Here is a 57671-nt window from a genome sequence, read left to right on the forward strand (position 1 = left end):
TACCAACACGAAGAAAGTTCAAAGTGGTCAAAGAAATGTCTGCAGGAACTTATTCTCTCCAATTGTTATGTCAGGTAGCCGGCGTTTCAAAAAGTGGTTATTATAAATGGCTGAGAAAACAAAAATCGCCTTCTGAAAAACAGATAGCGGATGAGAGTGTAAAGAAAAAAATCATGGATTGTCATCAAAAACATAGAGGAATTTATGGATATCGGAGAATACAGGTATGGTTGAAAAAAATGTATGGATTACATATCAACCACAAGCGTATTCAACGCCTGATGAATGAATTGGGGATCCGGGCAGTCATCCGAAAGAAGAACCCCTATTACGGCAAGAAAGAAACGCACGTCACTTCTGACAATCATCTAAACAGAGATTTTACAGCTTCTAAACCTAATGAAAAATGGGTAACGGATATTACCTATTTAATGTTCAACGGCCAAAAACTGTACATGTCTGTGATGAAAGACTTGTATAATAATGAAATCGTTGCTTACCAGATCAGTCGCAGGAATGACCTGAAACTTGTAGTAGACACTCTTAAAAAAGCAAAGAAAAAACGAAATGTAAAAGGAGTACTCCTGCATAGCGACCAGGGTTTCCAATATACATCTCGCCTCTACCACAACCTACTCAAAAAATATCAGATGAAAGCCAGTATGTCGAGAAAAGGAAACTGTTGGGATAATGCTTGCATGGAAAGTTTCTTTAGCCATTTTAAAACGGAATGTATGTACTTATATTCATTCAAAACAGCTGAAGCAGTTCAAGACGCAGTATGTAAATATATTAGTTTTTACAACCATCAACGGTTCCAAAAGAAATTAAACAACCTGAGCCCATATCAATACAGGACTCAGGCTACTTAGTGCCTTTTTAACACTGTCTACTTGACAGGGGTCACTTCACTTTGGCCTGTGCATTTTTATTTTCTATTGATTCTTCGTTTTTTTGCTTCATTCAGTTTCATGATATTTTTTTCGATTTTTCTTATTTTTCGCCTTTGCGGGATTGTTTTCACTTCATGATAAACAGCGATAAACCCGCTTAATGTTACTACTGCGATGTAAAGAACACGATGTTTGATAAACCGGTCAGCACGCTCGTGATCCCCCTTCTCTTTTTCCAGCCTTTCGATCACATCTTTACCAAACAGCTGATCGAATCGTCAAACAGCTGTCAGACGAAGCCATTTCTTTGTGTTAGGTACTTTCATTTGGTCGACAATATGTAATAATGTAATGTACTGTTAGAAATTTTAATCCAAACAGCCACATATGATGAACAGCGGTTAATCTGTTGTCATGCGAAGCTTCTATCAGAAAGGTCTCAGATAAAGGAAGCGGACAAGTTCCCGCTCTGGTTTGCAGATAAATTCCCTCATCTCCAGCTCCGTTTTTTCTCCGCCTGCTTGTCAAAACCAGTTTCTCATGATGATGATAAGGCTTTAAAATGCCTGTCATGCTGCTGAATGGAAGCGGGAGAGAGATGTTCATATACCCCTCTTCATTTGAACGATACACTGAATATAGAGCGGTAAAAATGGTTTCGTTTTTTTCATTTGTTCTGATCCAGGCACGCACTCTTTTTCTTCCGTCTTTTTTCGAATGAACACCCTTTATCGTGCTGTACATTTTATACCAATCAGGGTTCGTCGACAGATGTATTTGGCCGATTTTTCTGCTGAACCATTCGTAAACAATTGCAAGCGGCCGAAACCACGTGCTCCACATCACTTTTGCTTTCACATCATACTCAACGGTTTGTTCATAAAACGATAAAATAAATGGCGCCAGTTTTTCGGGTGAAAAATCTTTTGAACGAAGGCTTCTCATATCATCCACAAGCCCTCTGTATTGAGCGTTATTTTCAGCTTGAATCTCAGCTAAAAAGGCTTTTCCAATCCTTCTTTTTCCATAGATCCGGCTGAATATCTTTACACTGTCTGCATCAAAAGGCTTTGGATCTTCTATTCTCCATCCGATGAGAGCGGGCAGTATCACAGCAAACGCGTTGATAAAACCGTGAATCCAAATCATCTGATTGATGCTCAGTGTAACTTCCTGCCGAAATACACCAAATGAATAAATCATCGAAAAAGTGATCGTTAACATTAAAACGGCAGAAGAAAGCCGAATAAGAATTTTTCCCGTCTTGCTGCGAAAAGCTGTGGTGAACACCAAATATGCATGAAGATAAAGCGCCGCCATATAGATGCCAACCGCAATGACATCAAGTGTTTTTGAATATGTGATGCCAACCGCGATAAGAATGGGCGAAAACAAAATCACCCATGTTATCCAACTGTACAACATCCGATTATTTCTGGCGATTCTTCCGAGCAAGCCGTTAAAGATCGGGATCAGAAAAGCTGAATAGTGAAAGTGGACAGCAGTCAGCAAAATGATAAGCGGGCTAAATTGCATGATCTGCAAATGTGCAGCATAAGCAAAAAACCAAAACCCTCCACCCGTCAAATAGATAAGCCCGAACAAAACTGAGGTTTCTTCGATTCTATGTATCTTTGTATCCCGCAAGCGAAGGAGCGCGTACAACGCCATAAAGACAGTGTAGATCCACCAGATCAGAGCGAACCACCCGATGTCTGTCACAAGAGCCAGCACCGCAAAGAAAGCGGCTGCCGGATAGCACTGTATGAAACCAGATTCCAGAAATTGAGCAGCCCGAGGCGGCGATTGATGAAAGACAAAAGGAAAAATCCCCGGAACGAAAAAGAGGATGGATAACAAAACAAGCGCCTCTGCCACTGATAGATGGGGTGTTTCCGCTGCAAGAAACCCTATAAAATAAAGCGTACTGATCATGCCATTTCGTTTTAACATGATTCTCTCTCTTCTTCCTGAAACGTTCCTTTATAATAGAAAAGAGTGCCGAGAATTGTATTTTGCACATGCACTTGAATGGTGAAGCAATTCTTGCTTTCATCAAACGTTTCGCAAACAACCGATGTGCCGGTCAGCCATTTTGGCAGCGGTATTCGTTTTCCGCATATCAACAGCCATTGCTTTCCCGATGTAATCGTAAGAGAGCCGTCAAGAGATGCCTCTAACACTAAAACAGAGAGCAGAAGATGAGGTCTGCCGAAGAAATCGAGTATTTTGTCTTCTTTTTCGTCGTATACCATTATCGCGTCAAAAAAACGTTCTTTGCCTTTAAAGAAAAATGTACGATTCCATTCTATCCCGATATGTTCCCGATTCATAAGACAAGTTCTATTTTGTATCGCAAAAGGGATGTCTTTGCCTCTTTCTGAAAAGAAGCACCTGAAAAAAACACCCAGCTTTAACAGCATTCTGACCAGAAAAGAGCCTCCGCTTATTTCTGACATCGTTCCTGTCCCGCTGAATGTATGCGCTTCGTCTAATTGATATCGTTTTTGCAGCTTGGGATGCAGCAAATGATAGTTCTTGATCGTTTTTTCATAAATCGAATTCACAATGTCACTTCTTTCTCTTTCGTTTAGTGTGCCGGGCACTAGGGAGCTGAAGATTAAGAACGCCGCTTGCCGCAGAAAACACACTCAACAGAATTGATAATAATATCTCGGAACCTAAAAAAACGAATCCAGCATAGATAAAAGCCTGGACTGCATGAATGATCCATTTTCTCTTTAATGGAATGAGCCACAGAATACCCCCTCCTATCTTCGCTGTTCCTGCAAAGATACTTGTTTCAAAACCTGTAAAGCCTTGATAAAACCAAAACAGACTAAAAAATAAACATATGAACACATAGACGATAGCCGATCGAATGGAGTGTTTCGGATGTTTGTTTTGCTCAATCCAAAGCCTTAGTACATCAAAGCTCCATGCAGTCGCCCAACCAAGCAGCGGCCGAAAAAATAAACGATCGATCCATCTTCCCGGCAGTCCGTAGGCTGTTTTGTATTGGTACTGTGTTAAAAACGTCATTTTCCCGTTGTCTCGCTGTATATACTTCCAGTAGCCATTACCGCGCCTAATCAGGGATAACGGATGATCAGAGCCAAAAGCCAGTGAAGAAACTCTTTCTGATGAATATTTGTCGAAAACACCGACTGTTTCTCCTGTACCCGATACCTTTAGCCCAAAGCCTATTCTTGTTTCGTAAAGAAACTTCTGCTTTTCGTATTGCTGCTTAGGCAAATATGTGATATTTGAAAACCGGAGATCCCATTCTTTATGCAGCGCTGGGATTTGCGTATATTCCCAGAGCGTATCCAGATCAGATCTCACTTCGATTTCTACATAAATCGGTTTCTGTCTCACAGCCCCTCCTCCCTTCGATTTTAAGCAATTCCATATTATCATATTGATTGTTTTTAAAAATGCATTTATCCTAAAAAAAGTATCTTCATCCTGAAAAATGCATAAGAAAAAGAAGAGATGTTTCTTTCTCTTCTTTTTAAAAATCTATTTGATTCATTACTGAGTTTTAACCGTTCCATAATGAGTAATTGTGGCGTTTACACTGTACGTGATGTCGGCCTTACTGAAGGTGTCATCCCAGTTCTTTTTCACCTTTTTCCATAAGTCCGGATGTTCAAGTCTTAATGATTCATCAAAACCCGCAACATCAGCTTTATAATCTTGCTGTATTTTTTTTAATACATGACCGACTATTTTTTTCACTTCGTTTTCAATATTCTTTTCAATACGTCCTATAAACTGTGTGTCCAACGTGTCATTTGTGTTCCAGTTTTCAACCAAATCCCCTTCCGATTCAATATCGACATGGAATGATATATCCGTTCCTTTTATTATAGGCTTGATTTTACTTTTTATATAATTGATATCGTACGCGATAATCTGCTGGCTCTTTTTATCATAGCACTTTACAACTCCGCCTTTTCCTCCTCCGGCAATCCAAGCAATTCCCTCCGTTTCATATTCATCTAAAAAGCCGATCATTTTTTTAGACTTCCCGTTAATTACCGCTGATCCGGAATACTTGACCGCTCCATTTGCCGAGACTGCATTTTGCAGTAAAAAACTGCTGCCGGAATGCAGTTTACCGATTAGTTTCGCGAGTGTTACAGGGCGAAGTATTCTGGAAACTTTATGTTCATTCTCAACTAATCCAGTCAGCCGAAATGCCGGAATTTCACCACTCTCTTTCAGTTGGAGGGCATCTCTCGCCTTCCCTTTTGCAGATAAAACAAGACAGCTCAGCCTGATTTCATTATCACGAAAAAATTGATCCAGCATTTTGTCGATAGGATATGTACGCAATACATCTTCACTCATGACAACCACTTTTAAATGCGGGCTAAACACTTCACGGTCCCTTCTTAGCGCAACCTCGCTCCCAATCTGTTGTAACGAATCACCTGTTTCACTCATATTTTGATACGCTTTTTGCGTTCCTTGTCCGCCGCCTCCTCCGTTTTGTCCCGCACCTACCACTTTTTCATTAACAAATTGATAGGTCAGTGTAAGGTTGTCTTGTTTCGGATAGCTCCCTCCCTCTTCTTTTAACTCTTTTTCGGTATTTGTTTCTTTTCCTTTATCAATTGCGATAGCAAATGTGAGACCAAGCTCTTCTATTTCCTTGCTGCTCCAGCACCCTGTTACACAAATCATAAACAAACATACGATGACAATAGCGGACACTGGATGTTTGATTTTACGTTTCACCTCTTTTCCTCCATTTCGATATGACTAAAAGCAAAATCGGCAGAGCGCCAAATATATACAAAGCCATATGACTGACTATATCGCCCAAAATAAACACATCATTTTCATTTTTGGGCATGCAAGAGAGAATAAAAACAACAGGAAGCAGCCAAAACATACATGAAACGGGTTTCTTTTTGAAAACTTGCGAGACTCCTAAAGAAGCTGCATAAAAAGTGATAATGAACGTGGCAAAAAGCTGCATAATCCAAATGACTAGCAGGAATGATTCAAATCGTTCAAATATTAAACCAGATATCTCAAAGCTTCTCATCAAGTCAAGTGCCGGCCATGTTCTCGTTACAACACCGTCAACGGATATTGCACCGATAACCATAATCAGCGTAAAAATATAAAAACATGTCACAACACTTGTCCCGATTACAACCGCTTTCAACGCTTTTTTCGGTTTCTTCATAAACGCTACTAGAATAAGCATAATTTCAGAACATGTAAACGAAAGTGCCGTTGTTTTCACTCCTTTGAGAACCGGCATGATTCCATCTCCTAATACAGGGCGTAAATTGTTGACCTCAAATATACCTATACTCATGAGGGCTACAGTTAAAAAGATGATGACCGTAACCGGAAAGATCATTTCAAAAAGCCGGGCAATGGGATCGAGCCCTTGTGTAATTGAATAAAGCCCGATCCAAAGAACCGTCATGACTATCGCCCACGATGGCGTCCCTTCAAGGAGAAAAAACACAACAATTTCTGACATGACTCTCACTTCGAAGGCACCGAGAGCTAAAAAATAAGTAATGAAAATGAGACTGATTAAAGCGCCGAGCCATTTGCCTACAATATGACCAGCATATTCATAAAACGTCTCCTCAGGATACTGCTGGCTTAATTTCACGATGACTATTCCGGCAATGATCGCGATAACCCCGCCTAATAAAATGGAAATCCATCCATCAGGCGATTTTGTTTGTTCTGTTACTGTCCGAGGGAGCGTGAGAACTCCTGCAGCGAGCATATAATTAATAATGATCACCGTTGCTTGTGCGGTTGTAATTTTACTCTTTGGGCTGGACATGAGATTATCACCATCCTGTCGAAGTCGTCATTTCACCCGTTTTGCATTATCTGTATTCATGATTTTTGGTCTGCGTTTCATGACTAAGAGAGGCATTCTGATGATAAAATCTTTCCAATCTTTCACATAATAAGGGACCGCTGGGCTTGCGTATGGAAGACCAAAGCTTTTCAACTTTACGACATGGCTGCTTAACAGCAGATAATACATAATGACACCAAATAACCCAAACACCGCCGCGCAAAACATCGCGCCAAACCGAAGCATCCGAAGTGCGATGCCTGTACTGTAATGCGGGATGGCAAATGAAGAGATTGCTGTGAGCGCAACAACAATGACCATGATAGGACTGACAATGCCCGCTTGCACAGCTGCTTCCCCGATAATTAACCCGCCAACGATGCCTATCGCAGGTCCGATGGGTTTTGGCAGACGAAGCCCCGCTTCTCGTAAAATTTCGATCGCAATTTCCATAAATAAAGCTTCAATGATTGATGGGAATGGAACACCCTGACGCGTCCCAGTAATTGAAATTGCCAGCTTGGTTGGAATTAACCCTGGATGAAAAGAAATAAATGATATATATAAAGCCGGTGCAAATAACGTGATGATTGCTGCAATGAACCTCAGTAATCTGATAAATGAACTTGGGAACCACCGTTCATAATAATCTTCAGGCGATTGAAGCACCATGCTGAAAGTGACCGGAACAAGCAAAGCAAATGGGGTGCCGTCAAGCAGAATGGCTACTCTGCCTTCCATTAATCCGCTGATGACGCGATCAGGCCGTTCTGTACTTTGTACTTGCGGAAAGGGACTGAGATAATTATCCTCGATCAGCTGTTCAACATATCCAGATTCCGGCAGATGATCGATCTCAATTCCTTTCACTCTTTTTTTTACTTCCTCGACCATTTCTGGATCTGCTATGTCATACATATAAGCGATGATTAAATCCTTTTTTAGCCTTGTCCCTACTTCAAATCTCTGAAAAGTTAATTGATCATTTTTTCCTTGCTGCCTTAAAAGAGCTGTATTCGTACTCAACTCTTCTGTAAAGCCCGTACGCGGCCCTCTGACAAGCGCTTCTGATAGCGGCTCCTCAATGCTTCGATTTTGTTTCTTTATAGTTCCCAGAAGAAAGACCTGCGGCATTCCATCGATAAGAAGCGCTGTTGAACCCATGAAAACATCCAGCACGACATCACTGATTTTTTCTGCTTCTACCACATCACAGATTGATCCGATTTGATTCTTTATATCCTGCGAATTTAAAATGCCTTTTCCGGATTGAGAAATGTCCTCTCTTACCTGATTAGGCTGATTCATGACCAGCAACGCTGATACTCCTTTATTAATCGAATCTTGATCAGACAGTCCATCAACAAAGATCAATGCTGCTTTCACATGTAAATGAGTGATTTCAAATTCCCGGATATGAACGTCTCCGTTATGTCCGATCTTTCTTTTGAATAGCTCAATATCGCACCCAAAGTTACCGGTTAACACATCTTGGTCCGGCTTTTCAGCTTTAGATTGATCTGAGCCTTGATGCTGCTTCTGTGTTTTGTACTGATTGTTCCGCCACCTCATGATTGCACCTTCTTATTTTTCAATCCAAGTAAATACTTTATTAATTGCATATGGAATGAGGAATACAACGAATGCTTGAAACCATACTGTCCAGTCAGTAAGTGTTGATATCATATTATCCATCTGTCAATTCCTTTCTCTCTAATAGGATTATTTTTCCCATACATCTATTTTTTATGTTCCTCTTTTTTGACAATAAAAAAAGCATGATGAATGTCTCATCATACTTTAGTAAATCAAGGTTAAAGAAGGTTTAGAAGATAGCCGCCAATCACACCGGTGAACACAACAACCCACGGAGGCAGTTTCCAATAAGCAAGCATACTGAACAATACAGCCGCAAACGCAAAATCAATTGGATTCAAAATCGCACTTGTCCAAATCGGAAAATAAAAAGCTGAAATTAATATTCCGACTACCGCTGCATTTACGCCTGCAAGAGCTCCCTTTAGGTTAGGGTTCCTCCGCAAAACATCCCAATAGGGCAACGTACCTAAAATTAGCAAAAACGCCGGCAGGAAAATGGCAATGGCAGCTAACATTCCGCCTTGCCAGCCGCCCATGATTGCACCTAGATAAGCGGCAAATGTAAATAACGGTCCCGGTACAGCTTGTGCTGCACCATATCCTGCTAAAAAAGCTTCTTTGCTGATCATTCCAGCTGGTACAAATTCCTGTTCCAATAACGGCAATACAACATGTCCCCCGCCAAAAACCAAGGAACCCGCCCTGTAAAAGCTGTCAAACATAGAAAGCCAACGCAAATCCGCAGTTTCTCGAAGGACGGGCAGAAGAACAAGCAATCCGAAAAATAATGAAAGACACACGGTTCCGAATGTCTTAGAGATAGGAAAATGAAAAGCTGATTCTTTTTTGTCGATAGACTCTTTAAACACCAGAAAACCAATCGCTGCGGAGATGACGATAATGCCAGCTTGGGTATACGCGGTTTGCCATAAAAGTGAAACAATCAATGCAAACAATGCCATCGTTTTTCGTTTGACATCGGGCGTCAGTTTTTGAGCCATTCCCGCTATAGCGTGGGCAACAACTGCGACCGCTACGATCTTTAAACCATGAATCCATCCGGCTTGCTCTATATTGGTGTGTTTTAATAAAAGAGCAAATATGATCAGTGCCAAAACAGAGGGCAGCGTAAAGCCGAGAAATGAAACGATCCCGCCAAGTAACCCGCCACGCATAACACCAATTCCAATCCCAACTTGACTGCTCGCCGGACCAGGCAAGAATTGGCACAAAGCAACCAAATCGGCATAGCTTTTTTCATCAAGCCATTTTCTTTTGCGAATATATTCTTCATAGAAATAGCCCAGATGAGCAATGGGACCTCCGAATGATGTAAACCCAAGTCTTGTTGAAACAATTAAAATTTCTATCAGCGTTTTAAAGCTGTTGCTCTTATGTTCGTGCATCGCTTCCTCCCATGTTCTCAGCATTTAAAAAAAGCAGAAATACTCCACTTAAGTATAAAAAACTGAACCATATTTGCAAGCGCTTGGTTGAAATGATAACGAATCTTAACTATATGATAAAAAAAGGCTCATTTTGAGCCTTTTTTCAGTTCGGAATCAATTAATATTCCAGTTTGAAGCTTTCTGCCTGATCTGACACTTCCACAGGTATTCCCATTATCGTTTTCGGTTTAGAAACGTAAACAAAACGCATCTCTTTCTCCAGTTGCTGAAACGTTTTTTCACTGACTACAATCCTAGCCGGCTTTCCCGGACTGTTATCAATGGCTGCTTTGATTTTTCCAAGCATAAAAAACCTCCTGTTTTAGATTCTAACTCAAAGAAATGACCATCATGAAATTGAGTACAGCAAAAACTCCTGAAAAAAAGGCGATCCCCTTGCTCCGCCTCCAGAAATACAGTACGTTGGCTAATAAAACAAAACTGATGAACCCATCAAATCCTCGCAGAACCATTTGGTTGAACCGGATTTTTTCTCCAACCATAACAATTGCAGCTGCACAAACAATCATCAGGAAAAAGACGAAAATATACACTTTCCACTCTCTCGCTGTATTTTCTTTCTCATACATGCAAAACTCCCCCTTTGACAGAAATGTTCATGAACTGACTGCAAATAAATAATGAAAGCGATGGCCATGATCTTATTAGTTATTATATGATTTAATTGAAAAAACATCATCTGTCAAGAGGTAAACGAAATGGATCAAAATCATGAAAATCCATTACGGGATATTACGGAAAACATTACTCTGGAGGCGCCTATTCAGAAAGTCTGGGAGGCAGTCTCCTCTTCATAAGGCCTCGTTTTCATTTCGCCCTTCGTGCAGAATAAACCTTATCAGAAAATCGACCAGCAGACTGACTCAGAATGTAAGAAAAAGAGTGATTCAGAAACATAGAAGATAAACTAATATAAGATAAATGATGCGGTCGATGAAAAATCGGATTTTTCTGAGTGATTTTGGACAGCCCTTTTTTCCTTCTATATTGTAACTGTCCAAGCCGCACAATCAATTCGCCATATCATAAAGCGTATGAACAATAAAGGAGGAGTATATATGGGTTATTACAAAAAATATAAAGAAGAGTATTATACGGTCAAAAAAACGTATTATAAGAAATATTATGAATATGATAAAAAATACTACGATCACCGTGATAAAAAAGATTACGACTGTGATTATGACAAAAAATATTATGACCACGACAAAAAAGACTATGATTATGTTGTAGAGTATAAAAAGCATAAGAAACATTACTAAATTCCATTAACATCTCCTCATTTTCACTTTTTCCCCGGTTGAATACCGGGTTTTTTTGTTTGACCTGCTGTGGTTTAATTTGAAGTTTTCCTTAATGACGATGTCTAAATTTATATTGAATATTTAGTACATAGTTTAATTAGTTTATATTAGTGTGTATTTGTTGCTGCTTCCAAGTATTACAGGTGCAAAGAAACTTTTGTAAACTCTTTGAGGACCATACATAAAAGGAGAGGTTCTTTGTCTAAAAACATAGTATTTTATCTCATTTTACTTTGTCTATTTATATCTTTTGCAATGAAAAGCTTTGAGGTGATAAGAACGATTGCCAATGTTAGCTGCTTTGTTTTCGTATTGCTGTATGTTAAAGACGAAATGAAAACATACTCACGTAAAGCGTTAACAACTCTAAGTATTTGTTTTCTTTTTTTAGTCGGTATCTGTGTTTTTATCATTTTGCAAGGACAGACATTTATGAAACATCACCTCTTTTTCAAAGGCTGGGAAACGATAGCTGGCATTCTTTTGATTATCGTTTCTTTAAGCATTTGTACTTTTATTTTGAGGAAGATTTCAAATCGTTTAAAACGATTGTGAACTGGTCCTTTCATTATCATAATGTTAAAAGTGTCGGAATGGAGGAGCAGTTTCTCTCCTTAAACAATCCCAATATGAAATATTTTGTCGATTTATATCCACAAATCCAGTTCCAAAATAAGGTATAATAAATGACGAAGCCATTATCAAAAGGGGGAATTGTGTTGAAAAAAGTATTGATTGCAGGTGCAATAGGAACAGCAGTTCTTTTCGGAACACTTTCATCGGGTATTCCTGGCTTGCCCGCGGCAGACACTCAGGTCGCAAAAGCAGCTTCCCAGCTGCCTAAAGGAATCGGCGGCCGCGCCTATCTGAACAGTACTGGCGCCGTTTTCACAGCTAAAATCAAGCTTCCTGACACCGTAAAAAATGATGACTCAGTCTCTACTCCGTATATTTATTCAGGATTTAGCGCAAAAAGCGGAACTGAGGCAGATCTCGGGCTTCAGTACAGCAAACAATACAACGTCTGGAAACCTCTCATGAAGGTCGGATCCAAAAATGATGAAACGTACATCGAAGGAAAAGACAAATTCACATATACCAAAGGTTTTCGTCCTGGAAGCACTGTCCAAATGACAATCTATAAAAATTTGAACGGCAATACACGCATGACCCTTTGGGGAACGAACAATGACGGGTATACAGGCCGGATTATCACAGAAATCCAAGGAACCAATATCGGCACAATCTCAAAATGGAAAACTCTTGCTACCGCGGCTGTTTCGTATGAAAGTCAGCGTTCTGCCATCAAAGCAACCTTTTCGACAGCCTTTAACAACATTACAATCGACAATAAAGCCGTCACTCCTGTGGTAGATACGCAGGATTTTGCAAATGTTTCTGTTTCAGGAAATAACGTTTCAATTTCTGTTAATAAATAAACGAAACAGCAAAAGGCCGCCGGCATTGCCAGGCGGTTTTATTAGGACAATTACACAAAAAACGGCATGCTGTTCATAGCTCGGATTATATTAGAAATAATCATCAGAATCTACAGCTTATGTGTTTGCTTATATCATTTAAATATAGGGTGGAAAATTGGTATGAAATACAAAACAGGTCCTTTTGGAATGCTTTTGGTTATTATAGCTCTTCTAATATCAATATATTTTATGTTTAATACAAAAGCGTAGATACCTGCTGGATATGATCTAGCTATTCATGGAATTGTGATATCAAGAACTTTAATGATCGCTTTTACTTTGTATCTAGTTTCAAAATTAGGATATTTTCTTCTAAATAAATAAGATTAACTTTACTTTTTTATATGAGTCTTTGGCATATATGGTTTTATCTTTTAGCTCAATTTAATTCATCTTCAAGATGTCTTAATAAAATTAAGATTGCCTATTAATCAATAATGAGGCAGCATTAAACCGCTACCTCAAATGAAAGCTTGTCCCCATGTTTATAGTTGATTAACTTGAAATCATCTATGGTAAAGTCATAAAAATCTTTAACTTCAGGATTGATCCATAATTCAGGTGCTTCAAACTGTTCTCTTTTCATTTGAATTTTCAAATTGTCTATATGACGTGTGTACACATGGCAATCGCCAATATTAAAGATATATTCACCAAGCTCATAACCAGTCACTTGAGCAATCATGCGCTGCAAAACATTATACTGAAATACATTGAAGGGATTCCCCAGCGCCATGTCATTGCTCCTCGCTCTTACCTCGAGGTGGAGCTTCCCTTGTTTAACGTACCACTGTGTCTCATATACACATGGTGTTAAGGCCATTGAGTCTAGTTCATCCGGATTCCATAGCATTGTAATGTGTCTCCGTGAAGATGGGTTGTTCTTCAATTGCTGAAGAAGATAATCGACCTGATCCACTTTTTCTCCATTTAGATTTCTGTTTTTCTTCCCCAGTTGAAATCCATAAGCATGTCCGATGGTGCCGTCTTCTTGTTTCCACTGATCCCAAATAGATACGCCCATTTTGTTTAATTCAGTAACATCGTTCGATTTAAGCTGCCAAATCCAGAGCAGCTCTTTAATGGCCGTTTTCCAGGCCACTTTTTTGGTCGTTAAAATAGGTATTTCTGAGTTGTCGAATCTCATCTGCTTACTGATTACACTAAGTGTGTGAGCCGGTGTTCCATCAGAGTCCCATTTGGTTCTTACATTAAATTCTTCGTCTGAGATTCCATTATTCATAATATCGTTAATGATTGAATTGTATTGTTTATCGAATTGAGTCATGACTATTCATATCCTTCTTTCATTTTCAGTTACTTGGCCTAATTTATTATGAAAACAATATTAACGCAAATACTAAGCACGTGCAGATAAAATGAGTTCTTATTCCAATCACTGTGTATTTAAAGAGGAGTCAGCCCCTCTTTTACACTGTATTTCTCCATAACATAGTCTGTTACGCAGCTTATAGTTACCGCCAGTTTGATACATACACCGTTTAATTTGGTTTAAATCAGTGTCATTACTATTTTTCCTTTATACTTTAATATCTTTGATAAAAGTATTCTTTTATAGAGATGCTTATCTTCATCGACATCTCTATCCTAAATATGGTAAAATAGATAGCAATGTTAAAACTGTAAAAATATAAGAAAGGGAGCATTGATATGTATATGAGTACTATAATTTTAGCATCCATGCTTTTATGGGGTGCAGTTATTCAAGAACTAAGTAAACCTTCAAAAAAGCAAAGCATTCGAAAAATTGTTTCTTTGACATCTTTAGGTTCTTTATCAACTTTAGTTATTACGATTTCACTTTTTCAAAACTTCTCGTTTTAAAATTTGTTTATAATTAAATCCTTCATATTAAATTATTCATTTTTGAATACGATAAGATATACCTTGGCTAACCTCCATGATTATCCTCCTTCAGAAAATCAGCCAAGGTTATTGTTTTACTTCGTTCCAGTTGAACCATGCCCGCCTCTATCTTCATTTCCGAGGTGTTTAACCTCAACCAATTCAACTGCCGGCATTTTCTTCATCATTCTAAACTGGCAGATCCGATCTCCTTTTTTAATTTCTGTATCACGTAAGGCATAAGCGGGAAAGAACCAAAAATCGCTGTCACCCTTGTACGATTCATCGATAACACCCATTGAATTTGTTTGAATAACACCAAAGTTCTTATATGTACTTGAACGGGGAACGACATGTGCTTCGTAACCCTCAGGCAATTCCATTGCTACACCTAATGGGACAAGTTGGAATTCATCTTTTTTAATTGTTACATCTTCAGCAGCTCTGAGATCAATCCAATCTCCTTGCTCAATTTTGCTGATTCTCGTTTGGGTTTCATCTAGATATTTGATTTTAATTTGCATTGTCATATGTATGACTCCTTTAATATTTTTGAATTATCATACGGTAAGGCCTGTTCTTGTGTCATTTTCATCAGTTATAAATTGAAGAAAATCGTTTCAAAGCATTGAAGCAGAGCTTTTCTATGTCACTTCTGCCTTTGCAGTATATCGAAACATAGCCGCTATCTGCCAACAATAGGACAAGTTCGCAGTCACTGTCAATAAACTTTTCATATGTCTGGCCTTGATAAGTTTTTTTCCAAATGGATATGCATGCAGATCGACGAAAATGGTATAGTACTGATTTGTTTTTAATCGTTTCGCAAAGTCAGCCCCTTCAACAATTGCGTAATCATTAAAGAACTCCTCATCATCTAGCTCTCCATCTACAACATAATAAGATTCCCCACTCGTTTGTGCCACATATAATTAGCTATTTCTAACGGCTGCAGTATTCTCCATAGATCATTTACATATTCATTCGGTATTTGAAAATGAACTCCCCTTTTCATATAAACGCCTCTCTAAAATTATACTCAATTGTTAGGTTGGTGTAACACGAAATCGACTGCCATTTGATACCGCTCTTCTTTCTTATGAAATAATCATTTCACAAATTTTCTTCGTCTGTACAATAGGCGCCCTGTATTCCCCTGTTCTTTATCAAGAAGAGGTCAGTCCAGCCAGTACCTTCATATAAGTGTCCTGCTTGTTGTTCGGGGTACTCCTATGTTGGAGAGTTCCAGTTCATGAAACCTTTCGGAAGCCAGCTTCGGCATCGATGATCACCTTCTCGTATACCATGGATTTACTGTTGAATGATTTCAAATGAAGTTGAATAAAATAAGATTGAACACATCCAGCAATTAACATTTATTTTGCGGTAAAATGCGTTTTTTACTATTCCATAAGAAGGAAGGAAGCGATGATGACAAAGCTTTGCCGAGAAGTTTGGATCGAAGTCGATCTTGATGCCATAAAAAAAAATTTGCGAGCGATTCGCCGTCATATTCCAAATAAGAGCAAAATTATGGCTGTCGTAAAAGCGAACGGTTATGGTCATGGGTCTGTAGAAGTGGCGCGCCATGCCCTGGAACACGGGGCGAGTGAGCTCGCTGTTGCCAGCGTAGAGGAAGGAATCGTTTTACGAAAAGCGGGCATTACAGCACCTATCCTTGTGCTTGGTTTTACATCCCTTAGCTGTGTGAAAAAATCAGCAGCTTGGAATATTGAGTTAACAGCATTTCAGGTTGATTGGATTCAAAAAGCGAACAAGATATTGGAAAACGACGAGAGTACTGACCGATTGGGTATTCATATTAATGTAGATACCGGTATGGGCCGATTAGGGTTACGCACAAAAGAAGAACTTTTAGCAGTAGTGAAAGCATTAACAGCAAGTAAATTCCTAAGATGGGCAGGTATCTATACCCATTTTTCAACAGCTGATGAACCAGACACCACATTAACCAAGCTGCAGCACGATAAATTTATCAGTTTTCTCAGCTTTTTAAAAAATCAAGGCATTGAATTGCCCACCGTACATATGAACAATACGGCTGCGGCGATCGCTTTTCCTGAATATAGCGCTGATATGATTCGTTTAGGCATCGGCATGTACGGCTTATATCCTTCAGACTATATCAAACAACTAAACCTCGTTAAGCTTGAACCTGCATTAAGTTTAAAGGCGCGCATCGCTTATGTGAAAACCATGCGGACAAAACCCCGAACCGTTAGCTATGGTGCTACATACATCGCAGAACCCGATGAAGTCATCGCTACACTCCCGGTCGGATATGCTGACGGTTATTCTCGTGAACTTTCCAATCGCGGAATTGTTCTTCATCGCGGAAGACGAGTGCGAGTGGCGGGGAGAGTGACAATGGATATGATCATGGTTAGTTTAGGTGAGGACGGTGAAGGTAAACAAGGAGAGGAAGTCGTGATTTACGGTCAGCAAAAAGGAGCTGAGATCACCGTTGATGAAGTTGCTGACATGCTTAATACGATTAACTACGAAGTGGTGTCAACATTAAGCCGCCGCATCCCTCGTTTTTATATAAGAGATGGCGAGATTATCAAGATATCAACTCCAGTAATGTACGTGTAGAATTTTACGTGCGTTTTTTGCAAATACTATATGCTGACCAAGATTCTTCTATTGGGGGATTTTACTTTTCCGAAACCTACCTCCTATAAACTGAGAGATATAATGCGCCAAATTAATGATTGATATACCTTAAGAACTGATTTTTCATGGTGTTTTTATCGTGTCGAGAACGAAAATGCTCTTTGCGTTCTTTACATGTACGCCCCTTTGTTTCCGGCATGAATTTGTACACAAAACCGATCACAAAGTTTAATATCCAAAGGAAAAAACACTTAACCCAGAACTAAGTTCTCTTAATCTTTGAGGGAATGTTTCCGCTCTGTAAAAGACCGCACTCCTTGTGTGATCCCTTCCCTAGTTGTGTATTTTTTTCTGCTTCTGCACGCTTATCTTCTTGAATTTGTTTAAGACACACAGCGTTTCCTTGATCAAAAGGGATTAGTAGATGTTTTATAATACTTTATATTTTTTATCTGTTTTAGTAACTCATTATAGATAGAGTCAATCGTGCTTTTTAAGCTTGTTAAATGATATAGAAACAGCTAGTGTAGATCATAAAAAACACCCCTTACGTTAACGTGAGGGGCTTATTTGTGTGTAAACATACTTCCGATTTCTTCGTGAACCAAAAGTTTGGACGGATACCAAATCAGGTTTTGAATCACAAAACGAAAAGGATTATCTGCTTTTCCCTCCAATAGTCAGTACATTCGTAGTTACATTAGCACTGCCATTACTTTGATATCCCTCTACCGTAAGTGCGGTTTCATACATCTTACCCATTGGCATTCCTAAGCTTTCCCACTTCTTGAAGTGTTCGCTGACAGATACAGTTCCGCTCGTTCGTTTTGTCTGCCGGACACTCCAATACTGTTTAAATGTTGCGATACCTATGATAGAGGGTTGGTTGATTCGAATCGTTTCATAAATGTCATATGTGCCCCCATCAACAGTAATAGTACCCTTTGGCGTTCCCGTCGGCCTATAGGTGCCCCAATTATCGACGATATAATATTCAACGAGCGGGTCCTTCGTCCATCCATACACACACAGATAGGAATTTCCGCCTGGATTGAAGGTTGCGTTATAATGAATTGATATGTTTCCAAGTTGTGAGTGAGTCTTGGTTGAATCGAATTTCTTGCCTTTTCGGAATAACGCATTCCCAACGTTATTCCAATGGGCACTAAACGCGCCGCCGCTATTGAGCGTCATACTGGTGTTCCCATGATCCTTCCACAATTCATAATCATAGCCATCTTGGGTGCCGGTTTGATTTGAGGTGATTGTAGTTGCCGCCTGTGCGGACCAGGCAGGTAATGTCAAGGTCAGACTAAATAAAGCTGCCAACAAAAACCTCATTCTTTTTTGTTTCATTTGGTAACCCTCCAGTTTGATTAATTTGTATTTAGGTCTTACCGTGATGATTTGTTTTTCTCACCACCTTTCAAAACAAGGAAACAAATTACATAGTAGTTATATTGTCGTTCCTGCTATCTCCCTAAAAAGTTTCATTTAGAATGTAATTCCTTTATGTTTTTTGATGGGAAATAGAATTGCAGTAATTGATTTTTTCACCAAAGAATTTCATTAATTGTTCTTCCGTTGATCACCTGACATTTCGTCCCGCACTTCTCGTTCGACTTTTCGAAAGCTCTTCAAAGCCGAATTAAGATCCTTTGTGTGAGTGTAAATTGTCTTATACAAATCAAATAGTGTTTTATACTTTTGAACATTTTGTTCCTTTGGATAAAATACAGCAGCCTCACGAATGAACTGCTCTGCACCTTCTTCAAGGGATTCAAACCACCTACTCCCAAAGGCAGCTAGCATAGCGGCCCCCATGGCTGGACCTTGTTCATTTTCTAATTGAATCACCCTCGCATTGAAAATATCTGCCTGCATTTGAAGCCACGTTTCATTTTTAGCTCCCCCACCGATAGAAACAACAGTATGAACTGATTTACCCGATTCGCGAAATAGCTCAATTGATTCACGTAAAGAGAAGGTGATGCCTTCCATTACTGCCCTCAAAAAATGCTCTCTTTTGTGAGCTCCATCCATTCCGATCAAGCTTCCCCGAATAGAAGAATCCGCATGCGGCGTTCTTTCGCCAACCAAATAAGGAGTGTATAATAGTCCATTTGCCCCTATCGGAATAGATTCCACCCCCTGCAGTAATTGCTCAAACGATTCGTTTGGTGCAAACGTTCTTTTAAACCAGTCCAAACTGTATCCTGCAGCAAGCGTGACCCCCATCGTATAAAAAGAATCCTTTTTTCCATGATTAAAAAAATGCACTTTCCCTTTAAAATCTCTTTCATTGCCTTCTTCGCAGGAAAGTATGACCCCTGATGTCCCAATACTGCATAGTGTTTTTTCGGAAGAGAGAATACCGGCTCCGATAGCACCACAAGCGTTATCTGCTCCCCCAGCGTACACTTTTGTTTTTTCCGATAGTCCTGTCTCCGCCGCAACGTTGGGAAGCAACGATCCTACACATTCATGAGATTCAACAAGCGGAGGACAAATAGCTGCAGAAATACCAAATTGATTGCAAATATCATCACTCCACTCCTTGTGAGTAATATGTAAAAGTAAAGTTCCTGCTGCATCGGAGTATTCGGTGTGAATCGCACCAGTCATACGGAATCTCACATAGTCCTTCGGAAGCAAAAAAACAGCAGTTTTTTTAAAAAGTTCAGGTTCATGTTCCTTCACCCATAACATTTTTGGTAATGTAAACCCTTCTAGAACACGGTTTTTTGTGATGTCAAGCAGATGATCGCCAAATTCCTCGGTCATCCTGTTACATTGAGGCGTCGTTCTGGTATCATTCCAAATAATGGCACGACGTAACACCTGTTTGTCTTGGTCAAGCAGTACTAACCCATGCATTTGTCCTGAATAGCTTATTCCGTCAATATCCTTGGCTTGAACGTTAGATATAGAAACCAATTCAGCCAATGCATCAATTGTTTGCTGCACCCAGTCTTCAGGATTTTGCTCACTATATCCCGCCTTCTCTTGGATGAGCGGATATTCTTTGGATGTTTCTGCACAAACCTTGCCGTTTTGATTAACTAAAATGGTTTTAACAGCACTCGTTCCAAGATCTATTCCAATGACATACTTCATGTTTTCACTCCTTAACCCTTTAAAAACCATTCACTCTACATAAATCCGAATTTTAGAAATTACCCGTCATATCCATAATCAAGAGGTAAGGAATCATGACGGGTAGTTCAGGTAACTTGGCTATCCTGCTATATCTTTTACGGCAGGACATGGAGCTTCTCTTCCATCTGTTATACTTCTAAAATGTATTGGTTCAATATTGCTTTTAATTGTTCCTGTCTTCCAGATTCATTTTTAATTGATTTATTATTTAGCGCATATTGCTCAAGTGTATTAAAGTTAGCTCTTCCTTCTGAAATTTCAAGACCAATCCCTTCAGTAAAGCTGCGATAACGATGTTGAATCACATCTTCAAACACACGTTCTTTGATCAATTTGTGAGCTACTTTCAATCCTCTTGCAAATGCATCCATCCCCGCAATATGGGCATATACTAAATCATCAGGCTCAAAAGAAGATCTACTGACCTTTGCGTCAAAGTTTAATCCGCCGCTTCCAAGGCCGCCATTTTGCAGGATCTCGTACATTGCTAATGTCGTGGAATATAAATCTGTCGGAAATTCATCCGTGTCCCAGCCTAAAAGAGGATGACCTTGGTTCGCGTCAACAGAGCCAAGCAGACCGTGTACTCTTGCCATGCGTAATTCATGTTCGAATGTATGTCCGGCTAATGTGGCATGATTGGCTTCGAGATTTAATTTAAAATGATTGTCTAAGCCATATTGCTTCAAAAAGGCAATGGTTGTTGCTGCATCTGTATCATATTGATGAGTGGTCGGCTCCTTTGGTTTTGGTTCAATCAAAAACTGCCCTGTATACCCGATTTCCTTCGCATAATCCACTGCCATATGCATAAATCTGGCCAAATTATCAAGTTCAAATTTTAAATCGGTATTTAACAATGTTTCGTATCCTTCACGGCCGCCCCAAAACACATAATTCTCGGCGCCAAGTTCTTTTGCTGTTTCTAGCCCTTTTTTTACTTGGGCAGCAGCATACGCAAACACATCTGCATTGCAGGAAGTCGCGGCACCATGGACGAAACGTGGATTCGTGAACATGTTTGCAGTATTCCATAATAGCTTAACGTTGCTGGTTCTCATGTACTCTTTCATCATGCTCACGATACGATCTAAATTTTGATTCGTCTCTTTTAACGTACTTCCTTCGGGTGCAATATCTCGGTCATGAAAAGCAAAAAATGGTGCATCCAGTTTTTCAAACAACTCAAATGCTGCTTCTACTCTCGCCTTGGCCAGATCCATTCCTTTATACTGATCCCACGGCCTTTGCATCGTAGCCGCTCCAAAAACGTCTGTGCCATCAGCGGTAAATGTATGCCAATAAGCAATAGAAAAACGCAAATGCTCTTTCATCGTTTTTCCGCCGATTACTTCTTGAGCATTATAATATTTAAATGCTAAAGGATTAGTGGAATCTGTCCCTTCGTAAACCACTTTGTTTACGCTTTCAAAATAGTTAACTGAACTAGAATGAGATTGAGCCATGTGATTTCCCCCTTAAAAATAAATTCAGGCGCATTTTATGCCATATTGTAAGTAGATTGTTTATTAGTTTGTTGCTCAAACAAACTAACTTATTTTCATCTTATATAACCTCATCCGCATTTTCAATATTTTTTTAGTTTTTTATGAACACATTAGATATAATAAGGGTAAGATTCGCTATGTACCATGTTTCATACTGAACACATAAAAATTTCAACTTAATTTATAGGTTATACAAATGGAGTGGATGAAGTGGATATCGCAGATCAAACCTTTGTCAAAAAAGTAAATCAAAAATTATTATTAAAAGAAATACTTAAGAACTCACCTATTTCAAGAGCTAAATTATCTGAAATAACTGGTTTAAATAAATCAACTGTTTCATCACAGGTAAACACATTAATGAAAGAAAATCTTGTATTTGAAATCGGCCAGGGACAATCAAGCGGCGGCAGAAGACCTGTCATGCTTGTTTTTAATAAAAAGGCTGGATACTCCGTAGGAATAGACGTTGGTGTGGATTATATTAATGGCATTTTAACAGACCTTGAAGGGACGATCGTTCTGGATCAACACCACCATTTGGAATGCAATTCTCCAGAAATAACGAAAGACATTCTAGTTAATATGATTCATCACTTTATGACACATATGCCACAATCTCCGTACGGGCTTATTGGTATAGGCATATGTGTGCCTGGGCTCATTGATGAAAATCAAAAAATTATTTTCACTCCGAACTCCAACTGGAGAAATATTGCCTTAAAACCTTTCATCGAAGAGAAGTTCAATGTTCCTGTTTTTGTTGAAAATGAGGCAAATGCCGGTGCATATGGAGAAAAAGTATTCGGTGCTGCAAAAAATCACGATAACATTATTTATGCAAGCATCAGTACAGGAATAGGGATCGGTGTCATTATCAACAATCATTTATATAGAGGTGTAAGCGGATTCTCCGGAGAAATGGGACATATGACAATAGACTTTAATGGACCTAAATGCAGTTGCGGAAACCGAGGATGCTGGGAATTGTATGCATCCGAGAAGGCTTTATTAACATCTCTTCAGACTAAAGAGAAAAAAGTGTCCACTCAAGATATCATAGACCTCGCCCATCTGAATGATATTGGAACTTTAAATGCGCTACAAAATTTTGGATTCTATTTAGGCATAGGCCTTACCAATATTTTAAATACTTTCAACCCACAAGCCGTCATTTTAAGAAACAGCATAATCGAATCGCATCCAATGGTTTTAAATTCAATTAGAAGTGAAGTATCATTCAGGGTTTATTCCCAATTGGCCAATAGCTATGAGTTATTGCCATCTTCCTTAGGAAAGAATGCACCGGCATTAGGAATGTCTTCGATTGTTATTGAACTTTTTCTAGATATCGTTACATGATTAAATTGTACAAAACTCTATGTTCTACGCTCATCTTCAAAGATGAGTTTTTGTTTTGTTGGTGTAATGTTGAATAAGACCATTTTATTAAGGATACCTTCTCCTATGAAAAAGGAGTTCTTCAATAGAAGTCTCCTTTTCACGTGTATATTATTTTTCTTTATAACGAAAATACCTAAAGTCGGCCGGAATATGATTACCGCTGGTATCTTGACATTGCATTCCTACAAAGGCACCTGTGAAGAACCCTCCTCCACGGATGTAATCATCTGATAATTTTTTCGATTCCAATGCAATGTCAATTTTTCTCCAATCTTCTTTGTTAAAAGAATAGAAATAATAATAGTTTTCCTTTTCAATTTTTACTCTTAGATATATATACTTTACCTCACGAGGAATAACAATTTTATTTTTTAATGGCTGTGAAAAAGAGAAGTTATCACATATTATTAATTCAAGAATACGGCCAAGTTCTTCATCATGCGTGACTTGAAGAGCCGTCCAGTTCTCAGTATTGTAATAGTTCACCAATCCGGCAGCTTGTTGAAAATTCTCCGGATAAAACTCAACTGCAGTTTCCGCTTCAAAATGGAGACTTTGCCAACGTCTGGCTACAAATGCCTGAGTAAATGTCGAGGTTAATGATTCATGGCCGTATAATCGCAAATGATTTGGCACTTGAGTCAATGAACCTAATTCATTTGTAAACGGGATCCTTAACGTTTGAAAATGAATATTTAATGTAGAATCCTCGAATTCATCAACCTCCGGGTAGGTTGCTGGAAACATTTTTTCTGATACAGCAGGGGCTTCTACCTCCAAACTTCCTTCTTTTCCACCAACTATATAAGGCCATTCATCTTTCCAATAGAGTTTTTGAATAGCTGTTTCCCTGCCCAAAGGGCAATATCCTCTCTGCTGAAAAATGGAATCATCGTCAGGATGAATAGGACGTCCCGTTAAATGAGCTAAATACCACTCACCTGTATGTGTTTGAACAATGGAGGCATGTCCACATTTTTGCAGTGGATTTTCTGGAGCATGCCACGATGTTAAGAGTGGATTATCAGGATGAACTTCATATGGCCCTTCAATATTTGAAGAACGGGCAATTGTAGCAGCGTGTTCGAACCGAGTTCCTCCTTCTGCAGTTAATAAATAATAATAGTTCCCGATATGATAAAGGTGCGGAGCTTCAGTCAGCTTTCTATCCGTTCCTTTAAATATAACTTTCGGTTTACCAATTAATTTTTGCTGCTTATCAGAATACTCCTGTATGACAATTCCTCCGAATGAGTGCCGATCAATACGCTGATCCCATAACATATTTAATAAATATTTTTTTCCATCTGTATCATGAAATAAAGATGCATCAAACCCCGAGCTATTTAATGTAATCGGTTCTCCCCAGTCACCATTAATCGTTTCACAAGTCACTAAATAATTGTGACAATCTTTCCAAGCGCCATCTACGACCTTAACATCCGTATAGATCAGCCAAAACCTTCCGTCGCTATAACTTAAACATGGCGCCCAAACCCCACCTGAATTAGGGTTTCCTTTCATGTCTAATTGTGAAACTCTCTGTAATGGATGTGCAACTAAGTGCCAATTCACTAAATCTTTTGAGTGATGTATCTGTACTCCTGGAAACCACTCAAATGTAGATACAGCGATATAATAATCCTCTCCTACCCTACAAATACTTGGATCGGGATTGAATCCTTTAAGTACTGGATTGATAATCTTCATTTGGGACTCCTCCTCAGCTATTTTCTTTTCACTCATCAATGTTTAAGCTTTGAATTCATCAATGTTATCCAAATAAACTTTATCTCTATTCTCTAATTCTCGTACCATGTTTTTATATTTTTTCTCATCTAAATTATAGAAATGAATATCAATCATGGCTAGAACCAGTAAGAACACGGGAATAATGGTAGTTGTAATTAAAATTCCCGTTAATGCCTCCGGCGTTTGTGCCTGATTTGCCACATATCCAAACTTATCTAGAACCAATCCCGGTACAACCCCTCCCAAGGCCATGCCAAATTTAAAGAAAAATCCGATGATAGCGTATATGAGCCCGCCCATTCTTTTCCCAGTCCTATACTCTCCATATTCTATTGTTTCAGGAATGAGCGCCCACATATATCCCCCGGCAGTGAGACTTCCAGCAGCAGCGATTAATCGAAAGAAGAGTATGAGGTATATATGACTTGACGGAACAAACAGTAAAGCTAGGAGGCCGATTATATTCAGTAATAATGCATAGTTTAGTAATTTCTTCTTCCCCAATCGTTGATGAAGCTTTGGAATAAACGGTAAAATGACCAATGCAGGCAAGCTTCCTATCAAACCGTACCACTTCACTAAATCCTCTCTTCCTAAGTTATACGTCACGTAATAGATGCCAACTGAATTACTGATTGAATTCACTCCGAAAATGATAATAAAGAAAATACTTAATACAACAAGCGGACGATTCACATGAAATTGCTCAAATATATCAGAGAATTTAATTTTCTCTTCAGATTTTTGAAGAGTGACACGCTCTTTTGTGCTTTTAAAACAATAGATTAAAAGGAACGCGCCTATCATTCCCAAAATACCCATGGTTAGTTGCCAGCCAAGAGATTCGTTACCAAAAGTATCGCTTAAATAGGCAGCCAGTAAGGGAACAAAAAAAGCAACGACAAGTCCTCCAAGATTCGCAAATAACATACGAACAGATGTTATACTAACAACTTCTTGATTATTTCTAGTCATTGCAGAAGTTAACGCGCCATATGGAACGTTTATCGTTGTATATGTAAGCGACAAGCCAACATAGGTCATATAGGCATATATTAATTTCCCCATCTCCGAAAAATCTGGGGTTGTAAAACAGAGTATGGCCAGTATGACAAATGGAAAAGCTCCGAATAAAAGATACGGTCTAAAGCGTCCAAATCTGCTGTTCGTTCTGTCTACTATTGTTCCGATAAAAGGATCAGCGAGGGCGTCAATTATTCTAACCACTAAGAACATCGTACCGGCTGTTGCTGCCGATAAGCCAAATACATCTGTATAGAAGAACAAAAGGTAAGTAGACACCGTTGCATAAATTAAATTACATGCGAAATCCCCAGACGCATATCCAACTTTTTCAACCATCCTAATCTTCTTTACATTTTCACTGAGCATGATTACTCCCCTTTTCGATCCTTTAATATGGAACAGTAAGAAATGGAAAAAATATCTCCAGACTTATGCCCAGTGTTCTATAAAAGCGCTTTCAAAAAGGTGTAAAAATTCTAGTGGTTTACTTTACTGAGCATTATCATCATCTAAATAGTGATCAGCAAGCAGTAAATTCATCTGTTTTTCGTCGAGGCTCTTCCCCCTTTCATCCATATTGAATAAGAACTTATCTTATGGACAACTGTAAGTTCGCCTCGTTACTTTGTTGACTAAACAAACTAACTTGATTTAATATTATAAAATCCTTTCAGCTTTTTCAACGTTTTTTTCAGAAAATTTAAATTGGCTTGAGAAAAATATTGATTTCACCTTCTTTTTTAGGCGCAGCATAGATTAAATAACAGATAAAGAGAATAACACTTATAAAGCGGTTCCTCATAAAAACGGCTTGTTTTCCGCTATAGGGACTGCTCTTCTATGTTTTTCAGGTATAGGCGGTTGAAAGCTTAACAATTTTTTCTTTCGAAAATTTAATTTAAACTTTTGGCACATAAAACACGAATAATTTTTACACTATAGATGGACCCAGTTACCGAAAAACATAAAGGGATTTAATTATAATTATGTATTCTTCATCCAGTATCGATTTAAAACTAAAACAAAGTTTCCAGTCTTTATTTCCTGAATACGCATCAAAGCTTGAAACTTAAAGTGATCATTCCACCTTCTCATCATGCACATAATTCGGAAAGCCCTTTGTGGCTTTCTTCTTATTTCTCGGATTGTTTGTCATTGAGTAAAAAAATTAGTACCTCTTCAATTTCCTTTTCTAAGTCATTATTATTTAAATCGAATAATGTTCCACAACCGCTTCCTATAAATCCATCGTAGTAATACCATAAATCACTTGTAAATGCGTTCATATCTTCAGCTTCATTGGCTGTTACAGTTCCATAATTAATTATGATTTGGGAACGGTATTCTTTTTCCAAGCACCTCTCAGCTGTTAAATCACTAATCACATCTCCATCTATATCTCTACAAATTTTGATGCTAAGGTTACGTTTGCCCTGACTTTCAAAAACATCTGTATATTTACGTTGCAGTTTTTCTGCTACTACTTCCCCTAAGCCTTCCAACGCATATATTTTTTGTTTTAATTCTAGATTTATATTCTTATCTAGAATATGCAAATAGCCATCAGCGTCTGGACTTTGATTTTTCTGTATCTTGAATAAACGACTTAAAGCTTTCCGCACAGCGTTGTCCTCCTTACAGGGAACTCTCGGCTATAGTGGCTGATATACCCACTATGGTATATACAGGATACTTTATATTTGGGACATATTCAAAACTGCTTAGATAGCGAGCTTTCAGGAGTGCCAATACATAAAATCAATTTATGAAGATTAGGCTGGCATTGCTGACCAATCAATTGATCTTGATTAAAATTGCTTCTTTAACGAGTGTATTCTTGGTAGCTTGGAGGAGGCCGACTTATCTACATAGAAGAATCTTAGAACATGATTTGGCTAATGTTATTTCAATATCAAATTCCATTATGTCTTAACAGAAGACGTCATGACCTTAGATATTTATCAAAAGAAGATTTTAAAGATGAGTTATCCTCTGTTGAGAATAAGCGCAAAAACTGCAGGCGAGATGATGAAAATTCAGCGGCAGAATACGGTCTAAAATAAGCAAACGAACAAATGATTTAGACTGATTATCAAACACTCATGAAGGCAAGAGAAAAAGGCAAAAGAGCCCCTACCTATATTTTTTGCATGCTGAATATAATTCTCAACTAAGATAGATATAGTTAGTGCTTAACCGTACTATAATTTCACTTTACAAATAAGTTTTTTTAAAACTCTTATTTTATTTAACTGAGAGATTGGTATTCCACTTTAAAATTAAGCTTTTATTAGTACTGGAAGTAATAGAAATTGTACTTTTGATCAAATACTACTTCACTGCTACATTGCTGTAAACATAAGTTTGTTATTAAAAACAGAAATTAATTCTGTATCAGTTTATTCAATATGTTAATTTTACTTTGGTCTTTATTATTCTTCTTTGTTCTTCTATAGCCATCTAACAAAGACTTATTATAAATCTTGAGGTAATCATCAATAGTTAGCAAATGATATCTCGCTCCGTAATCTTCAAAAATCTCTAGGTTATTATAGTCTACATCTGCAAATGGTTTTAAATCCTCTATGTACGCAATGCCTATTTTAGTATTAGTTTTCCTAAATTCATGCTCATGTAAATCAACCATTTTATAGCCTTGCAGTTCCATAATTTTTTTTAGTCTTTCCCACTTTTCCTCTAAAAAAATTAAAGGAATAAGGATATCAATATCTTCTGGTGAAAAGTCCACCCCAGTTACCTTTTCAAGACCTAAAGAGCCATATAATAATGGAATAATGTCTAACTCTTTATTAAGAGTTTTAGCTATATTTATAAATTCATTATATAATTTCATTTTTTATATCCCCAATATGTAGTGATTCATTATTTAAGCATTAATTGCCCCTTGAAGTTTCAAGTCCTCAAATTCTTCCATATGGTGAATATCCCCAAACTCATTTAACCCCTTTTTTCTAATCAGAAAGATTGAAGCATTAGCACTTAGAATTGGTTTGGCTGCACTGGGCTCTTTTTTAAAAAATAGCCTGCATTTTTACAATTAACGATTCTTTTATCTAAAAAGCTTTGAATACTGAATTAAAGAATATTAGCAATATAATGATGGCTAGTACAACAACAATCTCAAAAGTATGTGAACTGCCATCTTTTTTTTCTTGTTCTGTCTTCTCTCTCATTTGTTCCCTATATTTTCTTTGTATTTCATCCTTTTTTCTATTCACCTTACTCGACCCCTTTCAAAATACAGTAAAGCCATTCTGAATTATTCTTCATGAGGTCAAATCCAATTTTTACCGTTATTCCTTGAATGTATCATGAGCTTGTAGATTGTGATAACTTAGATTGCTGTCTTTGCCTTGTTTTGCAGAAACACTGAGTCCCAGACCCAAAAGATAAAAGCAAATGAAATGCTAAATAAGTAAATTTCATATGATAATAGAATCCCTAAGGTGTTCATTGGATCAGTGATTAAAGCGAAGAATAACCATACTAAGAAGGAAAAGAATAAGTATATGAGTAAATATTTCAGGTAAAACCTTTTTGGTTTACGATTTAAGAAGTATTGTACAGGGGCTGCAAAGATTAAATAAAAGATATAGAGAATAGCACTTATTAGAATGTATGGATAGTAGCCATCATAATTAATGCCAAAAACATAAACAGCAGCAGCTGATAACGCAGACAAGACATGAACAATAAAGATCCTTAAAACTTGCATGTTTATAACCCCTTTCATGATGAATGCTTCTACAACATTATCTAGATCCTTCCTTAAAATCCCTTACAATATATGTTTTAACTTAAACAATTTGAAATATCACAAACATTGCAACTTCTGCTACAAGCAAATAAATCATATATCTAGCATAATTAAACACGTTTTCATCAGCATTTTTTTCTTTTTTAAAAGTCCAAGCAAATAATCCTAATATAGTTGCCACTAACACGATTTCAGTTATTGTTAAAATTGACATACTTTCCTCCCAAATAAGTACCAAATATAGACCAGAGTTTATGATGGCGAAAATTTACTTAGTTTCTTCAAAGCAATAATGACAATAAACTGAGTTGTTATCTTCATATCTAATGTATGTATCTTAGATTAAGGAGTTTGTATAGCCAGCTGTTTTGAGTATCGCTTTACTTATCATAATCATATCCTTCTGGATATCATAATCTGTTTGAAGATCCAAATTAACTTTAAACGCTGCATGTAAGTCAAAGAACGAATTATCAAATTTAAATTTTAAGAGTTTTCATTGCAATCCCCCGATCTGTTTCCTTTATTATACAGTGAGGTCATATCTAATTAAAACTGCTGTTTTATTCAGAACTTACAAGTTCCCCATCTGATTTTAGCTCACCTATTTTTTCTCTGGTTTTATTAAACAACGTAATTTCAGCTTTGGTGGCTATACGCTTAATTGACTCTTTAGCCCAATCATTTGTGTACATATTACGCACTTGACCGTCTTTGACATACAACGTTTCAGATTTGGCAAGAGCATCTGACCTATGCGGTAGGCTTGGTAAGATTTTAATTATATTTATTTCCGTGCTCCCTTCTTCATCAGTGTATTCAAGAGCGTAGTATTGGCCGACCTTAACCTCCATCACTTTTTCTCTCCATTCTGTGTGAAATTATTGTTCATTCTTGTCTCTAAGTAGTTCAAAATTAATCAACGGGATGTATAAGTCTTTGTCTGATAAATTTAATTTGTTTCTAAATTATTTAATTGCTTCATCTTGTTCTTTAAAATAATGTTTGGCATTTTTCTATTCTCCTTTTTATATAATGTTTTAATACACACTAAATTGGGTAAAAATTTGTAGAGGTGATTTCTTTGAATAATGATCATAAAGTTACTCATTACTCATCATTTATTTTTTCAACAATCATGGTTTTGCTGGTCGCCATCTTTCCACAATACACTTCTTGGTTTGTAACAGTTTTCTTTCTAGGTTTTGCACTTATTTATACATTCCAAAGACATAAAACAAGTTCTTCAAAAGCAATTTCTTATATTTCGTATTTATTATTCATCGTTTCATTGACTTACACTTTAGTCAATATGTAGTATTAATCCTCCCTTTCTGGAAGGATTTTTTGTTTAAACTTATTTATCAGCAGCTTTTGGGCCACCTCTTTTCTTGCGATCTTTGTCTTCATAAATTGTAACATTGTGGCGTGTCATTAGTGTCGCCCCGGTCATTTTAAACTCTTTACGATCTTTAAAATAAACAACAGGATATTCGCCTAAAATAACCATATTTGCTAAACCCGCTAAGTAAGATGACCATCCCCCTTAAGGTAATAAGAAGACAAATGAATTCTTATCTGTAGAACGACAAGGAAATAAAGATACTATAATAACTTACAATCAAGCCAAAACATCCAAATAAAAAAGCTGGTTATAATTATTATAAAAATCAATAGGAACTTATAAAGAGGGATTGCTATGGCAAAATTATATACATGTTTAATTTGCGGATATAAAGGATTAATTCAAAACCCCTTAAACAATGATGGTGAGTATCAAAAAACATTTGATATCTGCCCTTGTTGCGATTTTGAATACGGCTACAGTGAAGATCATGACGTAAGCTTAGGTTTTATAGTAACTCCAGATCACTTAATTGAAGCTGCAATTCAGTTATACCGAAAACAGTGGATTGAGACTGGAATGAAAATTGCAAATCATGAAGATATTCCAGAAGAATTAAGAAACGGTGACTGCTTAAAATTCGAAGTGTTGTTAAAGCAATTGAATAGCCTAAATCTCGATACAGAAAACTTTGAAATTAAGGGGTTTAATGGTTATTAACGCAGATTCAAGCCCCAATTTTGGGGGCTTTCTTATTATAGTACAGTCTACCAGAAAACTGTTGAATGTATAAATATATTCAAAAACCCTAAAGGATGATGAACATGTGTGGCAGGTTCACTTTATTCTCTGAGTTTGATGACATCATTGAGCAATTCAACATAGATCAATTCTTCCCCGAAGATGAATATTACCCAAGCTATAATATCGCTCCTTCACAAAACATCCTGACAATTATCAACGACGGATTAAACAACCGTCTGGGCAAACTTAGATGGGGTCTTATCCCTCCTTGGGCTAAAGACGAAAAGATCGGCTATAAAATGATCAATGCCCGAGCTGAAACATTGTCCGAAAAACCAAGCTTTAGAAAACCGCTCTTCAGCAAACGTTGTATCATACCCGCTGACAGTTTTTATGAATGGAAACGCCTTGATCCAAAGACTAAGATCCCTATGCGGATTAAGCTTAAATCATCCAACCTCTTTGCTTTTGCAGGATTATATGAAAAGTGGAACACACCAGAAGGCAATCCGTTGTATACTTGCACAATTATCACAACAAAGCCTAATGAGCTTACGGAAGACACTCATGATCGGATGCCGGTTATCCTTACTAATCACAATGAAAGGGAATGGCTCAACCCTAAAAATACTGATCCTAATTATCTGCAAAACTTACTGCAGCCATACGATCCCGATGACATGGAAGCATACCGGGTTTCATCTTTAGTGAACTCACCTAAAAACAATTCACCTGATCTTATTGAAGCCCATTAAGTCCCACTGCCATATCGCTTTTATATCACTTTCGCTTAGCGAATATGTTCTAAGCAGGAGGTGATATTTTGTTTGTACCGCCAATGTTATTGCATTTGATAAAGGAACCGCTTGATGACGAGAACTATATCACTGAGCTGAAAGTATCTCAATAAATGGTAATGTACAATATTAAAAAATATATCCACGTACTTATATAACATGCGTTTTTACCTAATTCATTACGTGTACATAATTATGTCATTGTACATAAATAGCCGATGTTACCTCGAATATATTTGTACAGAAATTTCTCAATGATAATAAATGGTTAGGGGGTAGTGGCTTCATGCCACCCGGGACCAACGCCGCTGAACTTCGAAAGTTTAAAAACTGCATTTAGGTAATCTATGGTAATTTAAAAATGTAGCTTTGAAATAAGGTTTGAGCAAAAATACCTTACAAACCCTTATTTTACGATAAATAAATAGAAGCCATTTTGAAAAAAGATTGATCAAAATGGCTTCTTCTTCATTAGATTTTAGTTTGGTTTTTATAAAAAAGATTAATCATTTTCTACCTATGTTGTTCAACAATCGCGCCCGTTTGTTGAAGACCATTAACAGAGTTTTTCTATTGCGTTTCCTTTTACTCGGGTTCTAATAATTTTGCTTTGTTGTATAAAAGTTTCGGATTTAATAATACTAGGCCGCCCCATAGCGACTCCTTGAATAATCTTATAGCTGTTCCAACCATCTTTTAACGGGTAGAACACCTTATTTTCGGTTAAATATGCCCCTAATGCAGATGCGGCTACACCAGTTGCCGGATCTTCGTTGTATCCAGCTCTCCTAGGAAATTGACGTGCCTGGACATATTGCTTGCTTTCCTGCTCAATGGCAAAAGGATAAAACCCAGTAGTGTTAAACTCATCACATAATTTCCAAAGGTATTCAAAATTAGGTTTAAGATTGTTAAGAGTTCCCACGCTTTTTAAAGGAATAATTAGTTTATAACGAGACGTAGAGACAGATTGAATAGGAAAATTATTTATGTCATCTATTCCAATACATAATGCTTTACATATTTCTTCTACTGTAGGATTTACATTCAAAAATTGGGGGGAGAATTGATCCACATTAACATCTAAATTCGATCCTTTTACTTCCCATTCAACTTTAACAGGCCCTAACATTGTCTCCACTATAGTCGGTGAATATTTTATCATACCTCGGTTAACGAGAACTGTAATGCTTCCTATAGTCGCATGGATGCACATTTCCATCTCATGTAATGGAACAAAGAAACGAATCTTTACATCACAATCAGAACGAGTTGATTTTAAAACGAAGGCTGATTCATGAGCAAAATCCTTTGTCATCTTTTGCATTTTATCTGTTGTTAAACTATCTGCATTCAAAACAACAGGACACGGGTTACCTCCACCGTTTTCCAGAGAAAACACTGTTGTATTTACAACTTCATAACACAATTTTCTAACACCTCCTTTGCTTTAAGCTTCATTTTAACATCATTTTCCTTCCTAAAAGTTCCTGTTGATCTTCAACAATATGGCCCTTTAACGGAACAACTCTATTGTCACTCAACAGTTTTTTAATCCACTTTCAACTTCAGATGTTCTTTTTCTTTCAATATAAAAACACCCCTTTAGATAACCAATCCAAAGGGGTGAAACGGTGCAACTTTTCCAGATTAAGCTATATACTCGTCACAACAATGAAATAACAAGCAAGTTTCCAGAACTCTTGGACTTAGATATTCCAGATGGAACAGTACTCGATGGTGAAGTTATTGTAGCTGCCCCAGGTGGTGCTCCTGACTTTGAGGCTGTAATGGAACGTTTTATGTCCAAAAAATCAGACCATAAGATTGTTTACTGTGTCTTTGATGCTATCTACAAAGACGGTCAGTCAATTGCGGTTAAGCCGCTCAGTGAGCGTAAGATAGCTCTGAACTCACTTGAACGGAATCATCCTAGTAGATAACAACAAAAGTGGGTTTACGAACAGTTTGAAAACTATATTATTGAAACTTAATATACTTTCACCCTTCTTTATTCCATTAAAGGGCCATATTGTGGAGGATCACCGAAGGAGAATAAAGGCTGAATAATTGCGAGGGAATGGAAGAAGGCTAATCGTTAAAACGGGGCGCATATTCTGGAACAAATAGCACTTTTGTTGAATAAGGAAGCGCATTCTATTACACTAGGAAATAGGTTTAACGGGAATATTCTTAAATAAACTTTTTGAGGGGTATTACTATGACTAACTATGCCAATCAAGTTGTTTTAAACGTTCGTTTCAAAGTTAAAGCAGGCAAAAAAGAAGCTTTTCGAAAATCACTTTATTCACTTGTTGAAGTGATGTCAAACGAACCTACCTTTATAAATGCTATTATAAGTGATGATATTGAAAAACCAGATGATCTTGTAATTTATGAAATCTGGCAAGGTACAAAAGACAGTTGGTTACAGGAAGAATTGCCAAAGCCTTATCGAAAAAAATATGAAGAAGTTGTTGGTGATCTGCTTGAGGATAGAATAATAAGTTGGTTAACCCCAAACGGAGAATGGGGAAGTAATTTAACGAATGTCAGTCGCTGATTTAAACTTGGCCAGTTAAGAAAAACTGTTTATAGTCGCTGTTTTTTAAGGTGCTTTCAACTTTAAGGACGTTTTCTAATATGTCCTTCATTGATTCTTTCATCATCTTCAATTACCAAGCTAATCAACTGATAACTACCTCTGTTGGAATCCCCCCTTGTCTATAAGCTATGAAGATCGCAACTTTGTTCAGAAAAAGGGCGCGATTGCGGAGTGAAAAAAGCCCAATTTTTCAAATTCAATACTTAGAAATTGGGCTTTTAAATATTAGCATTTTCCTGACCTTACGCTACCCCTTATTAAGTTTGCATTTCTAATTTTCTTAATATTGCTCAATTTCAATAATATCTCCTAATTTTAAAACATGTTTTTTAGTCGAGTAATCAACAATTCGCAATTCTCTTTTTGCATGTCAAACCCTTTGATAAGGACGTACATGTTACTATCATCAAATTTAATATCATTCAACAACATTTCACTATTGCCTGCATAGAATTTTGAAAGGTGTTTTCTTATTTAGATTTTCACCAAAAAAGCTACTTTTCCATTGTATGAGACAGCAACGATAATATGAATATACCAAAACATGATCGGCAGAAACTAACTCAAAACGAATGTCTTAATCCTCTGTATAGTTTTTTCATTGATTCCTTCTATTCTTAAGATTTTAACACATTACCATTCTTGTCAAGATGATATTAAGAATAAACAAGAGAGGAAATTAAAGTTTGTTTTACATGAAGTCTTTAAGTTGATCTAAAATCATCTCAGTATCTTCGTTTTTGGACTTTCCTACCTCCTGAGCAGCTTCTCAAACTATAGTTCTTAAATTGTTCGACTTTATTTGGTGTGTGTACGAAGAAACAATTGATATCAATACATCAGCCAATTCAAAAGCCATATCACCTTTTGCCCTATGGAATTTTCTCTAATAATGTGCAGTATCCACACTAGGTCTTCGAGATCTTGGATTGGAAAAAGAGAAATTTTATGAAACTCCATAGAATTCTTACTAACCAATATTTTTTCGACTTCTTCTTTCTGTATAGCATCAGGATCATTTAGATTAATAGTATGAATTTCATCAAAATCTAAGTTATCGTATTCATGAATTTCATCTTCGCATTCATATGTGTATAGCTTAGATAAAAATTCATCAAATAAGTCTGCAATCCTAAAGTCTGTATTTAATTCAAGGTCAAAATACTGTACAGGTGTATTCTCATTAGTTTGGCGATAATCTAATGCAACCCATTTGTGTCATCTCCCTGTATGAACAACAGTTTTTGTGGTAGCCCCTCAACTTCAATATGGTCGTCTGACCAAGATGTTTCCTAATTTCTTAGGAACGCATTAAAATTAAATCAATCCACCATTTTGTTATGATCAAATTTTTATATTCTTGAGGCAAAGTTAAATTCAACTTCACTGATGTCCTTTAACCTTAAAAGGATCATATTCAATGTTCTCCCTTAATGACTCTCATTTATTACCTCCTATAGGTTGTGTAATAAATACACCAATACATATACGCTTCTAAATTTGTAATATTTTATGTCCTCAATCGCAGAGTTAGATTTCTAACTTCAAATATGTTTGGTCATAATTTGGTCATTGACCAAAAATACTAATTCCTCATTCTATTAATCAAAATCAAAAAATCCCTTGACACCAATAGTGTCAAGGGATTGAGAGATTAATACTGAGACATATACTGTTCGCGTTCCCAAGGATGTACTTGCGTGCGGAACATATCCCATTCGATTTCTTTTGATTCGATGAAGTGTTCGAATAGGTGCTCGCCTAGCGCTTTGACCATGACTTCGTTTGATTTGAATTCTTCTAGCGCTTCCGCAAGTGTTGCTGGAAGGTCAACGATTCCGTTTTCCATGCGCTCTTCTTTGTTCATCACGTAGATGTTACGGTCGATTGGAGCTGGCGCTTCCAGTTTGTTTTTGATTCCGTCTAAGCCTGCAGCAAGCAATACGCTGAGTGCAAGGTACGGGTTAGCAGCTGGGTCTACGCTTCGTACTTCAACACGTGTGCTGATGCCGCGGGAAGCCGGGATACGGATAAGCGGGCTTCTGTTTTGCGCGCTCCATGCTACGTAGCAAGGTGCTTCATAGCCAGGGACAAGACGTTTGTAAGAGTTCACAGTCGGGTTTGTTACTGCTGTAAAGCTTGTTGCGTGCTTCACGATACCTGCAATGAAGTGTTTCGCTGTTTCACTTAACTGAAGATCTGCGTTTTCGTCATAGAATGAGTTAACGCCATCTTTGAAGAGTGAGAGATTGCAGTGCATACCGGAACCGTTCACACCGAACAACGGTTTTGGCATAAATGTCGCATGCAGACCGTGTTTGCGGGCAATTGTTTTGACGACTAGTTTAAACGTTTGGATATCGTCGCAAGAGCGGACAGCACCAGCATATTTAAAGTCGATTTCGTGCTGGCCAGGCGCTACTTCGTGGTGAGACGCTTCGATTTCAAAGCCCATCTCTTCAAGCTCAAGTACGATATCGCGGCGGCAGTTTTCTCCCAAGTCAGTTGGAGCCAAGTCGAAATATCCGCCTTTGTCGTTTAGTTCAAGCGTCGGCTCGCCTTTTTCGTCTAATTTGAATAAGAAGAATTCAGGCTCAGGTCCGAGGTTGAAATCACTGAAGCCGAGATCTTCCATTTCTTTCAGAATCCGTTTTAAATTGTTTCGCGGGTCACCTTCGAAAGGTGTGCCATCCGGATTGTAGATATCACAGATGAAACGTGCTACTTTACCTTTTTCAGCTGTCCATGGGAAGATAACAAATGTATTCAGATCTGGATACAGGTACATATCTGACTCTTCGATGCGAACGAATCCTTCAATAGAAGAACCGTCAAACATGACTTTATTATCAAGCGCTTTTTCAAGCTGGCTTACAGGAATTTCAACGTTCTTGATTGTTCCAAGAATGTCAGTAAACTGAAGACGGATATACTTCACGTTTTCTTCTTTTACTAATTTTACGATATCTTCTCTAGTGTACTTTGCCATTTCGTAAAACTCCTCCTCTTAAAAGGTAAATGTATATAGCAAAACAGTTGCTAACGGATTAATGAAAGAAGCGGGACATGTCGCCTTGGCGGAATGTATTCCCTCGTTGAAAACGGCCGGCTTGCATGAGCTCGTTTTTCAGGAGCTGTCTTAGTTCGTCATCGGACAGATCATGTTTCATTGGTTTTTTCGTCTTCTCGTTTTGTTTTTGCTCTGGTTCGGCTTCTGCTTTCGCCAGAATTTGTTTAATTCCTGCCATGTTTACACCTTGTTCTATCAGGTGCTTGATTTCTAACAGTTTATCTACATCATGGAACGAAAATAATCGTCTATTCCCTTCGCTTCTCGCTGGAAATATCAGTCCATTTTCCTCATAATATCGAATTTGCCTTGCTGATAACTCAGTTAACTGCATGACAATTCCTATTGGAAATAAAGGCATTGAGCGGCGAATATTATCACTCATCTCAATTTCCTCCTTTTCTTAACTTAGTTTCATTATAGGTGATGTTATATTTTGTGTCAATAAGATGTAAGGATTCTTAACATCAAATTCAGTGAAATTTTTAAAAAATTTAAATTAATTGCTTTTCCATGAGTGAATCCACTGCACTGCAGATGGCATTCTTCACATGCGAATAGGTTAATCCTCCCTGAACATACGCTACATACGGCGGGCGGATAGGGCCATCTGCTGATAATTCGATGCTTGCTCCTTGAATAAATGTGCCTGCTGCCATAATGACATCATCTTCGTACCCCGGCATGTAGGCCGGATAAGGGGTCACGTGCGCATTGATCGGTGATGCATATTGAATCGCCTGGCAAAAGGCAATCATCTTTTCTCTGTCAGAAAACTCAACAGATTGAATCAAATCCGTTCTTTTCGCATCCCATTTAGGGTTTGAAGTAAAGCCTAGTTTTTCTAGGAACCTTGCTGTAAACACAGCTCCCTTTAAACTTTGCGACACAACGTGAGGCGCCAAAAAGAAGCCTTGATACATTTCTTGGAGCGAATAAAGAGATGCCCCTGCTTCCCTGCCGATGCCCGGTGACGTCATACGGTATGAGCAAGCTTCAATCCATTTCGCTTTCCCAACGAGATAGCCGCCTGTTTTCGCAAGGCCGCCGCCGGGATTTTTAATGAGAGACCCCGCCATCAGATCGGCTCCGACATGGCAAGGCTCAAGCTCCTCCACAAATTCTCCGTAACAGTTGTCCACAAAGACGATCAGGTTTTCATTGATTTCTTTTACGAAACGGATCATTTCTTTTATTTCACTGATTAAGAAAGAAGGACGATTCGCATATCCTTTTGAGCGCTGAATGCCGATTACTTTCGTCTTCGGATTGATCGCAGCAGCGACTGCATCATAGTCTATTTTACCGTCTTCCGTCAGATCAACCGCATTGTAGCCGATTTGAAAATCCTTTAATGATCCAGCGTTTTCTCCGCCTCTGACGCCCACAATTTCTTCTAGCGTATCATAGGGCTTACCCGTGATATAAAGGAGCTCGTCCCCCGGTCTGAGAACACCAAAAAGAGCAATTGAAATGGCGTGTGTGCCTGAGATAATTTGCGGTCTTACCAATCCCGCTTCTCCGCCAAACACATCCGCATAAATGCTTTCAAGCGTATCTCTTCCGATATCATCATAGCCGTATCCAGTAGACGGCGTGAAATGAGTGTCGCTTACTTTGTGTTTTCTATAGCTTTGAAGCACTCTCCATTCATTGCGCTCACTGATTTCTTCTATTTGTTTATGAACGCCGGCAATGTCCGCTTCCACTTCCATTGCCGTTTTTTTCAATAATTCTCCGTGTGTTAATGTGTCAAACATGTTTTTGTATTTCCTTCCTACATATACTTCTTTAATTCACCGATGATGCTTTGCTCTTCTTGTACATAACCTGATATGTCGTACCGTTCATTTTCTTCATCAAAGCAGAACCGGTCAACCATCGTTTCCGATTTGATTCTGGAAAGAAGCTTCCCTTCACTTGCCGGCACACGTGCTTCAAAAGACGTTAACAGCTCTTGGCGCAAATAGCGCTGAATCGCTTCTTTAAACGTATAGGCGTCTTCCTCAAATTTCGCACTGACCATAATATGATCTCTCCCGGCCGTCGGAATAAAGTCAGGCAGCTTTTGATCACGCTTATTGTAAGCCGTCAGCATAGGGATGTCATCGGCTTCAAGTTCCTCAAGCAACCGAAGCACCGTTTTTTCGTGTCCCGGGTAATCCTCATTTGAGGAATCAATCAAATGCAAGATCAAATCCGCTTCTTTGACTTCCTCAAGTGTTGACCGAAATGCAGCAATCAGTGTCGTCGGAAGATCCTGAATAAATCCTACTGTATCTGACAGAAGTACGCTGTAGCCGCTTGGAAGGACCAATTTTCTGGTCATCGGGTCCAGTGTGGCAAACAGCAGGTCTTCTTCATAGCTGTCTGCACTTGTCAAGCGGTTGAACCATGTAGATTTCCCCGCGTTTGTGTATCCGACAAGCGCAATTTGAAGCACGCCATTTTTCTTTCTTCTTTCACGGTATCGGCTTCTATGGCGAGTGACAGTCGAGAGCTGTGTGTTGATTTCATGAATACGATTTCTGATATGGCGGCGGTCGGTTTCCAGTTTTGTTTCCCCGGGACCTCTCGCCCCGATTCCTCCGCCTTGCCGGGAGAGATTAATTCCTTGCCCCGTCAGACGCGGAAGTGCATATTGCAGCTGAGCCAGTTCAATCTGGAGTTTGCCTTCTCTCGTTCTCGCCCGCTTTGCGAAAATATCTAATATCAATTGCGTGCGGTCAATCATTTTCACTTCAATTGCAGTTGCCAATGACTTCAATTGACTCGGCGACAGCTCATCATTAAAAATAAGGAGATCAGCTTCAAGCTCTTCCACCAATGCCTTCAGCTCTTCTACCTTTCCTTTTCCTATATATGTAGCGGCGTCAGCCCTGTTCCTTTTTTGAGTGACGCTGGTCAATACGGTTCCGTCTGCTGTTTTTGTCAGAGATGCAAGCTCTTCCATAGAATTTTCAAAATGCTCATCCGTGATATGCGGCAGCTGACATCCGACTAAAATGGCTTTTTCCTGTCTTGTTTCCTGTTCGTTCAAATGGATGTTCCTTTCTTTTGCATATTGGGCAGTAGTATTATCATACCAAACCCTGCATGTGTATACCACAAATCGACTGCTTTGAAAAGTTAGAAATACAACAAAAAACAGACCTCTCGATAGCTGAGAGGCCTATACGGAGCCAGATGCTTCTTCTTTAATGGAAAGATCTTGGCTTTTAATGGTCATCAAGTCGCTCTTTAAGTATTGATCGCCCATTAAAAGCCTCATGGCTTGCGCTCTGATCGATTTTTCGATTACATTTCTGACAAAACGGCCATTGCTGAATTTAATGGGACTTGTCGTACTTTTCACTGTCATTAAGTAATCTTTCAATTTCCATTCCGCTTCTTGACTGAGCTGGTATTCTCTTTCTGCGATCATTCGTTTCGCTATCTCCATGAGCTGGGTGACAGAATAATCCGGAAAATCAATAGAGATGGGAAATCTTGATTGGAGACCGGGATTTAATGAGAGAAAATGATCCATTTCCCGAGAATATCCGGCGAGGATCAAAATAAACTCATGCTGTTTATCTTCCATATGCTTGACGAGCGTGTCGATCGCTTCTTTCCCAAAGTCCTTTTCGCCGCCTCTTGCCAGCGAGTAGGCTTCGTCTATAAACAAAATGCCTCCTAATGATTTTTTGATTAAATCTCTCGTCTTTTGGGCGGTGTGGCCGATATATTCCCCGACCAGATCAGCCCGCTCTGCTTCTATCAAGTGGCCTTTTGACAAGACATTCATTTCAAAGAACAGCCTTCCGATCAGCCGAGCAACCGTCGTTTTTCCTGTTCCCGGATTTCCTTTAAACATCATGTGCAGGGCTTGCTTCCCCACCTTCAAGCCTTGCTCTGCGCGTTTTTGGTTTACAAAAATCCAAGCGTATATTTCCTTGATGTTACGCTTCATTTCCTCCATCCCAACCAACGTGCTCATCTCTTTTTCCATTTCCTTTAAAATACCGTGCTTCGCTTCGTTTTTTTGCAATGCAGCTTGATATTCCGCCTCTGCCTCAGCATTCGTCAGCACCTGCTTTTGTCCGTTAAGAATAATGTTGATCTGTCCGTTGTTTTTATATGTCACAGCGCGCTCCAACATTTTCACCTCTCTGTTCTCTCTATATGATATTCAAGCGGATGCCCTTTGTGACAAACGCCTATCATGTGTCGAAACAATTGCTTTTATCGGGAATGATAAGGAATCTTGCGCTTTCCCGAGAAATACTTTATTTCTTATTGTATTCAAGGACATGGGGTGGACAAACCAAGAGATTTTGTTTTTAACAATTTTGTAAGGAACACCGGAGATATGCCTTTGACAGATAAACCTCATATCACTATTTACTCAATATCAGGTTTCTATCATCCCTTGAGGGACATTTCCTATATCGCTTTTAACAGCTCAAACGAATTTGTCAGCGGAAGAGCCCACCCGAGCTCCTTTGCGCACCCTGTTTAGCATGGCGCTTTCGGTTTTGAACAGGAACCAAGCCAAAACTCGGTTAATTTGACGCCCTCATTCGGCCTAAGATACCCGAGACATTTCTTTTTCTTCTATTAATAAAGAGATGTCTTCAGCGACACGTTTTCCTTCCCTTTTTCTTCTCAGCATATAAGGAGCTCTGCGCATTCATTTACGTTTCAAATTTCTGACGCAAAGCCGAAGACCAGATGGAATCAGCGGAAATCAAGCCGCCCCCATCATACTAATACTCACAAACAAATGATTTTTTCACATTTTTCATTCAGAGAGAATCTGCTGTCGCTTCATGTTGAATTGTGCGCTTTCCCGAGAAATAATTTCCGCATGTGAAAGGGTTATTTCCTCATTTTTCAGACGAATGATAATCGTACAAGCAGAAGCCGTGTTTTTTCATATCCTGTAATGAGGTGATAGAGAATGGTTAAAATTTTTATTGACGCTGGCCATGGCGGCTCTGATCCAGGCGCAACAGGAAATGGCCTTCAAGAAAAAACGTTAACCCTGCAAATCGCTTTAGCTTTGCGTACGATATTGACAAATGAGTATGAAGGCGTTTCTTTGCTGCTGAGCCGGACAAGCGACCAATATGTCAGCTTAAGCGACCGGACGAATGCTGCAAATAACTGGGGTGCAGATTTCTTTTTGTCCATTCACATTAATGCCGGGGGAGGCACAGGTTTTGAAAGCTATATTTACCCGGGTGTGGGGGCCCCGACGACGATTTACCAATCTGCGATTCACTCTGAAGTGATACAAGCTGTCAACTTTGCAGACCGCGGCAAAAAAACAGCAAACTTCCACGTCCTAAGGGAGTCGGCAATGCCTGCCCTATTGACTGAGAACGGATTCATTGATACCGTAGCGGATGCGAATAAGCTGAAAACAAGCAGCTTTATTCAAAGCTTAGCGAGAGGCCATGCAAACGGATTGGAGCAAGCCTTTAAGCTTAAAAAGACCTCCAGTTCAAGCTTATATAAGGTTCAGGTCGGCGCATTTAAAGTAAAAGCAAATGCGGACTCACTCGCAAGCAGTGCCGAAGCTAAAGGCTTTGACACGATTGTCCTTTTAAAGGACGGATTATACAAAGTACAGATTGGCGCATTTTTATCCAAAGCCAATGCAGACGCACTTGCTGTAAGAGCGAGAAATGCCGGCTTTGACGCTATTGTGATTCTAGAATCATAGTCTAGACGTGGACGAGCGTCTCATAAAAAACCCGGCTCCTCATCGTGAGAAACCGGGTTTTTTTATTCAAGAATATCAACAACAAATTGGGACCATGTTTCCAGACGGTTATAGATGTCGTCCCGTTTTAATTCAGAGACTTTCATCCATTTTCCCGCAATTTGCTCTTTCTCTTTGACTTCCACTTGTGAACCAGACTTTAATTGAAGCGCAGACAGAATACCGATATGCACTTTGCCGACACTGTTCTCATCATCATTGATGAGCCCCAGAGTGACAATCGCCTGTTTATCCTCTTCGTTGATTTGCAGTTCTTCGTCAAGCTCACGGTCTGTGTTGAGCTTTAAGACTTCTGAAAATGAGGCTGCTCCTTCAATAGAGTTCATATGACCTCCAAATCCGAGAGAAAGTTTATTGTGCAGACGTGATTCTCCGCCGCCGGCCAGCCGCTCGTAAAGGAAAACTTCATCTTCCCGCTTAATGACGACATAAGGAATCGGCTGCTTATAATGAGGATCTTCTTCTGCATCTCCCCTTCTCATTTCACGATAGCCCGCTTCGATCTGAGCCATGATTTCTGCTACTCTGCTATCTTCACTGTTCACACCCTGGAAGGTTAAGCTTTCTTTCTTAAACACGTCATCGCGCGGGGCGACCAATATTATTTCGTCCATTTTTCCCATGATTACTGCGTCCTCCTCATTTGTACCTTCAAGCCGAAAAGAGCAGATATTAGATCTGCTCTTTTTCATCTCCAAAATAAAAGTCATCGTCTTTGAGCGGCTCAACTGTCGCTTTTTTATAACCGTTACCCTTCATAGAGAAGAAGTCATGTGATTTTGTTTTTGTATTTAATCCATTTAAAACGATCGGGTTAATGTCTTCCTCTTCAAAGTATGGATCGAATCCAAGATTCATCAGCGCTTTATTGGCATTATAGCGGATGAATTTCTTTACATCGTGTGAGAGTCCGACTTGATCGTACAAGTCCTCTGTATACTCAAGCTCATTTTCATATAACTCATCCAGAAGGTTGATCGCAAACTCGCGAAGCTCTGCTTTTTTCTCTTCTGTCTGCTTATTATAAATTTCCTGAGCAAGCAGACCCACATAAACGCCGTGAATCGCTTCATCACGAAGGATCAGGTTAATGATTTCACCGCTCTGCATCAGTTTTCCTTGTCCGTAGAAATATAACGGATAATAGAAACCGCTGTAGAAGAGGAAACTTTCCAAATAGACGGAAGCAACCATCGCTTTGAATAGTGAAATCTCATCATCTTTTTGAATGGCTTTGTAAAGTCCGACGATGACTTGCGCTTTTTTCTGCAAATATTTATTTTGCTTAACCCATTCGAATACTTCATTAATCGTTTCAGTCGGTGCCAGAGTCATGAAAATATTAGAGTACGACTTCGCATGGACAGCGTTCTCCATCATCGCCATAAAGTTCAGCACCGCTTTCCGCTGGTGGCCGTCTACGTGTTCAGCCACGATCGGCATCCCCGTATTCCCCTGCTCTGTATCAAGAAGAGTCAGTCCGGCCAGCACCTTCATATAAGTGTCCTGCTCGTTTTTCCCGAGGTACTTCCATGTGAGGAGATCGCCGTTTAAAGCAATCTCTTCCGGAAGCCAGAACTGCTTCACGTTTTGGTTATAGAACATTTGGGTAAAATCGTCTTCATGCTTTGACCAGTTTGCTGCGTCATAAATTTTCGTCACTATAAACTCTCCTTTAATCAAACAACACAAGAAAGGCAGCTGTCTTGCCCAGTATCTTTCGTTCTTGCATAGTAAATGGTTTTAATTCCTCTGTGATGTGCATACAGATCGATTCGGTTTAAATCACGAGTCGTCATTGTATCTTTTAAGAACAACGTGAAGCTGATTCCCTGATCAATGTGCTGCTGGATAGTCCCGATCATATCCACAACCTTAAACATGTCCATATCGTAGGCTTCTTTATAGAAGAACCAGTTATTAGATGCAAGCCCAGGCATTGGGTAGTACGTTTTTGAGTTCCCGTATGTTCTTTCTTCAATCCGTTCCATAATCGGCATGACAGACGCCGTGCTTGATTGAACGTATGAGATAGAGCCTGTCGGCGCAATGCATAATCTGTAGCTGTGGTACATGCCGTGTTCAGCCACAAATGCTTTTAGCTTTTCCCAGTCCTCTGCTGTCGGGATATGCATACCTTCAAATAGAGTAGCGATTTTTTCGTATTTCGGTGAGAAATCTGTTGAAACGTATTTTTCGAAATATTCACCTGTCGCATAGGTTGATCCTTCATATTGATCAAACGTTTCGCCCTTCTCTTTTGCGATTTCCGCTGAGCGCTGGATGGAGTAGAAGTTCACCATCATAAAGAACGTGTTTGCAAAGTCACGCGCTTCCGGACTTTCATACGCAATGCCATTTTGCGCAAGATAGCCGTGAAGGTTCATAGCGCCGAGACCGATTGATTTCATCGCTTTATTTGCCCGTCTTACAGCAGGCGCGTTGCGGATATCAGTCGTTTCAGACACGTGTGTTAAAGAGTCTGTCGCAAGCTTAACCGTCTTTTCGATTGATTTGTGCTCCATGACATTGAGAATGTTAAGTGAACCCAGGTTGCAGGAAATATCCAAACCAATTTCATCTTCTACGTCATAGTCTGTGTATGAAGAAACCTGTGATGCCTGAAGCACTTCAGAGCAAAGGTTAGAAAATTTCACCTTGGAAATATGGTTATTCGCATGCACTTTATTCACGTTATCTTGGAACATGATGTATGGATAGCCTGATTCAGAACGAAGCATCGCCAGTTTTTCAAGCAATTTACGCGGGTTGATTTTTTCCTTTTTCACCCGGGGATTGTCGACAAATTGGTCGTACATTTCGTTCATGTCCAGCTCATCCATGTGCTGGCCGTACTCTTTATAAATCGTGTGCGGATAAAATACGTAAGCCGCTTTGTCCTCACGCGCAAGCTCAACGAATTTATCCGGAATGACAACACCGATAGAAAGCGTTTTGACACGTACATCTTCATCCGCTGAAATCTTTTTCGTATCAAGAAAATCATTGATATCGCGGTGGAATATGTTTAAGTACGCCGCTCCAGATCCTTGTCTTTGTCCCATTTGGTCAGCGTAGCGGAACGCGTTATCAAGAAGCTTCATCACGCCTACAACGCCTTTTGTGGCATTTTCAACATCTTTAATGGCTTCACCTTTGGCGCGAAGCTTGGACAGGTTAAGAGAAACCCCGCCGCCCAGCTTAGAAAGCTGCATGGAGATATCGATCGCTCTTGAAATGTCGTTTAAAGAATCATTGACTTCGAGCAAGAAGCAGCTCACCAGTTCACCGCGGCGTTTTCTGCCGGCGTTCAAAAATGTCGGTGTGCTCGGCTGATATTCCTGATTGATCATCAGGTTCACATATTCTTTTGCTTTCTCAGTGTCGCCGTTTGCGAAGAACAGCGCAACAATTGAGATTCGGTCCTCATAACGCTCGAGGATTTTTTTCTTGTCATTCGTCTTCAAAGCATAGTCATTATAGAATTTAAACGCACTCATGAAGGAAGGAAAACGAAACTTCTTAGCGTAAGCTGTCTTAAACACGTCTTTAATGTCTTCAAAAGAATAAAGGCTTAAGAATTCCTCTTCGTAGTATTGGTTTTCAATCAAATAATCCAGCTTCTCTTTTAAGTCGTGAAAGAAAACTGTGTTTTGGTTGATATAGTCTACAAAATAGCTATGTACAGCCTCTTTATCCTTATCAAACTGGAATTTTCCATCTTTTTGGATCATGATTTCGTTATTTAACTGGATCCATTTTGGCACTTGATTTTGTGACAACTCTTTCTACCTCCTGAGTAAACAATTCAACGTCTTTAGATGTGCCGCTGAGTTCAAATTTGTGCAAGATCGGCACCTGATATTGTCTTGAAATGGTATCGGCGCTTTTTGCAAAGTTATCGCCCCATACTTTATTGCCGCTCGCAGCGACTCCTAATAAAAGATGGGCGTATTTTTCGAGAAATGATTGTGTTGATGCCGGTACCTGACCGAAGTTCGTCGTGTAGGTGACCAAAACAAACGGAGTGTCCATGTGGTCAATGTCGTCCACCTTGCGTATCTGCTGAAAGTCTATTTTATTCACAAACCGCTGAACATTCCCTGTTTTCGAATCAAATATGATTTGTACCACGTTTTATCACGACCTATCAAAAAATATGAATCTCTCATCACTAACACTATATATAGTATACTATCCTCTAGCAAAAACACAATATATAGATTTGTTTTCGTGAAAAATTCATATTTTGATCAAATCAGGCAAATGGGCAGGCTCATCAGGGCCCAAAAAAGAGAGCAGAACGAGAATGATCTCTCGTCCTACTCGGGGTGTCGTTTTTAAGCCGATGTATATCATAACATGAAAAAAAACTGCTTAGTAGTCTAGATTTTTTTTTCTTAAGCTATCACAGCATTTTTCGCTCTCTACTGTTTCTTCTATTTCAACATCCGCACCGATCTCTTCTAAAACCGCCTTCAAGGCGCTGATAATTGACGCTTCTCTGATTAATTCTTTTCCGTTCACAATGATGCTTGTTCCGTACTCATAGCAAGAATCATCTTCACAAATTTCTTCCCAATGATTCACGATCACTTTATGCTTCATGTTTTCACCCTCTGTTTGATCTGTGTCTGTATTTAGTTTAGCGGGTAGTATCCGCTTTGTAAATTCGGATGCTTGTGAATTTTATTCAAGCTCATCATCATCCGAATATTCTTTTTTCAGCTTTACCTCATTGCGGGACTCATTATACTCATAAATTTTGATATAGCCGTCCTCCACAACGCCAAAATGATTATGTTCAAGAGGAAACGAGGTTGGCTGAGGCGTTTCATAGCCTGAATTGCCGCTGTCTGTTTCAATGATGGTGTCTTGATTCCCGCACGCCCCGAACAGCAAAAATACAGCTATCCACACAAGCGCTATCCTGATCCGTCTCAGTTCTGTCTCACTTTCAAACAAGGTCGCGTCACTCCCAGATTCTTTTTTATACATAATATACCATTTCAATTCACATATGTTGATCTCATAAAAAAAGACCGTGCCTTGGCATGGTCAGCTTACAAAAAAGCTTGGAACGAAAGTGGATCAATTTTAAAAAATGGCTGCCGGAATTCCCCCGACAGCCTCCCCATGCCTTAACATGGTGTTTTTTGATCTATTCGAGTTCAAGCTGGACGTTTTTTTGCGGCGCAAACGTTGAGATCGCATGTTTATATATAAGCTGCTGTTTCCCTTCCGATTCCAGCAATACGGTAAAGTTATCAAAGCCTTTCACCTGGCCCCGCAACTGAAAGCCATTCAGCAAAAAAACAGTGACATACGTATTTTCTTTCCGGATTTGATTCAAAAACTGATCCTGAATATTAATCGGTTTCATGTTTCGTCCTCCTTGATTCTCTATATCATACAGTTTCGATTAAAGTTCGAGTTTTCCTGCTATATGTGTGAAAATTTCCTTTTTTTTCAGTTCCATATCAACGGGTGGTGTCATATCGAACCAGGTCACCTGCATTTTGTTGCGAAACCATGTCAGCTGGCGTTTCGCATATCGCCTTGAGTTCTGCTTCAGTTGATCGACGGCATCAGAAAGCGTCACAAAACCGTCAAAATGTGCAAATAGCTCCTTATAGCCTATCGCTTGAATCGATTGACAGTCCCTCACATTCCTGTCGTAGAGGCGTTTCACTTCCGAAAGAAGACCTGCCTCCATCATCATATCAACACGCTGATTAATTCTTGCGTAAAGCGTGTCTCTATCCATTGTCAGCCCGATTAACACTGCATTGTACAGGAGTTCTCTTTTTTGCTCCTTCAAATGCTGAGACATCGTTTTTCCAGACGTATGTAAAATTTCCAGCGCGCGAATGACTCTTCTCGTATTATTCGGATGAATCGCAGCTGCTGCCTCTGGATCTGCCGCAGCGAGTTTGGCATGAAGAAAGTCAGCACCTTCCCGCTCAGCAGCCATTTGCAGGCTCTGCCGAAACGCAGGGTCGTTCGCCTCTTCCGTAAATGTATAATCGTAAAGCACAGATTGTATGTAAAGCCCTGTACCGCCGACAATCATCGGAAGCTTTCCTCTTTTGGCAATCTCGCTGATTTTGTTTCTCACTAAGCTTTGATAATCTGCAGTGGAGAAGGAATCTTGGGGATCTAAAATGTCAATCAGATGATGGGGCACCCCCTCCATCTCCTGTTCGGTGATTTTAGCTGTTCCAATATCCATCCCTTTATAAACCTGCATCGAATCTCCGCTGATAATTTCCGCGTTCAAGGATTTAGCCAGCTGAATACTTAAATTTGTTTTCCCCACTGCCGTCGGTCCTACTAAAATGACAACGGGCTGCTTCGTATTATTCAATATGTATCACTCTCTTTTATAAATCTCCCCCCCATTATAGCATTCATCATGTACAACCACCTATCCATTTTGCCCTTTTTTTGCATCGGTAAACATCCTTCTACCAACCGAGCGGCTCATTGCCGACGATTTCTCTCGTCTTTCCTTGCAGGGCATGCCGATGCGCTTTTCTTCCGTCATCATTCGGGTCATACACAACGCCTCCGTACCGGATCTCAATCGGCTCATTATAGGCCAGATACGTCGTTTCTTCGATTTCGTGATAATGGGTGCCGTCTGTTCGGGGAATCGCAGGACCCGTTATACCGTAATACCGGTGAAAGTGTCCGTTTTCAAAAGACGTAATCCCTGAAAAGTAGTGTGTATGCTGATCTGTGTTCGATCCGTTTGCCGGCTGAGTAAACCCTTCAATGAGATGATAATGTCCCTGTCCTCTGGTCGTCTTGGCAAGATAAGCATGTACGTGAGGCGGCGCTTTTGACCAGTCAGATGGATACAGGCCCAATGTGTTCACACCCCTTCTTTTTCATCAAACGCCCAATCAAATCCGGGTAGGCTGAATACACTGCATCATCTACACTTTATGACAGGAGGAAAGAAAACATGAATGAGGTAGATCATTATTTCACTGCTGCAGATACAAGGATCATTGGAAGGCCTTACGGATTCGGAAGACCATTTGGGTTTGGAAGACCCGGGTTTGGCTATGGATTTGGTTTTGGCCGGCCATTTGGGTTTTTTGGAGGGCCATTTATCGGCGGCCTTGCAGGCGGGCTTATAGGAAGCGCTTTATTTAATCCCTATTTGTATGGCGGATATCCCTACTATCCTCCATATCCTTATTACTATTAATCACAACAGACCTCTTAAAAAGGGGTCTTTTTTATGGGACCGGAAATGAATCTCTTGACTCGTTGTTAGGCATACACTAATATTTTTCTAGCTGACGATTTTATGTTCTCAAAACACATTTGAAGTGAGGAGAATTTACGATGTTAATAGGATACATATTCCTCACGATTGCCATATGCTCGGAATCAATTGGAGCGGCCATGCTGAAAGTGTCTGACGGCTTCAAAAAGTGGAAGCCCAGCGCCTTGGTCGTGATTGGCTATAGCATCGCCCTTTACATGCTGTCACTCACCTTAAATCATATCCCCCTCAGCCTCTCGTATGCAACTTGGAGCGGTGTGGGCACGGTGCTGACGGCATTGATCGGAGTGAAATGGTTCCAGGAAGAACTGAACGTGAAAGGACTTATCGGAATCCTTTTATTAATTTCAGGAGTTGTGTTGCTTAACTGGCAGTAAGGGAGTGTTGATGATGATGAAAGGATTTCTTTATTTGGCTCTTGCCATTGTATCTGAGGTTTTCGGGAGTACGATGCTGAAGCTTTCAGAAGGATTTACACAAGCCTGGCCCATTATCGGAGTCATTGCCGGATTTCTTTCTGCTTTTGCCTTTCTAAGCTTTTCTTTAAAAACATTAGACTTATCAAGCGCGTATGCGACATGGTCGGGTGTTGGAACGGCGCTTACAGCCATTGTCGGATTTTTGCTTTTTGGCGAAACCATCAGTTTAAAGGGAGCGTTCGGGCTCACGCTTGTCATTGCAGGCGTCGTCATTTTAAATCAATCAAAAGCCCCTGCTGAAGAAAAAAAACAGACGGTCTGTGAGTGACCGTCTGTTTCTTATTCACCACTCCGTTTTACAGAGGCCTCCAGCTGCACCTCGACATTTCCTTGAATGGCGCGTGAAATCATGCAAGACGACTCCGCCTTTTCACAAAGCTTGTGCGCCAATGCGACATCCTCTTGTGAAGCATCCTGTTTGAGCACGACGGAGGGGCGGTGAATGATCTTTTTGTATGTAAAGACTCCTTTTGTGACGTCGACAATACCTTCTGCCTCCATCTGCAGGTCTTCTTTTTCCAGCCCGCTTCTTTCCATCATCGCAGCAAGTGTAATAATGTAACAGGTTGCTGCCGCCCCGAGAAGCATTTCATCCGGGTTGGTCCCCTCTCCCGGTCCATCCATTTCTTTAGGAATGGAAATAGATGTGATGAGGTTTCCGCTTTCGATCGTACCAACGTCGTTGCGTTTACCCGGCCAGTTCGCTTTTAAATAAAAATGATGATCTGCCATCGTCTGTTTTGCCTCCTTTAATAATCCTATTTCAGTCTACTGATCTTCTCTTATTTTGTCTTCTTGTCTGCTTGTTATGAATACTCTTGTTCAAGGACACTGTTGATTGCACGGACATAATCATAAAATTCACTGTTCTTTGTGTATTTCCTATTTTTATAATAAAAATCATCGAAAAATGCTTCTCTCTGCTCGCGGCTGATTTCCAGCTGGATACTCAGCCCCGTTTCCCCTTTGTTGTTAATGTTTTCGGCATTCAATCCAGCAAGGCCGCTTTTAGATGACGCTAACTCAGCTGAAAACCCTCTTCTCTCAAGGGCCCTTACGATCATTTTCGCACGCTTTCGGTCTGTGCCTCCAACAAGTGTATTCTTGCTCTCCCCTTTATATCCGTGAAAAGCCACAACATATTGATGCTCCTTGATTTTCTTTCCAGCCAATGGCTCATCAAAGTTGGTGCTTGTAATATGCAGTGTTTGGTTATCGTGTGACTTTAAACCTTCAAACAGGTATGTAGAGTATTCATTATTGAAATACCGCACAAGCTCGCTTACTCCGCCTTCAATTCTTCCGCCATGCGGAGACATAATTAAGACTTTGCTTCCTTTTTTTTCATTATAAGAAATATCATAATCGGCTGAGCTCTCATTTTCTGCCAAGCTGCTGAAATTTGAATATGTATCTGGCTGATTAGATGGTTCAGGTTCTAATGAGTAATGAACATATCTCAGAAATAAGACAATGGCTAAGACTAATATGACATTTAGTAAAAATCTTCTCATGTTTAACTCCTTTCATAAGAATGGCGCGGTTCATTATATGAGGTTTAGCCAATAGGTTTTATCTTACCATTGTATACACTATATCAGCAGTGAAAAAGTTCCCGGTTTCAAAAAATCAATTGATTGTCACGGTTCATAGCGGTTCGTTTCAAATATGAGTGAAAAAAGATTGAGAGGAAAGACAAAAAAGGTAGGAACAACCTCACTTGGCAAATACATGTATAGAGGTGTAAGGAGGTTTTTTTAGCAGCTGCCCGGCATGCTGAGACGGACAGCCTGTTATCGGCCTGAAAAATGGAAGTTTTGCTTATTTGTTCTCACAAAGTCACAAGAGAGAATAGAGTCTAACAAAAACGTTCTGATCTGTTGTTTCGAAAAACAAAAAGCTTTGATTTGCGTTTTGCTTTTCTGCCTTACAATAATTGTTCTTTTACTAATCGTTCCGTCTTTCTTCATATATATAATGCTGATTGGCATTTGGCTTTCCAAAGACCGAAGTAAGAAGAAATTCATACGTTGCTCTCTCCTTGCCAGTTTGATGACAACATTATAATACGAACAAATGTTCTTTTTCAATCCCCAATGATTTCCTCCTCTCCTGAATCTTTCGTATTTGATTCAAAAGATTCATTAAAACCAACTCTTGTCCGCTTACTATGAAGGACAAACAAACTTACCAAACCTATCATCCGTTCATAGAGTATACAGAATACCTTATAATAGGAGGAAAATACATGTTTGGGTACTCTATGGTACAAATGGTGAGAGCAAATGCTCATAAGCTAGATTGGCCGTTACGGGAAAGCGTCTTGCAGCTTTACAAGCCCTTCAAATGGACTCCTTGCTTCTTGCATCAGTTTTTCGAAACCAAATTGAAAAACCGAAAAAAATTGTCGGTCATTATTGAATTTGAGGAAGGCTGTCACGAGACCGGCTTTCAAATGGCTGGAGAGGTGCTGCAAAAAGAAAAACGCAGCAAGCTAAAAAGACGCTTCAACACAATCAATTGCTGCAGCGCGGAGGTGACCCCACAAGCGCTAGATTTACTTCTTTCTGAATGCAGCGATATCCGCAAAGTGTATTTAAACCGTGAAGTCAAAGCGCTTCTAGACACGGCAACCGAAGCAAGCCACGCGAAGGAAGTCGTCAGAAACGGGCAAACCCTGACTGGAAAAGGCGTTACCGTCGCTGTTGTCGATACAGGAATCTACCCGCATCCTGATTTAGAAGGCAGGATTATCGGATTCGCCGACATGGTCAATCAAAAAACTGAGCCGTATGATGATAATGGCCATGGCACACACTGTGCAGGTGATGTCGCCAGCAGCGGCGCATCCTCTTCCGGCCAATACCGCGGACCAGCGCCGGAAGCTAATCTAATCGGCGTGAAGGTACTGAATAAGCAAGGTTCAGGAACATTAGCGGATATTATTGAAGGTGTGGAGTGGTGTATTCAATACAATGAGGACAACCCGAACGAACCGATTGATATTATCAGTATGTCGCTCGGGGGCGATGCGCTTAGATATGATAATGAACAGCAAGACCCGTTAGTCAGAGCGGTTGACGAAGCGTGGAACGCTGGGATTGTCGTCTGTGTCACTGCCGGAAACTCTGGGCCTGATCCACAAACCATTGCAAGCCCGGGCGTGAGCGAAAAGGTGATGACAGTAGGTGCCCTTGACGATAACGATACCGCAAGCAGCGATGATGATACGGTCGCTTCCTTCTCAAGCCGCGGGCCGACAGTATACGGGAAAGTAAAGCCCGATATTTTAGCGCCGGGTGTTGATATCATTTCCCTTCGCTCTCCGAATTCTTATATCGATAAGCTTCAAAAGTCAAGCCGTGTAGGATCTCAGTACTTTACAATGTCAGGAACATCGATGGCAACACCAATATGTGCAGGAATCGCAGCTTTAATCCTTCAGCAAAACCCGGATCTTACACCTGATAAAGTGAAAGAGCTTTTGAAAAACGGCACGGACAAATGGAAAGATGAAGATCCGAATGTTTACGGCGCGGGCGCTGTCAACGCAGAAAATTCCGTTCCCGGCCAATAGACAGCTTCATAGAGCCGGCAAATCTCTCAGTAGACTTGCCGGCTTTATATTTTGAACTTTCATAATAATGGGATAAAGTATAGAAAATAAATGAAGGGAGTGAAAGAAATGCCATATTATATCTGCGAGACATGCGGTGTACAACATGCGCAAACAGTAAATCCGCCAGACTCATGTCTGATTTGCGATGACGAACGGCAGTATATTCATCCGGATGGACAAGCTTGGACAACCCTTGCAGGCATGCGTGAAAAAGGAAACCTTCAAAACATCCTCAAAAAAGAAGAAGAACATCTTTACAGCATCAAAACTGAACCAGAGTTTGCGATCGGACAAACAGCATATTTGATCCAGCATAAGGGCTACAACGTGCTATGGGATTGTATTTCATATCTTGATCAAAAGACAATTGAGCAAATCAACGAATTAGGCGGTATTCAAGCCATCGCTCTGTCTCATCCTCATTATTACTCTGCTCAGGTGGAGTGGGCTGAAGCGTTTCAGGCCCCGATCTACATTCATGAGGATGACAAAGAATGGGTGGCAAGGCCAAGCAATCACATTCAGTTCTGGTCAGGGGAAACGCTCAACATGAAGCCGGGACTGGACCTTTACCGCTTGGGCGGACACTTTAAAGGCGGTGCTGTTCTCCATTGGCGCAATGGCAATGAAGGGAAAGGCTGTCTATTGACCGGGGATATCATTGCGGTTGCGGCCGATCGGAACTGGGTCAGCTTTATGTACAGCTATCCAAATCTCATTCCCCTCCCCGCCTCCAAAGTTGAAGAAATAGCAGCCAAAGTGAAACCGCTTCAATTTAACAGGATTTATAATGCTTTTTCAAAAGTTGTCAAAGAAAATGCCGACGAAGCGGTTCAGCGTTCTGCTGTACGTTATATCAAGGCACTGAACAACAAGTTGTTTCATACATAAAGGGTGAGGCGGCTCTTTTCCGTGTAAAAGTTGCAGCAATTGGGAATAGTATCGTGTAGATCAAAAGGAGGAATATTGATGGCACACATGAATACACAGCTTTCTCAATGGCTGGAATCAAAAGTCGGCCAAACAATTGATATTAGAAAAGGTGAATTGACCCATGATGAAGAGATTTCTGACTTGGATCAGATTGTTCTCCACCTTGAAAAAGTGGGGATACGCAGCACCAATCATCCTGATGACTATGTTGCAAATGAAGAACTCGTTTTAGAAGGCGAAGGAACAACATTCACAGAAGAAGGCAACATACCGCTTCCGCAAAACGCCTATGAGATTCCTTTATTAGGTGATATTCATATTCATCAAGAAAACGAAGGATTGAAGGTCGTAACAGATCGTGCAGTCTATACATTTGATGTCCAGCACAGCTGACGGTCACTTTCATCAAAATCATACAGCTTAGCGCCTTTGAGCTTTCATTCAAAGGTGCTGCTTTACATGGAGCCACTTTTTCATTTTTTCGTTCTTCACCCTATTGAATGACGCCTAAAATAGATATATAGTTTTAGAGACAGGATTAAGTTTCAAATAATTCTGTATTTCACAAGCTGTTTCTGCAAAAACATCTATTTACCCTATTAGGCGAGGAGAATGCAAAATGGAAAAATTGATGTTTCATCCGCACGGAAAAGAATTTCATCACAATCCTTTTTCAGTTTTGGGCCGATTTAGAGAGGAAGATCCCCTTCACCGATTTGAATTAAAACGGTTCGGAGGTACATATCCGGCTTGGTTAATTACCCGATACGATGATTGTATGGCCTTTTTAAAAGACAATCGGATTACAAGAGACGTTAAAAACGTGATGAGCCAAGAACAAATCAAAATGCTCAACGTCAGCGAGGATATCGATTTCGTATCCGATCATATGCTGGCAAAAGACACACCTGATCACACCCGCTTGAGATCACTTGTTCATCAAGCATTTACTCCCCGAACGATTGAAAATCTGCGCGGCAGCATCGAACACATTTCTGAACAGCTTTTAGATGAAATGGAAAAAGAAAAGAAAGCGGATATCATAAAATCCTTCGCATCCCCTTTGCCTTTTATTGTTATATCTGAATTGATGGGAATTCCTAAAAAGGATCGGGCACAGTTTCAAATCTGGACCAATGCGATGGTTGATACCTCTGAAAGTAACAGAGAGCTGACTAATCAAGCCCTTCATGAATTTAAAGACTATATCGCCAAGCTGATCCACGAAAGAAGAATACAGCCAAAAGACGATTTAATCAGCAAACTTGTGCATGCTGAAGAAAAC

59 protein-coding genes and 10 pseudogenes (1 of these 69 running past the window's edge) are annotated in these 57671 nt (G+C 39.5%); 23 read left to right on the forward strand and 46 right to left on the reverse strand.

What is annotated here, in order from left to right; translation table 11 throughout:
- On the forward strand, window positions 1-872 hold an 872-nt coding region (locus tag ACY3LV_RS07225; RefSeq protein ID WP_464863586.1), incomplete at its 5' end, for an IS3 family transposase.
- 56 nt (window positions 873-928) lie between these two features.
- Here ACY3LV_RS07225 and ACY3LV_RS07230 read toward each other — a convergent pair.
- The 10 genes and pseudogenes from ACY3LV_RS07230 to ACY3LV_RS07275 form a co-directional block, all read right to left on the reverse strand.
- Window positions 929-1165: pseudogene (locus ACY3LV_RS07230) on the reverse strand (hypothetical protein); the annotation flags it as partial.
- A gap of 40 nt (window positions 1166-1205) precedes the next feature.
- Window positions 1206-2846 carry a YndJ family protein gene (locus ACY3LV_RS07235; RefSeq protein ID WP_464863587.1) on the reverse strand — a complete coding sequence of 547 codons (1641 nt, stop codon included), beginning with the start codon at window positions 2844-2846 and terminating at the stop codon, window positions 1206-1208.
- Window positions 2840-3460 (reverse strand): DUF4166 domain-containing protein, encoded by a 621-nt coding sequence (locus tag ACY3LV_RS07240; RefSeq protein WP_333560369.1) that lies wholly within the window; start codon window positions 3458-3460, stop codon window positions 2840-2842. The genes ACY3LV_RS07235 and ACY3LV_RS07240 overlap by 7 nt, the downstream gene beginning before the upstream one ends.
- Before the next feature lie 4 nt (window positions 3461-3464).
- The gene (locus ACY3LV_RS07245) at window positions 3465-4271 is read right to left on the reverse strand and encodes a hypothetical protein (protein ID WP_333560370.1); all 807 of its coding nucleotides are present in this window, start codon (window positions 4269-4271) and stop codon (window positions 3465-3467) included.
- Window positions 4272-4427: 156 nt separating this feature from the next.
- Window positions 4428-5639 carry a Ger(x)C family spore germination protein gene (locus ACY3LV_RS07250; RefSeq protein ID WP_333560371.1) on the reverse strand — a complete coding sequence of 404 codons (1212 nt, stop codon included), beginning with the start codon at window positions 5637-5639 and terminating at the stop codon, window positions 4428-4430.
- Window positions 5629-6720, reverse strand: a complete 1092-nt coding sequence (locus ACY3LV_RS07255) for a spore germination protein (protein ID WP_333560372.1) — start codon at window positions 6718-6720, stop codon at window positions 5629-5631. The genes ACY3LV_RS07250 and ACY3LV_RS07255 overlap by 11 nt, the downstream gene beginning before the upstream one ends.
- A gap of 27 nt (window positions 6721-6747) precedes the next feature.
- Window positions 6748-8316 (reverse strand): spore germination protein, encoded by a 1569-nt coding sequence (locus ACY3LV_RS07260; protein WP_333560688.1) that lies wholly within the window; start codon window positions 8314-8316, stop codon window positions 6748-6750.
- 239 nt (window positions 8317-8555) lie between these two features.
- Window positions 8556-9746, reverse strand: coding sequence for a chromate efflux transporter (gene chrA / locus ACY3LV_RS07265; protein ID WP_333560373.1), 1191 nt, complete (start codon window positions 9744-9746; stop codon window positions 8556-8558).
- Window positions 9747-9906: 160 nt separating this feature from the next.
- On the reverse strand, window positions 9907-10095 hold the full coding sequence (locus tag ACY3LV_RS07270; protein WP_148961729.1) for a hypothetical protein: 189 nt from the start codon (window positions 10093-10095) through the stop codon (window positions 9907-9909).
- A 22-nt stretch (window positions 10096-10117) separates the two neighbouring features.
- Window positions 10118-10378: a hypothetical protein gene (locus ACY3LV_RS07275; RefSeq protein ID WP_148961934.1), complete on the reverse strand. Its 261-nt coding sequence runs from the start codon at window positions 10376-10378 to the stop codon at window positions 10118-10120.
- Window positions 10379-10507: 129 nt separating this feature from the next.
- Between ACY3LV_RS07275 and ACY3LV_RS07280 the strand changes: the two are divergent.
- The 5 genes and pseudogenes from ACY3LV_RS07280 to ACY3LV_RS07300 all read left to right on the forward strand — a co-directional run.
- A pseudogene (locus ACY3LV_RS07280) lies at window positions 10508-10603 on the forward strand (SRPBCC family protein); the annotation flags it as partial.
- A gap of 264 nt (window positions 10604-10867) precedes the next feature.
- The gene (gene cotC / locus ACY3LV_RS07285; RefSeq protein WP_087991446.1) at window positions 10868-11071 is read left to right on the forward strand and encodes a spore coat protein CotC; all 204 of its coding nucleotides are present in this window, start codon (window positions 10868-10870) and stop codon (window positions 11069-11071) included.
- Window positions 11072-11311: 240 nt separating this feature from the next.
- Window positions 11312-11668 carry a YoqO family protein gene (locus ACY3LV_RS07290; protein ID WP_148961730.1) on the forward strand — a complete coding sequence of 119 codons (357 nt, stop codon included), beginning with the start codon at window positions 11312-11314 and terminating at the stop codon, window positions 11666-11668.
- A 161-nt stretch (window positions 11669-11829) separates the two neighbouring features.
- The gene (locus ACY3LV_RS07295) at window positions 11830-12552 is read left to right on the forward strand and encodes a YrpD family protein (RefSeq protein WP_333517857.1); all 723 of its coding nucleotides are present in this window, start codon (window positions 11830-11832) and stop codon (window positions 12550-12552) included.
- 119 nt (window positions 12553-12671) lie between these two features.
- Window positions 12672-12918, forward strand: a pseudogene (locus ACY3LV_RS07300) (hypothetical protein).
- Window positions 12919-13042: 124 nt separating this feature from the next.
- Here the strand turns inward: ACY3LV_RS07300 and ACY3LV_RS07305 are convergent.
- From ACY3LV_RS07305 to ACY3LV_RS07320, 4 genes and pseudogenes are all read right to left on the reverse strand, one after another.
- Complete coding sequence (locus tag ACY3LV_RS07305; RefSeq protein ID WP_464863588.1) at window positions 13043-13882, reverse strand: thymidylate synthase; 840 nt, start codon at window positions 13880-13882, stop codon at window positions 13043-13045.
- Window positions 13883-14555: 673 nt separating this feature from the next.
- Window positions 14556-14990 carry a dUTP diphosphatase DutA gene (gene dutA / locus ACY3LV_RS07310; RefSeq protein ID WP_148961733.1) on the reverse strand — a complete coding sequence of 145 codons (435 nt, stop codon included), beginning with the start codon at window positions 14988-14990 and terminating at the stop codon, window positions 14556-14558.
- A 64-nt stretch (window positions 14991-15054) separates the two neighbouring features.
- A pseudogene (locus ACY3LV_RS07315) lies at window positions 15055-15475 on the reverse strand (DUF2691 family protein).
- A 129-nt stretch (window positions 15476-15604) separates the two neighbouring features.
- Window positions 15605-15677, reverse strand: a pseudogene (locus ACY3LV_RS07320) (hypothetical protein); the annotation flags it as partial.
- A 214-nt stretch (window positions 15678-15891) separates the two neighbouring features.
- Here ACY3LV_RS07320 and alr point away from each other — a divergent pair.
- Window positions 15892-17076: an alanine racemase gene (gene alr, locus ACY3LV_RS07325; protein ID WP_148961734.1), complete on the forward strand. Its 1185-nt coding sequence runs from the start codon at window positions 15892-15894 to the stop codon at window positions 17074-17076.
- Between the two features lie 112 nt (window positions 17077-17188).
- Here alr and ACY3LV_RS07330 read toward each other — a convergent pair.
- From ACY3LV_RS07330 to xylA, 4 genes and pseudogenes are all read right to left on the reverse strand, one after another.
- Window positions 17189-17394, reverse strand: a pseudogene (locus ACY3LV_RS07330) (MFS transporter); the annotation flags it as partial.
- A gap of 360 nt (window positions 17395-17754) precedes the next feature.
- A complete protein-coding gene (locus ACY3LV_RS07335) occupies window positions 17755-18453 on the reverse strand; it encodes a glycoside hydrolase family 11 protein (protein WP_148961735.1) in 699 nt (232 codons plus the stop codon).
- A gap of 213 nt (window positions 18454-18666) precedes the next feature.
- Entirely contained in the window at window positions 18667-20214 is a 1548-nt protein-coding gene (gene xylB, locus ACY3LV_RS07340) for a xylulokinase (RefSeq protein ID WP_148961736.1), read from the reverse strand.
- Between the two features lie 170 nt (window positions 20215-20384).
- Window positions 20385-21722, reverse strand: coding sequence for a xylose isomerase (gene xylA / locus ACY3LV_RS07345; RefSeq protein WP_148961737.1), 1338 nt, complete (start codon window positions 21720-21722; stop codon window positions 20385-20387).
- A 252-nt stretch (window positions 21723-21974) separates the two neighbouring features.
- Between xylA and xylR the strand changes: the two genes are divergently transcribed.
- Entirely contained in the window at window positions 21975-23126 is a 1152-nt protein-coding gene (gene xylR, locus ACY3LV_RS07350) for a transcriptional repressor XylR (protein WP_333560378.1), read from the forward strand.
- 150 nt (window positions 23127-23276) lie between these two features.
- Here xylR and xynB read toward each other — a convergent pair whose 3' ends face one another.
- From xynB to ACY3LV_RS07395, 9 genes and pseudogenes are all read right to left on the reverse strand, one after another.
- Entirely contained in the window at window positions 23277-24878 is a 1602-nt protein-coding gene (gene xynB, locus ACY3LV_RS07355; RefSeq protein WP_333560379.1) for a xylan 1,4-beta-xylosidase, read from the reverse strand.
- A gap of 42 nt (window positions 24879-24920) precedes the next feature.
- Window positions 24921-26312, reverse strand: a complete 1392-nt coding sequence (locus tag ACY3LV_RS07360; protein WP_333560380.1) for an MFS transporter — start codon at window positions 26310-26312, stop codon at window positions 24921-24923.
- A gap of 767 nt (window positions 26313-27079) precedes the next feature.
- Window positions 27080-27568: a hypothetical protein gene (locus tag ACY3LV_RS07365; protein ID WP_333560381.1), complete on the reverse strand. Its 489-nt coding sequence runs from the start codon at window positions 27566-27568 to the stop codon at window positions 27080-27082.
- A gap of 761 nt (window positions 27569-28329) precedes the next feature.
- Window positions 28330-28800 (reverse strand): hypothetical protein, encoded by a 471-nt coding sequence (locus ACY3LV_RS07370; RefSeq protein ID WP_333560382.1) that lies wholly within the window; start codon window positions 28798-28800, stop codon window positions 28330-28332.
- Between the two features lie 220 nt (window positions 28801-29020).
- Window positions 29021-29185, reverse strand: a complete 165-nt coding sequence (locus tag ACY3LV_RS07375; protein WP_202327644.1) for a hypothetical protein — start codon at window positions 29183-29185, stop codon at window positions 29021-29023.
- A gap of 116 nt (window positions 29186-29301) precedes the next feature.
- Window positions 29302-29700 carry a UPF0715 family protein gene (locus ACY3LV_RS07380; protein ID WP_333517481.1) on the reverse strand — a complete coding sequence of 133 codons (399 nt, stop codon included), beginning with the start codon at window positions 29698-29700 and terminating at the stop codon, window positions 29302-29304.
- A 64-nt stretch (window positions 29701-29764) separates the two neighbouring features.
- Window positions 29765-29938: a hypothetical protein gene (locus ACY3LV_RS07385; protein WP_333517482.1), complete on the reverse strand. Its 174-nt coding sequence runs from the start codon at window positions 29936-29938 to the stop codon at window positions 29765-29767.
- Window positions 29939-30287: 349 nt separating this feature from the next.
- Window positions 30288-30578 (reverse strand): hypothetical protein, encoded by a 291-nt coding sequence (locus tag ACY3LV_RS07390; RefSeq protein ID WP_148961744.1) that lies wholly within the window; start codon window positions 30576-30578, stop codon window positions 30288-30290.
- Between the two features lie 30 nt (window positions 30579-30608).
- Window positions 30609-30701: pseudogene (locus ACY3LV_RS07395) on the reverse strand (hypothetical protein); the annotation flags it as partial.
- 107 nt (window positions 30702-30808) lie between these two features.
- On the opposite strand from ACY3LV_RS07395, the gene ACY3LV_RS07400 reads away from it, so the two are divergent.
- Window positions 30809-31042: a hypothetical protein gene (locus ACY3LV_RS07400; protein ID WP_148961745.1), complete on the forward strand. Its 234-nt coding sequence runs from the start codon at window positions 30809-30811 to the stop codon at window positions 31040-31042.
- Window positions 31043-31081: 39 nt separating this feature from the next.
- On the opposite strand, the gene ACY3LV_RS07405 is transcribed toward ACY3LV_RS07400, so the two are convergent.
- Window positions 31082-31234, reverse strand: coding sequence for a hypothetical protein (locus ACY3LV_RS07405; RefSeq protein WP_252400935.1), 153 nt, complete (start codon window positions 31232-31234; stop codon window positions 31082-31084).
- 43 nt (window positions 31235-31277) lie between these two features.
- On the opposite strand from ACY3LV_RS07405, the pseudogene ACY3LV_RS07410 reads away from it, so the two are divergent.
- The 4 genes and pseudogenes from ACY3LV_RS07410 to ACY3LV_RS07425 form a co-directional block, all read left to right on the forward strand.
- A pseudogene (locus ACY3LV_RS07410) lies at window positions 31278-31401 on the forward strand (SAR2788 family putative toxin); the annotation flags it as partial.
- Window positions 31402-31423: 22 nt separating this feature from the next.
- Window positions 31424-31789, forward strand: coding sequence for a hypothetical protein (locus ACY3LV_RS07415; RefSeq protein WP_464863589.1), 366 nt, complete (start codon window positions 31424-31426; stop codon window positions 31787-31789).
- Window positions 31790-31893: 104 nt separating this feature from the next.
- Window positions 31894-32568, forward strand: a complete 675-nt coding sequence (locus tag ACY3LV_RS07420; protein WP_464863590.1) for an SOS response-associated peptidase — start codon at window positions 31894-31896, stop codon at window positions 32566-32568.
- A gap of 68 nt (window positions 32569-32636) precedes the next feature.
- A pseudogene (locus ACY3LV_RS07425) lies at window positions 32637-32711 on the forward strand (hypothetical protein); the annotation flags it as partial.
- 455 nt (window positions 32712-33166) lie between these two features.
- On the opposite strand, the gene ACY3LV_RS07430 reads toward ACY3LV_RS07425, so the two are convergent.
- Entirely contained in the window at window positions 33167-34039 is an 873-nt protein-coding gene (locus ACY3LV_RS07430) for a PhzF family phenazine biosynthesis protein (protein ID WP_464863591.1), read from the reverse strand.
- Between the two features lie 217 nt (window positions 34040-34256).
- On the opposite strand from ACY3LV_RS07430, the pseudogene ACY3LV_RS07435 reads away from it, so the two are divergent.
- Together ACY3LV_RS07435 and ACY3LV_RS07440 are read left to right on the forward strand one after the other, a co-directional pair.
- Window positions 34257-34547, forward strand: a pseudogene (locus tag ACY3LV_RS07435) (ATP-dependent DNA ligase); the annotation flags it as partial.
- Between the two features lie 284 nt (window positions 34548-34831).
- A complete protein-coding gene (locus ACY3LV_RS07440) occupies window positions 34832-35173 on the forward strand; it encodes a putative quinol monooxygenase (protein WP_148961749.1) in 342 nt (113 codons plus the stop codon).
- Window positions 35174-36869: 1696 nt separating this feature from the next.
- Here the strand turns inward: ACY3LV_RS07440 and glnA are convergent.
- From glnA to spoVK, 5 genes are all read right to left on the reverse strand, one after another.
- Complete coding sequence (glnA, locus tag ACY3LV_RS07445) at window positions 36870-38204, reverse strand: type I glutamate--ammonia ligase (RefSeq protein ID WP_087991491.1); 1335 nt, start codon at window positions 38202-38204, stop codon at window positions 36870-36872.
- A gap of 58 nt (window positions 38205-38262) precedes the next feature.
- Window positions 38263-38670 (reverse strand): transcriptional repressor GlnR, encoded by a 408-nt coding sequence (glnR, locus tag ACY3LV_RS07450; RefSeq protein ID WP_003238341.1) that lies wholly within the window; start codon window positions 38668-38670, stop codon window positions 38263-38265.
- 109 nt (window positions 38671-38779) lie between these two features.
- Complete coding sequence (locus ACY3LV_RS07455) at window positions 38780-40045, reverse strand: methionine gamma-lyase family protein (RefSeq protein ID WP_041907108.1); 1266 nt, start codon at window positions 40043-40045, stop codon at window positions 38780-38782.
- Window positions 40046-40062: 17 nt separating this feature from the next.
- Window positions 40063-41325 (reverse strand): GTPase HflX, encoded by a 1263-nt coding sequence (gene hflX / locus ACY3LV_RS07460; protein WP_333560386.1) that lies wholly within the window; start codon window positions 41323-41325, stop codon window positions 40063-40065.
- 132 nt (window positions 41326-41457) lie between these two features.
- Window positions 41458-42426: a stage V sporulation protein K gene (spoVK, locus tag ACY3LV_RS07465; RefSeq protein WP_148961936.1), complete on the reverse strand. Its 969-nt coding sequence runs from the start codon at window positions 42424-42426 to the stop codon at window positions 41458-41460.
- 801 nt (window positions 42427-43227) lie between these two features.
- Here spoVK and ACY3LV_RS07470 point away from each other — a divergent pair.
- On the forward strand, window positions 43228-43995 hold the full coding sequence (locus ACY3LV_RS07470; RefSeq protein WP_464863592.1) for an N-acetylmuramoyl-L-alanine amidase: 768 nt from the start codon (window positions 43228-43230) through the stop codon (window positions 43993-43995).
- A gap of 62 nt (window positions 43996-44057) precedes the next feature.
- On the opposite strand, the gene ACY3LV_RS07475 is transcribed toward ACY3LV_RS07470, so the two are convergent.
- From ACY3LV_RS07475 to ACY3LV_RS07515, 9 genes are all read right to left on the reverse strand, one after another.
- Entirely contained in the window at window positions 44058-44678 is a 621-nt protein-coding gene (locus tag ACY3LV_RS07475; RefSeq protein WP_464863593.1) for a hypothetical protein, read from the reverse strand.
- 49 nt (window positions 44679-44727) lie between these two features.
- Window positions 44728-45717 carry a class 1b ribonucleoside-diphosphate reductase subunit beta gene (nrdF, locus tag ACY3LV_RS07480; RefSeq protein ID WP_087991483.1) on the reverse strand — a complete coding sequence of 330 codons (990 nt, stop codon included), beginning with the start codon at window positions 45715-45717 and terminating at the stop codon, window positions 44728-44730.
- 17 nt (window positions 45718-45734) lie between these two features.
- On the reverse strand, window positions 45735-47837 hold the full coding sequence (nrdE, locus tag ACY3LV_RS07485) for a class 1b ribonucleoside-diphosphate reductase subunit alpha (RefSeq protein WP_464863594.1): 2103 nt from the start codon (window positions 47835-47837) through the stop codon (window positions 45735-45737).
- The gene (gene nrdI / locus ACY3LV_RS07490; RefSeq protein WP_087991481.1) at window positions 47797-48189 is read right to left on the reverse strand and encodes a class Ib ribonucleoside-diphosphate reductase assembly flavoprotein NrdI; all 393 of its coding nucleotides are present in this window, start codon (window positions 48187-48189) and stop codon (window positions 47797-47799) included. The genes nrdE and nrdI overlap by 41 nt, the downstream gene beginning before the upstream one ends.
- Before the next feature lie 243 nt (window positions 48190-48432).
- Window positions 48433-48663, reverse strand: coding sequence for a hypothetical protein (locus tag ACY3LV_RS07495; RefSeq protein WP_003238362.1), 231 nt, complete (start codon window positions 48661-48663; stop codon window positions 48433-48435).
- A gap of 81 nt (window positions 48664-48744) precedes the next feature.
- Window positions 48745-49020 (reverse strand): YmzC family protein, encoded by a 276-nt coding sequence (locus ACY3LV_RS07500; protein WP_148961755.1) that lies wholly within the window; start codon window positions 49018-49020, stop codon window positions 48745-48747.
- A 196-nt stretch (window positions 49021-49216) separates the two neighbouring features.
- Entirely contained in the window at window positions 49217-49438 is a 222-nt protein-coding gene (gene hfq / locus ACY3LV_RS07505; RefSeq protein ID WP_003221097.1) for an RNA chaperone Hfq, read from the reverse strand.
- Window positions 49439-49477: 39 nt separating this feature from the next.
- Complete coding sequence (gene miaA, locus ACY3LV_RS07510) at window positions 49478-50422, reverse strand: tRNA (adenosine(37)-N6)-dimethylallyltransferase MiaA (RefSeq protein WP_333560389.1); 945 nt, start codon at window positions 50420-50422, stop codon at window positions 49478-49480.
- 100 nt (window positions 50423-50522) lie between these two features.
- Window positions 50523-50936 carry a YmaF family protein gene (locus ACY3LV_RS07515; protein WP_464863595.1) on the reverse strand — a complete coding sequence of 138 codons (414 nt, stop codon included), beginning with the start codon at window positions 50934-50936 and terminating at the stop codon, window positions 50523-50525.
- Between the two features lie 89 nt (window positions 50937-51025).
- Between ACY3LV_RS07515 and ACY3LV_RS07520 the strand changes: the two genes are divergently transcribed.
- From ACY3LV_RS07520 to ebrB, 3 genes are all read left to right on the forward strand, one after another.
- Window positions 51026-51274, forward strand: a complete 249-nt coding sequence (locus tag ACY3LV_RS07520) for a hypothetical protein (protein ID WP_087991477.1) — start codon at window positions 51026-51028, stop codon at window positions 51272-51274.
- Between the two features lie 140 nt (window positions 51275-51414).
- Window positions 51415-51732 carry a multidrug efflux SMR transporter subunit EbrA gene (gene ebrA, locus ACY3LV_RS07525; protein ID WP_464863596.1) on the forward strand — a complete coding sequence of 106 codons (318 nt, stop codon included), beginning with the start codon at window positions 51415-51417 and terminating at the stop codon, window positions 51730-51732.
- A gap of 16 nt (window positions 51733-51748) precedes the next feature.
- Window positions 51749-52102, forward strand: a complete 354-nt coding sequence (gene ebrB, locus ACY3LV_RS07530) for a multidrug efflux SMR transporter subunit EbrB (RefSeq protein WP_464863633.1) — start codon at window positions 51749-51751, stop codon at window positions 52100-52102.
- Window positions 52103-52113: 11 nt separating this feature from the next.
- On the opposite strand, the gene ACY3LV_RS07535 is transcribed toward ebrB, so the two are convergent.
- The 3 genes from ACY3LV_RS07535 to ACY3LV_RS07545 form a co-directional block, all read right to left on the reverse strand.
- On the reverse strand, window positions 52114-52566 hold the full coding sequence (locus ACY3LV_RS07535) for an OsmC family protein (RefSeq protein WP_333517496.1): 453 nt from the start codon (window positions 52564-52566) through the stop codon (window positions 52114-52116).
- Between the two features lie 74 nt (window positions 52567-52640).
- On the reverse strand, window positions 52641-53348 hold the full coding sequence (locus ACY3LV_RS07540) for a poly-gamma-glutamate hydrolase family protein (RefSeq protein ID WP_464863597.1): 708 nt from the start codon (window positions 53346-53348) through the stop codon (window positions 52641-52643).
- 279 nt (window positions 53349-53627) lie between these two features.
- Window positions 53628-53861 (reverse strand): hypothetical protein, encoded by a 234-nt coding sequence (locus ACY3LV_RS07545; protein WP_464863598.1) that lies wholly within the window; start codon window positions 53859-53861, stop codon window positions 53628-53630.
- Between the two features lie 221 nt (window positions 53862-54082).
- Here ACY3LV_RS07545 and aprX point away from each other — a divergent pair, with 221 nt between their 5' ends.
- The 4 genes from aprX to ACY3LV_RS07565 form a co-directional block, all read left to right on the forward strand.
- Window positions 54083-55411, forward strand: coding sequence for a serine protease AprX (gene aprX / locus ACY3LV_RS07550; RefSeq protein WP_464863599.1), 1329 nt, complete (start codon window positions 54083-54085; stop codon window positions 55409-55411).
- Between the two features lie 108 nt (window positions 55412-55519).
- Window positions 55520-56344, forward strand: coding sequence for an MBL fold metallo-hydrolase (locus tag ACY3LV_RS07555; RefSeq protein ID WP_333560392.1), 825 nt, complete (start codon window positions 55520-55522; stop codon window positions 56342-56344).
- Between the two features lie 78 nt (window positions 56345-56422).
- Window positions 56423-56779 carry a hypothetical protein gene (locus ACY3LV_RS07560; RefSeq protein WP_148961761.1) on the forward strand — a complete coding sequence of 119 codons (357 nt, stop codon included), beginning with the start codon at window positions 56423-56425 and terminating at the stop codon, window positions 56777-56779.
- A 226-nt stretch (window positions 56780-57005) separates the two neighbouring features.
- On the forward strand, window positions 57006-57671 hold the 5' portion of the coding sequence (locus tag ACY3LV_RS07565; RefSeq protein WP_464863600.1) for a cytochrome P450 family protein. Its footprint extends 552 nt past the window's final position; only the first 666 of its 1218 coding nucleotides appear in the window; it begins with the start codon at window positions 57006-57008; its stop codon lies beyond the right edge, outside the window.

It is taken from the genome of Bacillus sp. 11C (assembly GCF_055486375.1).

Coding starts and splice junctions, on each gene's coding strand:
- ACY3LV_RS07235 (WP_464863587.1), bottom strand. CDS start 2,846: ATGTTAAAACGAAATGGCATGATCAGTACGCTTTATTTTATAGGGTTT.
- ACY3LV_RS07255 (WP_333560372.1), bottom strand. CDS start 6,720: ATGTCCAGCCCAAAGAGTAAAATTACAACCGCACAAGCAACGGTGATC.
- chrA (WP_333560373.1), bottom strand. CDS start 9,746: ATGCACGAACATAAGAGCAACAGCTTTAAAACGCTGATAGAAATTTTA.
- ACY3LV_RS07270 (WP_148961729.1), bottom strand. CDS start 10,095: ATGCTTGGAAAAATCAAAGCAGCCATTGATAACAGTCCGGGAAAGCCG.
- ACY3LV_RS07275 (WP_148961934.1), bottom strand. CDS start 10,378: ATGTATGAGAAAGAAAATACAGCGAGAGAGTGGAAAGTGTATATTTTC.
- cotC (WP_087991446.1), top strand. CDS start 10,868: ATGGGTTATTACAAAAAATATAAAGAAGAGTATTATACGGTCAAAAAA.
- ACY3LV_RS07305 (WP_464863588.1), bottom strand. CDS start 13,882: ATGACTCAATTCGATAAACAATACAATTCAATCATTAACGATATTATG.
- dutA (WP_148961733.1), bottom strand. CDS start 14,990: ATGACAATGCAAATTAAAATCAAATATCTAGATGAAACCCAAACGAGA.
- alr (WP_148961734.1), top strand. CDS start 15,892: ATGACAAAGCTTTGCCGAGAAGTTTGGATCGAAGTCGATCTTGATGCC.
- ACY3LV_RS07335 (WP_148961735.1), bottom strand. CDS start 18,453: ATGAAACAAAAAAGAATGAGGTTTTTGTTGGCAGCTTTATTTAGTCTG.
- xylB (WP_148961736.1), bottom strand. CDS start 20,214: ATGAAGTATGTCATTGGAATAGATCTTGGAACGAGTGCTGTTAAAACC.
- xylA (WP_148961737.1), bottom strand. CDS start 21,722: ATGGCTCAATCTCATTCTAGTTCAGTTAACTATTTTGAAAGCGTAAAC.
- xynB (WP_333560379.1), bottom strand. CDS start 24,878: ATGAAGATTATCAATCCAGTACTTAAAGGATTCAATCCCGATCCAAGT.
- ACY3LV_RS07360 (WP_333560380.1), bottom strand. CDS start 26,312: ATGCTCAGTGAAAATGTAAAGAAGATTAGGATGGTTGAAAAAGTTGGA.
- ACY3LV_RS07370 (WP_333560382.1), bottom strand. CDS start 28,800: ATGAAATTATATAATGAATTTATAAATATAGCTAAAACTCTTAATAAA.
- ACY3LV_RS07380 (WP_333517481.1), bottom strand. CDS start 29,700: ATGAAAGGGGTTATAAACATGCAAGTTTTAAGGATCTTTATTGTTCAT.
- ACY3LV_RS07385 (WP_333517482.1), bottom strand. CDS start 29,938: ATGTCAATTTTAACAATAACTGAAATCGTGTTAGTGGCAACTATATTA.
- ACY3LV_RS07390 (WP_148961744.1), bottom strand. CDS start 30,578: ATGGAGGTTAAGGTCGGCCAATACTACGCTCTTGAATACACTGATGAA.
- ACY3LV_RS07405 (WP_252400935.1), bottom strand. CDS start 31,234: ATGGTTATTTTAGGCGAATATCCTGTTGTTTATTTTAAAGATCGTAAA.
- ACY3LV_RS07415 (WP_464863589.1), top strand. CDS start 31,424: ATGGCAAAATTATATACATGTTTAATTTGCGGATATAAAGGATTAATT.
- ACY3LV_RS07420 (WP_464863590.1), top strand. CDS start 31,894: ATGTGTGGCAGGTTCACTTTATTCTCTGAGTTTGATGACATCATTGAG.
- ACY3LV_RS07440 (WP_148961749.1), top strand. CDS start 34,832: ATGACTAACTATGCCAATCAAGTTGTTTTAAACGTTCGTTTCAAAGTT.
- glnA (WP_087991491.1), bottom strand. CDS start 38,204: ATGGCAAAGTACACTAGAGAAGATATCGTAAAATTAGTAAAAGAAGAA.
- glnR (WP_003238341.1), bottom strand. CDS start 38,670: ATGAGTGATAATATTCGCCGCTCAATGCCTTTATTTCCAATAGGAATT.
- ACY3LV_RS07455 (WP_041907108.1), bottom strand. CDS start 40,045: ATGTTTGACACATTAACACACGGAGAATTATTGAAAAAAACGGCAATG.
- spoVK (WP_148961936.1), bottom strand. CDS start 42,426: ATGTTGGAGCGCGCTGTGACATATAAAAACAACGGACAGATCAACATT.
- ACY3LV_RS07470 (WP_464863592.1), top strand. CDS start 43,228: ATGGTTAAAATTTTTATTGACGCTGGCCATGGCGGCTCTGATCCAGGC.
- ACY3LV_RS07475 (WP_464863593.1), bottom strand. CDS start 44,678: ATGGGAAAAATGGACGAAATAATATTGGTCGCCCCGCGCGATGACGTG.
- ACY3LV_RS07495 (WP_003238362.1), bottom strand. CDS start 48,663: ATGAAGCATAAAGTGATCGTGAATCATTGGGAAGAAATTTGTGAAGAT.
- hfq (WP_003221097.1), bottom strand. CDS start 49,438: ATGAAACCGATTAATATTCAGGATCAGTTTTTGAATCAAATCCGGAAA.
- ACY3LV_RS07520 (WP_087991477.1), top strand. CDS start 51,026: ATGAATGAGGTAGATCATTATTTCACTGCTGCAGATACAAGGATCATT.
- ebrA (WP_464863596.1), top strand. CDS start 51,415: ATGTTAATAGGATACATATTCCTCACGATTGCCATATGCTCGGAATCA.
- ebrB (WP_464863633.1), top strand. CDS start 51,749: ATGAAAGGATTTCTTTATTTGGCTCTTGCCATTGTATCTGAGGTTTTC.
- ACY3LV_RS07535 (WP_333517496.1), bottom strand. CDS start 52,566: ATGGCAGATCATCATTTTTATTTAAAAGCGAACTGGCCGGGTAAACGC.
- ACY3LV_RS07540 (WP_464863597.1), bottom strand. CDS start 53,348: ATGAGAAGATTTTTACTAAATGTCATATTAGTCTTAGCCATTGTCTTA.
- ACY3LV_RS07545 (WP_464863598.1), bottom strand. CDS start 53,861: ATGAATTTCTTCTTACTTCGGTCTTTGGAAAGCCAAATGCCAATCAGC.
- aprX (WP_464863599.1), top strand. CDS start 54,083: ATGTTTGGGTACTCTATGGTACAAATGGTGAGAGCAAATGCTCATAAG.
- ACY3LV_RS07555 (WP_333560392.1), top strand. CDS start 55,520: ATGCCATATTATATCTGCGAGACATGCGGTGTACAACATGCGCAAACA.
- ACY3LV_RS07560 (WP_148961761.1), top strand. CDS start 56,423: ATGGCACACATGAATACACAGCTTTCTCAATGGCTGGAATCAAAAGTC.